This is a genomic window from Sulfuricurvum sp., assembly GCF_049277495.1.
Lineage (GTDB): Bacteria > Campylobacterota > Campylobacteria > Campylobacterales > Sulfurimonadaceae > Sulfuricurvum.
The window spans coordinates 1-56,514 of sequence record NZ_JBASYM010000038.1; the positions used below are offsets into that span (position 1 = coordinate 1).

Here is a 56,514-nt window from a genome sequence, read left to right on the forward strand (position 1 = left end):
GCCTCATCTATTTTGCCGCATGTGCCGTCATGTCCAAACAAAAATGGCAAGACGACAGAGAAGCGCTGCGTCAAGAAGCTCTCCACAAACGCCGCAAAGCACAGGAAAGTTTTTTTGAGGAGCTCGAACAACATAACCGACGCAAGATCAATGCCATGCAATGCAGCCAAATAGAGTATCGTACATTGCTGAACCTCCCGGAGGACGGCACACTGGAACTCTCCCAGATCAAATCTGCCTACCGCAAAGCCGCTAAAAAGGCGCACCCCGATGCCGGCGGCTCTCAGGAAATGTTTATCCGTATCAAAGAAGCATGCGACGCGCTGCTGGATTTGGTATAACTCGTTCTCGGAAGGCGCTTTTCTTTATGACAATACTCCTATTCAAAAAAATAGCATCTCATCATTTTTTTAGTATACTGCATATTATAGATATACCAAACATACAAAGCGCAGAGGAGTCAATATGTCTAAAATCGTAAAAGTAATAGGATTGGGTGGATCGGCACTCGTTTTAGCTGGTTTATTCGGATTGGATGCTTTGGCCGTTGAGCTAAAAAACAAACCCTTAGCCCCGATGCAGAAAATGGATCAAGAGCGGCATATGGTCAATACGATGCGTCAACTCGGATTTGCGGTCGAGTCGGTGACACAGAAAGGCAATGGCGTCTGGGAAGTACGCGTCAACGGTTTTGACAGCCGGAAAGCAAGCGGAACATTCCGCGGTGCCATCATAGCTCCTTCGACAACCATTCGAGGGGGCCAAAACGCGGCAATGGCAGGCAAAAGCGGAATGAGCGGCCGAGGCGGTGCAATGGGGCCTAAGGGCGGCGGCCTCGCAAGCGACCAAGACGGCAGTGCTACCGGTGGCGGGAGCGGCGGTTCCGATGGAAATAGCGCCCATGGCAATGGAGGACTGTTTGGTGATGACAATACCGGCGGAAGCGGAAATGGCGGACTGCTCGGCGATGACAATACCGGCGGCGGATCGGCTACCGGCGGCGGCAAAGCCGCACTGCAGGTTTCAGTATCGCCAGACGGTAGCATGGTCATCAATGCGGACAGTTTGCGCAAAGCCGGATTTGCCAATACTCTCAAATCAACCGCCAATGGTCAGGTGAACTTTCGATAATAAAAGAGGGGATAAAGGGAATTCGAGATAGACTTGATGAGAATTCGTTATCTGTTTTTTCCAGTTGCTGTGATGATGACAGCCATCTTTAGCGGCTGCATAGCTCCTCTTGCCCCGGATCCTTTTTATCCTCGTGAATGGGGTGAGATTACGCGGTTAGGGGATCAATGCAAATTGATCGAAGGGAGCTATGTCAATGATGGCGAATGGAGAGGAGAAGATAATCAAACCAAAAATGTTTCTCTCTCTTCGATATTATTTATCCCTTCAAACAGCAAAAAAATATCCTTATTCACGAATACACGAAGGACCGATTCTCACGGTGATTCATTCATAAATCTTAAAGTCGTACCGGATAATAATCAAACTTCTGATTACAACATAGAGTGCTTCTGTATCGACCAAAATATCATTTGTCCGGGTCTAAACCAATCGTATGGGTTTGCTCCCGTCGGCTTTGCCAGCGGAGGAAACAACGTTTATTTTTCTATTGGAAAAGACAATGCTCTGCTTGGAAGAGTAGACGATGTCAGGTTAGGATTGATTTTCGTTGTCCCGATTCACATTACCAAGAAAGCATGGGTACGATTTAAACACGCAGACCAATAGCTTACGTTTCACTCTCCCTCATCATGATCTCATCTTCCAAATCCACTCTCAATCTGCGCGGCTTCATAAAAAAACGGTAGTAAATCAGATATAAAAACAACCCGAAGTAGGTCAAAGCTCCCACCGAAATAAAAAGAACTCCGATATTGAAATGTTTTTTCTCGATAATGAGACGGGATTCAACACGTTCGATGCGGGTATAGCCGTTTTGGTAAAACATCTCATCGATACGATCCATCTTTTCGGCGTCCGACAGATCCGCATGGCTTATCTGTAAAATATAGTCCCTGAAAACCGCAAGGTTCTGCGCATAATTACGGCGATCCCAATAATAGACCAATATTCCAAGCGGCAATATGAACATCATGATAATAGTGCCCATAGCTGTCTCCTCACATGGCATTTAGGCATTATAACATCGATATATCTTAGAGAAAACCGCTATTGATTCTCTTTCCATCCTTTCAGGCAAAAATTCATATTAGGCTATTTCATAGATTTATAAGTTTATCTGCATCATAATACATACCGTATAATGTTAAATATCGGTATTCATAAGCTCTGCAATAAAGGGATAGTATGGAAAACAAAACATTTGTCGTCATCATCAGCTCGATTGTTATGCTCATCGGTGCCGGGGTACTGCTCTTTGTTCTGCTCTTGAAGTTCGATTTGTTTTTACTCATTCTGGGCGGGCTTCTCGTTTTTATCCCTGTCATCTTTATCAAAAACCAATTAAATAAATCAGAGACGATCGAAGATAAAACGTATGAATGGTATAAAGAAAAATATCCGGATAATGTTCAGGGTGACTTCGTTACCTGTTTTACCTGCGAAAACAATTCGATCGATGTCCGGCCGTTGATACACGAAACTTTTCAGCATGAGATTTTTTGTACCCAATGCGCAAAGACTCTTTATTATTCTTCGAAATCACCCTCATAAGCAGAAGGATACGGGCATACGCGCCAATCGATCTTTCATTGTACTTACTTTTTAAGTTATACTGACAAGAACAATGAAAAGAGAGACATGCGCAAATCAATAATTTTTATCTACGGAATTGTTTCCTATCTCATTGCTCTGGTAGCACAGATATGGTTTATTTTGTATCTCGGAGAGTGGGAGTTTATGCCGGTTACTGTCAATGGGCACCAAACGGTATCACTTATCTCAGCCTTGTCCATCAACTTTGCTTTGGTTCTTTTGTTCGGTCTGCAGCACTCCATAATGGCACGTCCTTCATTTAAAAGATATCTGACCCAAATCATCCCTCAAGCCTCCGAACGGAGTACCTATGTCCTTTTTTCAGGGTTGGCGCTGGGGCTGATCTGTTTGTATTGGCAGCCGTTAAACGGATATTTATGGCAGGTGGAAAATGAAACCGGAAAAGCGCTGTTGACGGCAGGGTATCTGTTCGGGTGGCTGTTTTCGCTCTTTTCGACCTTTATCATCAACCATTTCGAACTCTTCGGACTGCAGCAGATCTATTTGAACTTCATCAATAAGCCTGAACCGGCGGTGACGTTTCAGGAAAAACTCTTTTACAGATTGGTGCGCCATCCGATCCAGCTGGGAGTGCTGATCGGGATATGGCTGACGCCGAGCATGTCTTATTCGCACATGATGCTTTCCGTCACCTTGAGTATTTATATTTTTATCGGTCTTTGGCTTGAAGAAAAAGATTTGCTTGCGGCATGGGGTACGACCTATCAAGAGTATCAGCGTCGTGTCCGAATGATACTCCCTTTTCCGAAATAACCCCGTTACGTTATCGATTCAAATCTTTTTCAAACGGCAGGTAGGTATAGGGGAGCTGATAGTAATTCAGAAAACGCCCGGTCGTCGGATAGCCGCTTTGCCGAGCCAGCCGCGAGAAGTTAAATCCTATGCCGACGTAAAGGATACGCTCACTTGCATCCGAAAACCCCTCATCGTAATGGCGCGTATAATATCCCAGATGAAATTCGCCGTAGCGAAGATAGGGATTGGTAATGGATTCAAACCCTTCGGCCTTGATCGCAATGAGGTACTTCATTTTTTCGTATTCGGTGACAATATCGGCTGTCGTGAAACTGGGAACATACTCCAGCCTCAGATCAACACGCCGGGAAAGGTCGGGATACGTCGCAAAAAGATAAGCACTGACCGCGCCGAGAGTATTCATGATCGTATCTTCATACGAAAACCCGAGCCGATCGCTAAAAGCGTCCCCGGCTTCCATATAGTTCATCAGAAAAAAATAAGAAAGCGACCCGTACAATGCCGCCTTCTCTTTGTCATATCCCCAGTTTTCATACAGATTGATAAGCCCTGTACCGACGAAATAAGAGGCATACAAATGCCCCGCTTTATCGGCTCCGCCTGATTTCGTATCCTTCCCGAACCACTGCTCATTGCTGCTGTGCGGGGCAGATTTTCCATAATCCCAATTGACTAAGCCCCATCCCGTAATCAGTGCGGCACCGGCTAAATTCGTATACAAAATATCATTTTTACGCTCATCGCCCTCCCCGAAAAGAGAAGAATGCAAAAAAGCAAAGACTATAATAAAACGTAATATCATAATGTTATACCTTTTTTCTATTTTGAGGCGATACGGTTTATGAGACAAACTGCTCCGATTCATCAAAAACACAGTTTGCGGCATCTTGATGAATCAATTGGTTGGCTTTGATGAGGCGCTCGCATACGGTTTCTACCGTATCCCCTTTTTTCAATATGATCAGACTTCCTTTCAGATGATATTCCGGATAGTGATGGATCAGTTTTTCCAAAGCGCATCGGGCGCCGACATGATCTACAAACGTAAATAATACGGCGATATAATGATCATTCACTCTTCTGCCGACATCGCTTTGGCGTACGCTGTCTATCAAATGCGCTTTGTCAACATCGTAATCATCACAGGCTACCAGAGCCAGGTTAGCTTCAATATTGTATCGGTCGAGTGTATAAAGAGCCATTTTAATATCCTGCTCCAATGCAAGCATCAAATCAACTGTCCCTAACTCTTTCATCGTGTCCCTTGTCTATTTTCATTTGTCATTCTGTTATAAAACCTGTATTCTACCTAAAAATTCCACAACCCTATTGTCGCCGGCTTTTAACGTTCAAGTATCCAAAGAAGCGTGATTAAGCAAAATTCACTACAATACGGTAACTGATATACGATCACAAGGATACCCCATTAAACCACCTGCAACCAACCGGAAAACGACGCCGAAACGAGATTATTCAAAACCTGCACCAAACTTTCAACGCAAAGCGCCTCCGAAAAAAGAGAATCTGGATGTTACTCTGAAAAACGAGATCAAAGCGATGTTTATGAACTGGTTTAAATCTTCCAGAGCCGTTGCGGGTCATGTTATGGGCAAAGCGGACGTCATTAAAAATGTTCTGAAAAAACTCGATTCCAAACAAGACAAGATTTTCGAAAGAGCAATGGATGAACTCAAGAGTGACGGCCTGATAGAAGTACAAGAAGACGGTGTTACGTTGGTATTGACCCAAAAAGGTGCCGATACTCTTTAATAAGAGATTTTTTCCCTTATCCGTGGAGAATCGTGTACAGATATTCTTCGATCTGTGCGACTTCGGTGATCTCCCGTTTTTCCAGCATCTGCTGGGAGAGGACATCCTCTCTCAGTATCTCTAGAATGTCGTCCGGACTGATGAGTTTGTCGACACTTCGGATATATTCCAGCAGCAGCTGAAAATTATCGAATCCTTTGCGATTGGAGTACTTCAGTTTAAATTTTTTAAATTGTTCCCAATCGATTTGTGTCATCTCTTCGTCTTTTTGTGGTATCGTTTACGTTATTATATAAAAATCCTATTAGTTTCTTCCCCACATTTTCAACTCCGGCAAGAACGGCAGAGAAATAGAGTAAAATTCCAATCCAGAAAAGGGATAATCATGTTCAAAAAAATCATTTTAGCCGCAATGCTCAATCTGCCGCTTCTCACCTCTGCCCATGCCGCAGAAGCAACATCATGGGAACTCTTCGGATGGATGGAAGAGTCCCTGGTCGGAGAATGGGTCCTCTCTGGTGCCGATCAGCAAATCGGGACCGAATCGTATAAGCACCACGCCGTTTTGCCTCTGGTCGGTACCGATGCGACGGGAATAGCATTTAAACTCATCGGCGGTGACGTAACGATCCAGGAAGACCTTTTACCGAATACGACGAAGCAAATGGTGACGATGTACCATTGCAAAGATATAGCCTGCACCAATCTCAAAGCAACCCACTACTGCGTCAAACAAAATCAGCCGGAGTTCCTCGCCAATCTTCGTGAGAGTACTCCGGAGCGGATCATTTTCGATTGCGATATGTCTACCGAACTGTGCCGATCCGATGAGGATCATGTCCATCAGATCATCCATGAACTCAGCAACAACGGCAAACACCTCAAAACTTCGTATCTCAGCTGGGAAAACCAAAAACAAAAATCGGATAGCTCGATCTACCATTTTGATCGAAAATAGCCATTGACTGCACTATGAAAATCATCCCTGTTGCCGACAACAATCTCACCCTTTATCTGAATCTCGCCCAATGCTATGAAGCGGAATTTTCGGGGCTGACCCATAAAAAACCTGATGCCGGCGGTCTGTTTGAACTCGATACGCAGCTCGGGGAGAAAGTGATAGGATTACTCCTTTTTATCCATGAATCGCCTGCAGGTCTTGCCGCAATCACAATCAAAGAGGAGACTAGTTACGAAGTATCCGAATTTTACGTCGTCCCCTCTTTTCGCCGCCATTCAAGCGGGATGACATTTGCCCATAAGCTCTGGAGCATGTTTCCCGGAGAGTGGGAGATCAAACAGATAGAGGGAGCCGCGTACGCCACCGAGTTTTGGCGTAAAACCATTACGGCGTATGATCATACGCCGTATCAAGAAGAACGCTATAACGATCCGTATTGGGGAATGGTCACCCGACAGCGTTTCAGAGTTGAAGCCCTGCCTCCCCTGACCGAAGCCGAGGTTGAAAACACCCTCGCTTCGGATACCAATATCAAGCTCCATGATCAACATGGACTCTATCTGCTGATCAAAACAACCGGAGGAAAACTCTGGCGTTTAAAGTACCGTGACAAAGGGATAGAACGAAGTGTGACCTTGGGAAAATACCCAGAGATGCCGCTCTCTGAAGCACGCATAAGCTGTGCACTGCATCACAGTGATATTGCTCAGAACATTGATCCTTCCCTCCGCCGAAAAGAGAAAAACCGCATCTAGCCAAATCTTGGATGAAATTTACCCATTACCTCACTTCTACGGTGTTTTCTTTAGTCATTTTCACGCTATAATATTTTATTAATGTGATAATAATTTGATGTTTTATTCAAAACATCTCCAAAGGAAAATGATGAATGTCAACATGATTCGAAAAGTATGCCGTCCATTCCGTATTGTTTTAGGCTTAGCGCTTATCAGTTACGGGGTCTATAGTGGCAATGCATGGTTTTATTTAGGTGTCGTTCCCCTCATCGCCGGTCTTGTCAATTTTTGCCCATTATGCAAAATCACCGGACAATGTGAGATTATCTGACTCGATTTTTACAGCTTTTTGACAAATCAGCGGCTGAGCGGTTTTAGCTTGCCGCAATCATCGGAGAGCCATTTTCCGGACTGATCCATTTGCATCACTTCGGTGTGCCCTTGGACAGTTGTTCGGACACTCATTTTTCCGCTATATGATTTATTATTCTTGATGATATATTCCCCCTCTCCGCTGCTATGAGGATTTCCCTGACATTCATATTTGAAACGTACGCTGTTGCCGCTTTGTTTAATAATCTGCTGTTTGCATCTCTGATCGGTTTGAGGAACAATATTGAGCTTTGCATCTTGCGGAGTGATACAGGTTTTAACACTATTGCCTTGAGGAGTCTTCTCAACTCCTTGGGATGCCATCATCTGCTCCATCATTTTACGCTGTTCAGGCGGCATAGAAGCCATCTGTTGATCCATCTGTCTCATCGCCTTTTCCATCTCTTTATTTTGGCTTTTGATCGCTGTCGTATGCTCCCATAGTCCCGGACGAAGAGAAACAGGAGCTGCCTGTACACTGTTTATCAACACAATCAGCGGAACAGACCACTTTAAAAACGTCTTCAAAATCATATCGGACTCCTTTTAGCCTCATGTGGGAGAATTTGGATTTACAATCGCTCCTGAGTGATAAAAAAGTATATCAAATTTATCCTCCACCTGCAAGTTCAGTGCCGATGCATAAAGAAACGGCCACTCTCACCGACCACTATGAAAACCGATTTATATGCAAATAAAGCGGGCATACAATGCATTATGATCCGAGAACTTTTTGACATCGATGGCACAGCTCTCCTGCACTTTCAATCCCCGATAAAAAATATGATCCAGCTTGCAGCTCATAAACGATTTGACCAGATGTCCGTGATCAAGTTCAATGTTTTTGAGTTCCAAAGCACCACAGAGGTTCATCAAAAAACTGATCCGCTGCCGATTCCAGCTGTTAAAATCTCCGGTTACGATCATCGCCCCCTGATGATGGCGTATTTGTTCAAAAATGGTTTCGATCTCCTTCATGTACACCTTGGTCGCGCGGAAGTTGATCGCATGCAGATTGACCAGCAAAAGAGAATCTCCGTTATACAGCGGATAATAAGAAAAAATAGCACTTTTACGGGTACGGATCAAGCTTTCGCGGTGAGCGGAGAGAAGCGAAAACATCTTTTGTTCCTGAACACGCGAGCCGTTTAGAACGCCGTAAACATGCTTGAAAAATTGTATATTCGGGGCAAATGAAAAATCAAAAGCCTCAAACGAGGACGAAGCTAAAGGATTGATTTTGACCTCTTGCAGTGCAACGAGATCGATGGCGTAAGATTCAAGCATCTCACCGAAATAGTGATCAAACGCATATCCGAGATTCTGTTTGTGGACATTCCAGCATAAAAGACCAAATTCCATCGGCAAGGTCTCTTCCTGCCGCGGTTCCGGCTGATTGCGATGTATTCTGAGAGGTTTTAGCATGACATGGACTTCTTTACAATTGCGGCGAAAATATCCGCATAAAATTTTCCAGGATCAGCCTTTGTTTGGATCCTTTTTTCATCCCCGGTGCCGAGTGGGCAATAAGCTCTTTTATCCACTCTTCCATCTGTAAAATGATCGGCTTCGAATAGACAAAACTGACAACTTCATAGTTTAGAAAAAGGCTCCTGTTATCAATATTAACCGATCCCAGCATCACGGCGTAATCATCCAGCAAAACAGCTTTGGTATGGAGCATATTGCCATGATACAACAATATTTCAAGACCGTTTTCCTCGGCTTCGCGCATATAGCTGCTTCGGCCGATGTCGGTGATCCAATGGTCCGAGGTATGCGGGGTAATCAGTTTGACATCGATCCCTTTGTGTTTGGCGATGATCAGTGCACGCAGGATCGTCTCATCAGGTACAAAATAGGGGGTCACGATCCATACCCTCTGACGTGCCGAGTGGATCGCGCTTAACAATGCTTCATAGAGGGGATCGCTGCTCATATCGGGGCCGGAGGGGACAACCTGGAGGGCGTTGTTCCCAACACAAGGTATCTCTCTTTTTTGCACCGTTCTCTTTTCACCGCAGGCATATCCGAAATCGGCCATTAAAATCTCCACATAAGAAAAAACGGCCTCCCCTTCGAGACGAAAGATCATATCGATCCACCGTTTTTTGACCGGGGCAGATCCCAGATATCTCTCCCCCAGATTCATTCCTCCGGCCAGGACGACCTTCTCGTCGAAACAATAGATTTTACGGTGATTGCGCAGGTTGATGTAGTTTTTAAGCGGATGTTTGAGAATCGGCATAAAAAATACCGCCTTTCCCCCTGCATCTCGGAGCGCTTGGAGCGGACGCTGCCAAAAATAGAGTTTATAGGAGCCGACGGAATCGATCAGCAGCTTGACGTCCACCCCTTCCGCCGCTTTTTGGGTCAACGCTTCGAGGATAATCTTTGTCGTTAAATCGTTTTCGAATATATAGGTGCTGATACAGATCGATTCGCGTGCGTTCATGATCTCATGGAGCAGAACGGTATACGCATCAACCCCGTTAAAATAGAGCTGAAGATCATTGCATAGTGTTGTACCCGCTATAGCATGGCTTTCCAGCAGCGTCTCGATCGGGTTGGAAACGGGATGATCGCTCTGATGCTGATCATGAAGGATCAGGGGGCTCTTTTTACTCTTTTGCCGTATTTTTCGGTTCCCGAAAATGAAATAGAGGATAAACGCAGGGAACGGAAACATGAGGATCATAATAAACCAGGCAAGAATGGTACTGTGGTTTCTACGCAGATAAAGCATGTGGAGCATCGTGACGGCCTGTGCAAATGTGACGAATACAATGTATAACGATATATAGCCCATTTTTTATGCCACCCAGCTCTTTCTCTTTTTGATTATAGCGTTCTGATAATTCCAGCAGTATTAATTTGCCCCTATGGTGTGTTAGCGGTTATCTTTCAGGAACTCTTCCAGGACAACGGATTAGAATATTTATGCTCATCCGAAAAGGGGAACCATGCCTGCAAACCGTCTCTTTCTTGCCGTCCCCGTTCGCCTCTATCATTATGAGCAGATCAAAAAAGATTTTTCGCCCTTGTTAAAAGGTCGATGGAGAGAAGAAGAACATCTTCATGCCACGATCGCTTTTTTGGGCAACCGGTTTAATCCTGATCATCTGATCGAAAAACTCTCCGGTTTTGAATACTCTTTTGATATTTCCGAAATATCCGCATTGGATTATTTCGCCGAAAGCCGGGTTTTTGTCGCAACTTTTTATAACCCTACCTTGCAGAACCTCTATGAAAAGCTTGCTCCGCTGCTGGGGCTTGCGTCTATGGAACTTCGTCCCCATGTGACGCTGATGCGAGTCAAAAGTATCCTTGACGCACCCGCATTTTTCAAGCTCTCAGCAGCTGCTTCGGCCGCACCTATCGGTGTACTGGAACCTAAAGTCGCACTCTACCAAAGTCACCTGTCCCCGGAGGGAGCACGTTATGAAATTCTCAAAGAATGGTCTCTGACCTAAATCACTGCCCCTTTAGACATGCAATAAGTCAAGGAAAAAAAGTGTAAGATTTTTATCCAAAAATACAAAAAGGATCATTATGGCATGGGCAACCGCAAGACATATCTTAGTCGGCACCGAAGAGGAGTGCAACGCGTTAAAAACGCAGATTGAAAACGGAGCTTCGTTCGAAAGCGTCGCGCAAAGCCACTCAAAATGCCCATCCGGCAGAGACGGCGGAGATCTGGGCCAATTTGGTCCCGGGCAAATGGTCCCTGAGTTCGACAAAGCGGTCTTTACCGGAGATGTCGGAGTATTATACGGTCCTATCAAAACTCAATTCGGCTACCATCTTTTAGAAGTCACCGCCCGAGGATAAAACTCCCCTCTTTCCCAGCCTCCCGGTTGGGAAAATCACTAAGATTCACTCATTTTTTGTTCCTCATTATTTTTATTTATTTTTCATCAGATAAAATCTGATAGAATGATAAAAAAGGAATAATGATGAAAAAGCTTCTAATCGCTATTCTCACGACAGCTTCTGCTCTTATGGCAGCAGATCCGCTCATCACCGAACTAAACGCTCTAAGCATTATTAAAGACAGTAAAATCAATATCCTGAAGGTACAAGACGAAGGGGATGTATATCTCGTCAACGGAGAGCCTTCGCTGGTGGCGATAGGGCAGCAGAAAAAACCGTTTGATTTTTTCATTACGAAAGATAAGAAAATCATTATTATGGGAAATGCACTCTATACCGACAGCAAAATGAAAGTTGTATTTCCCTTGGACAAAACTATTCTGGAAGGGAAAGAAGCATTCAGTTACGGAACCGGCGGTAACGTTATGTATGTTTTTCTCGATCCGCAATGCCCCTACTGCAAACAATTCGAAAAAGTGATGCCGACACTCAAAAACAAATATACCTTCAAAATTTATCTCTTCCCGTTGTCCTTCCATGCTGACGCGATACCGATGAGCAAATGGATACTCAAAGGAAAAGATAAAAATGATATGGCAGAAAGGCTCTTCGCTTTGGCGAACGGCTCGGATGAGTATAAAACCCTCGTCTTGAGCGCTGATGAGGAGAAGCATCTTACAGAACTTATCAATGCCCAGATCGAAATAGCCAAGGATGCGGAGATCCGTGGAACGCCGACTGTTCTTGACAGCGAACTCAGCAAAGTAAACTGGCCGAGTCTTTAAGGCTTTGTCGTTCACAATGAATATACTCACTCAATTCATACGGCCGCTTCGTACAGTTTCAATACAGCGTAAATTGCTTTTCTTTATCGTAATAACCTTATCGCTGATATTTTCCGCGAGCGGAATATTTATCCATAAACTGGTCAACGATGTTTTTATGGAATCCGAAAAAAGACATATCGCTATTATTTCCGAATCACTCTCCGCTAAAGTCGGGGTATGGTATTTTATTAACAATCAAAATGCCACTTCCCAAATGGATGCTTTTCTCAAAAAGATATTAATAAACTATAAACTCGAATACATCGCTTTTAGAGATACGAACGGAACGCTTGTCTCTGAGATCACTGTTCCGGGGTATTCTGCAGACAGTCCCTATACGATAGAAGATACAAGAGTAATCTACAGTCCGGAAATCGATGATACCCATCATAAAGTCGGAACACTGGAAATCGCCTACGGTTATCATGTACTCAAAAAACTCTCTACGAAATTCTATATCGTCGGAATGCTTTTGGCCTTTTTGTTGATACTCTATTTTTCGCTGGAAATGCGTCTGTTGAAAGAGCTGCTCAACCCTCTGCGGAAGATTGCTGCCGAGATCAAAGGCTACAAGCCCGGAGACAAGCTTATTTTTGAATCCTACAATGGCAATAAAGACGATGCGATTTATGAGATTGTCAACGGATTTCTCCATATGCAGCAAAATATCGATAATGCCTTAAGAGAAAAAGCGATCGAAGAAGAAAACAATCGCCTCAAAGATGCCATGTTGGTCAAACAATCACGATTTATTGAAATGGGAACCATGATCAACAATATCGCCCACCAGTGGAAACAGCCGCTGAATATTATCGAGCTGTGTATTACCGATTTAACGCTCAAAAGTATGATGGGACCCGTTGATTCCGAATATCAGCAAAAACTTTTTAACGATATGCATATGCAAGTGGCCTATATGTCAAAAACAATCGATATCTTTAAAAACTTTCTCCATAATGACCAGACCAAAGATGATCTGGAGACATTTTCCGTTAAAAATGCCATTGAAGATACACTGCGGCTTCTGGGAAGCACATTTGATAAGAACAACATTACCCTGACCCTTAAACTGGATGAGACATCCTGTATTGCCCATGGGTCCATCCATAAATTAGAACAGGTCATTTTAATCATCCTCAACAATGCCGTTGATGCCGGAAGCAGCCAGATAACGGTTGAATGCCTCCGTGAAAAAAAGGATAATGTCATTAAGATATACGATAACGGCGGCGGATTTGATCCGGCTATCAGCGATAAATTATTTGATGCCTACTTTACAACGAAACACCAGTCTCAGGGAACGGGGCTGGGGCTGTTTATTGTCAAAATGATTGTCGAAATGAAATTTAACGGCAGTATAGAAGCCCGAAATTATAATGACGGTGCCCTTTTTATTATTCGGCTCCCCTTGCATACAGATGCTGTATCGGCTCAGAAATAATGCATTGCATCCGCGAGTTTTTATGGATACGAATCCTCTTTCTTGTTACCCTTCAATGAAAAAATACCTTTTGTTGTTCATCACCGCACTTCTGTCTGCTGATGGCTCCCTCGCTGAGCTTCGTCTTCAGGACTACCGTAGCTTCATACAAGAGACGCTGCCCTTTTCCAAAGGGATGCAGCTTGAGAGGGTCAATCTTTATTTTAACCATATCGTGAATAATTATGATATCCATACCTGGGGTGTTGAGGATTACTGGGCAACTCCGAAAGAGTTCATCGTTCATGGCTCCGGAGATTGTGAAGACTTTGTCATCGCCAAATATTTTACCCTCAAAGAGCTGGGGGTGAGCCCCGCCGATATGAAGATCTTTATCGTCAAAGTCAAAGATTCGCAAAATTATCATGCCGTGCTCGGTGTTAAAAATGATCATAATGAAACCCTGATTCTCGATAATATCAGCTGGAAAATCCTCCCGCTTCAAAAAAGAACCGACCTCAAAGCCTTATACGATATTAAAGACCCCGCCCTCAACCATTCTACGGACCCCTTGATTCAGCACGTACTCAAAAATTTTAAAATTCTTCAATCCAAAATCAATGCAGGTAAATAGTAATACTGAATTCAAGAATGGGTATCAATAATTTAATTTTGTTTTTGAATATTATATTTATCGCAAAAGTACTATTATTATCGTCTTTAGTTTATTTTTGACAAGAAGCCTTATAGATCGTCCAAAAGGGGGAGCATATGGAAAAGTTAATAGTGCGTGAACTGCTATTTGGTACTTTTGTCGGTATTACAGAAGGTTTGATCGTTTATTTTATTATGATAGCTTTCGGAATGTTTGATACGATTGCCATTTATGGATAAGTTGTTAAAATATTGATCTGCATCTGCTGTACTTATTAAACCTCTACTTCAACTGCTGACCTTTTCCCCAATCAATTTTAGGTAATAAAGATATGATACTTGACAATGGAATTGTTTCTTATTCGGGTTATCCTTGTCATTAGAAACAATTTTTGCTCCGTTAACCCAAAGGATTTAAGGTATGTGGCTACGTACAAGCTGTAATTTGACATTTGACATTACGGTACCGACCCCTTTTGTTCTGATGCTGCGGCCGCGCAGCGGTGCACAGCAGTGGATTGCGATGGAGGAGTACAAAATCATCCCGAGCGTTCCCGTTTTCGAATTTACCGATAACTACGGCAATCTCTGCCAGAGGCTGATAGCTCCTCCCGGTCCCTTTGCCGTTATCACCTCAGCCGTGGTGCAGACTGCCGATTATGTGGATCAAGCTCCCGGAGCGGCATTTATCGAGATTCAAAATCTGCCCGATACGGTGCTGAGCTATCTTTTGCCCAGCCGTTACTGTGAAGCAGACCGCTTTAGCCAAATGGCAACCGCGATTACCGCAGGCAGACTCTTAGGATATGATCAGGTCTCAGCCATCACCGAGTGGTTACGCACTACCATCCGTTTCGAACCTTATCGCAGCGATGCTCTCGTCTCCGCTATCGAGGTTAATGCCAGAGGATGGGGCGTTTGCCGTGATTTTTCCCACCTAGGAATCGCAATGTGCCGAAGCCTTAGCATACCGTCTCGAATGGTAGTAGGATATCTCCACGGTCTTGAGCCTATGGATCTGCATGCATGGTTCGAGGCCTATATCGGAGGTCGCTGGTATGCGTTTGATGCGACGCAAGAGCAGATGCGGGGCGGATATGTAGCGATCGGTTATGGCCGTGATGCTGCGGATGTTGCGGTGTACAATCAGTTTGGTCCGGCGTTGTATCCCAATACACAGCATGTTCGCGTAGAGCTCATTCATAATGAAGATAGGACGGACCATGCAGCGCTATAAGATTCTTCATCGTACGTACTACAATTATTCTTCCGATGTAATACTCGGGCCCCATACTTTGCTGCTGCGCCCGAGAGAAGATTATGAACTTCGAATCGAGTCTTTTGCCCTTAAGATCATTCCGGAAGCGACACTTCTTTGGCATCGTGACGTTGAGGGCAATTCCGTTGCCATCGCTAATTTTACCCTCCCCGCACATCAGCTCCTTATCGAGAGCGAAGTGATCATTCAGCAATACAACGAATCTCCTCTTAATTTCATGGTTGCCGATTATGCATTGCGTTATCCGTTTGCCTATCAAGGGGATGACAATGTTTTACTCTCTCCCTACAAAGCCTTACCCGATCCGGAGACGCTTGCGGCAGTGAGCAAATGGATCGGCAATTTTTGGCAGCCTACCGAAAAGATCCAAACCTACACACTCCTGCAGCGGATAGCCGAAGTTATTTTCAAAACGCTCTCCTACCGTGTACGAGAAGAACCCGGTGTGCAGAGTGCCTGCCAAACACTGGCCTGCGGCACCGGTTCCTGCCGTGATTTTGCCCTTCTCTTTATGCAGGCGGTACGCTCTTTGGGACTGGCTTCGCGCTTTGTCAGCGGATATCTCTACGCACCGCTAATGGCATCAGAAATCGGATCAACCCATGCATGGGCAGAAGTTTATCTTCCGGGTGCCGGATGGAAGGGGTTTGACCCTACCATCGGAAAAATTGCGGGAAGCGATCACATCGCCGTAGCTGTTGCGCGATTGCCTGAATCCGTACCTCCCATTGCCGGGTCATTTGCGGGTACAGCGGATTCAACTCTTACCGTAGGGGTATGGGTCAGTCAATGTTAATGAACAACTGCAATCATATTTGTCCCCTAAAATCTGAAAAAAAGTTTTTCAAAAAATATCAAAGCCTTTCTTTAAACAATCTTATTTTAAAATATATACAAATTAGTAATAATTTAATACATTAGTGTTCGCTGAATTTTCTTGATCCAAAATAATTTACAGAATTTCAAAAATGCAAGGATATCGCAGTGAATACTCCATTTTCCGGACTCAAAAATATTTTCTGGATACACCCTATCCATATCATCTCGATGCAGCGGGTTCTTCTTGTTCTTATCCTGATGGCAACAAGTTTAATCCTCATTTGGATGTTGCCTTCCTTTCCCCGAATTCAAGGACTCAAAGATTATTTGCCACTGCATATGCTGCTTGAAACTATCTCCATTATCATCGCAATGCAGATATCAGGCCTAGGCTGGAATGCTTTTACGAATAAGCTGCCCGGTAATATTATATTTCTTTCCTCTCTATTTTTCGGTGTTGCCATACTCGATTTTTCCCATCTTCTTTCCTATGCAGGAATGCCAGATTATATAACCCCTAACAACCCGGATAAAGCAATCGACTTTTGGTTGGCTGCCCGTATGCTCTCTGCTGTCGGACTTCTAATTTTCGTAATCATGCCATTACGTCCATTAATCTCCAAAATGACCCGTTACATTTTCCTAATGTCAATCCTGATATTGACCGGTGTCATACACTGGCTTTTCCTATTTCATCATGACCTGTTTCCCCATCTGTTCTTTATCCCGGGAGAGGGGCTTACCGCATTAAAGACCAATACCGAATATGTCATTGTTGCATTAAACTTAACCACCGCATTTATCCTGTGGCAACGCATGCGCAAGCCGCAACCCTATCATACCGCTGCATTATTCGGTGCGGTGTGTATCATGGCGATGAGTGAACTCTTTTTTACTTTTTACGTTGATGTTAGCGATATTTACAATATCTTCGGCCATATTTATAAAACAATCGCCTATCTGTTCATCTATCATTCAATTTTTGTTACCACCGTACAAAAACCCTATCGAGATTTAAGTGCTTCACAAAATCAGATTCATGAAAAAAACCAATTACTCGACAGTATCATCAACAATATTCCCCATATGATTTTTTTAAAACAGGCTTCCGATTTACGTTATGCATTATTCAACAAAGCGGGGGAAGCACTGACCGGCCTTAAACGTGACCAGCTGCTCGGACATAATGATTATGACTTTTTTCCAAACGATCAAGCAGAATTTTTTATCCAAAAAGATCGTGAAACATTGCAGCATGGCACTATCATAGATATACCGGAAGAACCGATCGAAACACCGCATGGTACGCGTATCCTCCACACCAAAAAACTGACGATTAGAGATAAAGATGATCATCCTCAGTACCTGTTAGGGATTTCAGAGGATATTACAGAACGCATTGAAATCGAAAGAGCTCTCATCGAAAGTGAAAACTTTCTGAAAGAATCTCAGATAATCGCAGGACTGGGAAGTTACATTCTTGATTTTCAAACAGGGATGTGGAAAAGTTCGGAGATACTGGATCAGTTATTTGGTATCGATCAAAACTACGAACGCTCTTTTGAAGGGTGGCTGTTCTTACTTAATCCCGATGACCGCGATTGGATAGATCACTATTTCAAAGAAGAAGTGATGGGTAAGCATAAGCCATTTAATAAGGAATACCGCATTATTCGTCATAATGATCAGGTTGAACGCTGGGTGCACGGGCTAGGCAAACTTGAGTTCGACAGTAATGGTGTACTGCTGAAGATGCTAGGAACTATCCAGGACATCACGGAGCGCAAACGCTCTTCCGAAACGCTTTTTAAACTCTCATTGGCCGTTGAACAGAGCCCAAATTCGATTGTTATAACCGACATCGACGGAAACATAGAATATGTCAATAGTATGTTTACCGTTATAACGGGATACAGTTACGATGAAGCACTGGGCCAAAATCCCCGGATCTTAAAATCCGACGATACACCCCAATCAACATACGATGATATGTGGGCACACCTGGTACGCGGTGACATATGGCATGGTGAGCTTATTAACCGCCGCAAAGACAAAAGTCTCTATATCGAATCGGCTACGATCTCTCCCGTCAAACAATCAGACGGAAAAATAACAAACTACTTGGCTATCAAAGAGGATATTACCGATAAAAAAAGAGCTGAAGCCTATATTGAAAAACTTGCACATTTTGATCAGCTGACCGGCTTGCCAAATCGTGTCATGCTGAATGATCGTGTCACCTATCTGCTAAACAGTGCCCAGCGTAATCATGAATCGTTGGCTGTCATGTTTCTTGACCTTGACCATTTCAAAAACATCAATGACACCTTGGGGCACACGATAGGCGATCAGGTATTGATCGAAATAGCCAAACGGATCAAAGCTACTATTCGGGATGAAGACACGGTATCACGCTTGGGCGGAGATGAATTCATCATGCTTTTTCCTAATACCGATTCAAATGCCGCCTTGAATATCGCTACAAAACTGATTGCAGCGGTTTCCAAGGCTTCCCTTATTGATCAGCATGAATTGATCATTACCCCATCAATCGGGATTGCCCTCTATCCAAATGATGGTAAAGATTTCGAAACGCTGCTTAAAAATGCCGATACCGCTATGTACCGGGTCAAGAACGACAGCCGAAATAATTTTCATTTCTTTACGCAAGAGATGCAGCTTAATCTGTCACGTAATCTGCTCTTAGTCAATGCTTTGCGGCATGCGCTGGAACGAAATGAACTGGAAGTCTATTATCAACCGCAAGTCGCAATTGAAGATGGCCATATTATAGGCGCAGAAGCTCTATTGCGATGGAATCACCCTGAATTAGGAATGATTCCACCTGCTGAATTTATCCCGATTGCAGAAAATAGCGGTCAAATTATCGAAATTGGAGAGTGGGTTCTGCGGACAGCGGTTCAACAAACCAAGAAATGGATTGTTGAGGGGATTTCGCCTATGGTGATAGCGGTAAATTTATCCGCAGTACAGTTTAGACAGCCAAATTTGATAACATTGGTCACGACAATTCTAGAAGAGATGCAAGTCCCTCACGAATATCTCGAATTGGAGCTGACGGAAGCCGTTACAATGCATGACCCTAAAGCTGCCATTGAAATTATGAACCAGCTTCACGACCAAGGAATACGGATGTCTATCGATGATTTCGGTACCGGATATTCATCTCTCAGCTATCTAAAGCGATTTAAAGTATACAAGCTCAAAATTGATCAATCTTTTATCCGTGATATTACGACGGATTCCGATGATCGTGCAATCGTCAGTGCGATTATTGATATGGCCAATAACTTAGGATTGCATACCATTGCAGAAGGTGTTGAAACTGCTGAGCAGTTAGCTTTTCTCCGTCTGCATGGGTGTAATGAAGTACAGGGATATTATTTCAGTAAACCGCTCCCGGCGGATCTGTTTACAGAATTTGTTAAAAAAAACAGCGATCTTAATGCGGTAATCTAATCGCCATCGGTTTAATGGATTCAACTCGACAAAAGTAAATGAAAGCCGTCCAGATGTATTGTTTAACACTATTTAGATTCCGATACTGTACAATAACCGCATGAAAAATATTGCGATTATCGGCGGCGGGTTGAGCGGTCTCTACGCAGCCCGTCAGCTGCAAAACAGCCACCGCGTCACTCTCTTTGAAGGACGCGATCGGCTCGGCGGCCGGATACACTCGCGAGAAGGGTTTGATCTGGGCCCCAGCTGGGTATGGCCCCATCAGAATCGAATTTTAAACCTCATCTTCTTCCTCAAACTGGAGATTTTCAAACAGTATGCCCAAGGCGATGCACTGTATGAGACACCCCAAGGTATTCAGCGTTTCATTCCCCCTCCATCTGCTCCATCAGGCCGTATAAAAGGGGGGATTTCCAAACTCATCGAGCGCCTTTCAGCTCAACTCTCCGGTACCCAAATCCATTTGGGAGAAACCGTAGCAGCTCTCCATCAGAATGAGGAAACGATAACCCTCATCTCCTCAAAGGGCGAATATCGTTTCGACGAAGTCATTGTGACACTTCCCCCCAGACTGATACTGAAGTCGCTGGCATTTTTCCCCCCGCTTCCCCATGAATTTCAGACCCGATTTGAACAAATCCCGACATGGATGGGACATTCGGCGAAATGTGTCATTGAGTTTAGAGAACCCTTTTGGCGTGAAATGGGACTGAGCGGATTTTGCTTCAGTCATACCGGCCCTATGGGGGAAATACATGATGCCTGTACGGACGATCGATACGCATTGTTCGGCTTTATCCGTTCAGGAAGCGATATGGAGAGGATCGAGCATCTCGTACGCAGCCAGTTACACCGTCTGTTCGGAGACCGTGCCTTGTCCGTCATCGGATTTCATTGCGTCGACTGGCGTACCGAAGTATTTACCTCGGTCGATGCGGACCGTTCTGCACCGAGTGCGCATCCTGAATATGGGTTGGAAGCACTTCACTTCGGCGGAAAAATTCATTTTATCGGAACCGAGACATCCTACAATGAAGGGGGATATTTGGAAGGGGCCGTTGCTTCATATGAGAGACTAAAAAAACACTTCTGACTTCCGCTGCGCCGTGTTTTGATTTTCAATCCCCGCATCGCTATAATGGCGCATGCAAAACTCCCCGAAATCTTCTTATGATCTGATCGTCGTCGGTGCCGGTGCGGCAGGGATTATGGCCGCTATTACCGCCGCACGTCGTGGGAAAACAGTGCTTTTACTGGAGAAACTCTCCAAGATTGCCGCAAAACTCAAAGCTACCGGAGGCGGTCGGTGCAATCTGACCAATACCCTCTCAAATGAAGATTTTATGGCCCGTTTCGGACGGGAGGGGAAATTCATGACCCCTGCCCTTAACGCATTGGATCATAAGGCATTGATCGCTTTTTTTGCGGATATCGGAGTCGAGAGCCATGCTCCTGACGGATATCGTGTATTTCCGGTCTCTCACAGCTCTGTAAGTATCATCTCTGCACTCGAAGAGGAGATGGAGAGGCTCGGAGTCATCCTCGTCTGTTCCGCGCGTGTCAATGCCCTGGAACATGACGGTACTAAAGTGACGGGAGTCAGTACAGACACTCAGACCTATGCCGCTGACAATGTCATCATCGCTACCGGAGGGCTAGGATACCCGCAGCTCGGAGCTGAGGGGGACGGGTTTGAACTCGCCTCAGCCATAGGGCATAAAGTGACCGAGCTGTATCCTGCCATGATGCCGCTGCGAACGAAAGAAACCTGGGTCGGCGATTGCCGTGCCGATACGATCGCCAAAGTCGAAATCCGTATCGACCTTCCCAAAGCGAAAAATATCCGTGCGCACGGAGATCTGATCTTTACCGCTAACGGTATACGCGGCCCCGTCGTCCTCGATGTTGCCCGTGAGATCACCCCGCTGATCGAAAAATACGGCGAAGTTCCCCTCCTCATCAACCTGACCAAAGGGTTAAACGAAGAACAGATCCGATCGCACATCAAAAACGAAATCTATAAAAATCCCGAACAATCCGTATTAACCCATATGATGACGCTGCTTCCCGAATCGCTCTGCCGCTCTCTCTGCACCCTCGCCGAAGCCGATCCCGATACGGGATTTAACAAACTTCCCGGCGCGCAGCGCGATCATCTCATCAAACTCCTCACGTGGATGCCCCTTACCGTTATCGGACATGACGGATTCAAAATGGCGATGATTACCCGGGGAGGGGTGTCACTCAAAGAGATCCGTCCTGAAACGATGGAAAGCAAAGTGATAAGCGGTCTTTATTTTTGCGGCGAAGTGATGAATCTCGATGGTCCCTGCGGCGGCTATAATCTCCAATGGTCCTTTGCCAGCGGCTATGTAGCCGGACATTTAGGTGAAAGTGTCTGAGACAAGTATCAATAAAAGTCGTATTTTCCTGCTTCGATATCCGCTTTGATCTCTGTTAGCGATTCTTGCATGATGGAGAGAAGAATTTGGGCTGCTTTTTTGTCATCTCCTTCAGGTACATCCCAGTCGGTAATCGTCATGTTTGCTTTAAACATAAGCTCCATCGCTTGTTTTATCTCTGTTTTACGACTCTCTAAATCTTTTTGTACTGCATCCATCGTATTCTCCTCTTGAATATCGTCTAATGGACCTATTATAATACGAAATCGGTACAAAAAATAAAACTGCAGAAGAAATAGCATGGTATAATCAACCTATGCAAAAATATATCCATTTTGACCCATCCTCCGAAGAGATTCATGCTTACCACATGCAAGTGAGTTCAGATGCAAACCATCACTACTATAAAGTTCATCTCTCTGAACTGACCGAAGGTCAGCGTAAACATGTTTCACAACGGTATGGAGTTTCTCTCAATATACTAGAGAGTGAGCCGTATCTAATCTTGGTGAGAATCACAGATATATAAAATTTGAAGCGGCCCGTATCGCTTTTCGCTATAATCGCGCCGATGAAAAAAATACTCTTAACCTTTATAATACTCGTACAAACGGCTCTATGGGCAAATAGCGACCCTCTCTATGAAATCCGCGGGGATTCGGCGTTGCTGGATGCGAACCTCACCCGTTTCTTGCACCAATGGCGCGAAGAGACAACCTGCCCGATCGCTGAGGGAAATTACACCAATATCTATCTCCACGGAGATACGACCCAAGGGAAAAAAATCGCCCTGACGTTCGATGATTCACCGGATGAAAACAATACCGGTAAAGTCTTGGACATTTTAAAACACTATGACGTCAAAGCGAGCTTTTTTATGATCGCTGCACCGATGCTCGACGTGAATGCTACCATCACCAAGCGCGTCGCCGATGAGGGACATCTGGTTCTCAATCACAGTTTTAATCATCCCCACTTCACCCATATCAGTGATGAGGAAATCGCTCAAGAAATACAAAGTTCTTCAGAGAGGATTGCGACGATCACCGGGCACTACCCTCTCCTTTTCCGACCTCCATATGGCTCAGTCAACCAGCGGGTGGTCGATACGCTGAATGCGCAGGGGTGCAAAAGCATTCTATGGTCGCTCGATTCGCTCGACTGGGCAATGAAAGATAAAAATGCCATTATCGAAAACATTATGACCCATGTTCAACCCGGAGACATCATCCTCATGCACAGCAGCCGTGCGAATAACGCAACCGTTGAGGCACTGGGGGAGATCATCGAAAAGCTCCGAAACCAAGGGTATCAGTTTCAGCGCGTTGATGAAATGTTGGGGATAAAAGCTTATCGATAAATTACGCTATAATACGGCTACCATTCGCGCACTCGATCACGCGTTAGAGACTTCTTTATTGATCGCTCCACCTCCCTCTTAGATGAGGTCTATTTATCCAAGGACTTTTTATGTCATCGACACCTATGAAACGCCAGAACCATCGTATCCACCCATGTAACCGCCCACGTAAAAATGAACTCGTCCATTTTTTAATCGCACGCAATACCGGAAAAAACATCCTTATCGTTACTTCCAATGAACCTGAAGAACTTCAAAACATCTTTGCAGGCGATAAAATCACTGTTTTAAGCGATGCCGCTTTGGCCAATGTGCCTGATTTGCGATGCGAAGTTCTTATCAGCTATGATCTTCCGGAAAAAGCAATCGTTTATATGTCACGTTTTGCGCGCGCCTCTGATTATGCTTTGATCATCCTCGATGAAGAAGACCAAAAACGTCTTTACCCTATCGAGACCTTGGTCGGGCGAACGATCACTCAAGAGATCGTCAACGGGTTCGAACCTGATTTCGGGATTGCCGTAGACAATCAGCAAAAAGCCGAAGCCAAAGCCCGACGCGAAGAGCGCGAAGCCCGGGATGCGCGTGACCCGAGAAATCGTGACAAAAAACCGGTCCGTGACACCAATAATCGCCCCGAACGCGGACGTGATGATGCACGCGGCGACCGACGTCCGTCACGCGGTGAGGATGATGGCTTTATGGCTAAAAAACAGCATGCCAGCAAACCCCGTTTTGTCGGAAAAGACGAAAACGGCAAACCGATCTTCGAGGGTAAAACCCGCGAACGCAATCACTACATCGACGGCACCCCGCGTTCGGATACCGAAAAATCGACCAAAACTCCGTATGCTAACAAACCGAAATTTTTCGGAGACAAGCAAAAAAGTTCTGACGATACAAAACGTTCCGATGGAGAGAAAAAGCCGTATGGGGACAAACCTGCTTTCGGTGATAAAAAGCCTTATGGTGATAAGAAACCGTATGGGGACAAACCTGCTTTCGGGGACAAAAAGCCTTATGGCGATAAAAAACCGTATGGGGACAAACCTGCTTTCGGGGACAAAAAGCCTTATGGCGATAAAAAACCGTATGGGGACAAGCCTGCTTTCGGGGACAAAAAGCCTTATGGCGATAAAAAACCGTATGGGGATAAACCTGCTTTCGGTGACAAAAAGCCTTATGGCGATAAAAAACCGTATGGGGATAGAAAGCCTTATGCAGATCGCAAACCTGCCGAAGCGCCGGCAGCAGCGAAACGTCCTCCACGCCGTATCGATGTCAAATCGTTCAAATCGCCGAAAGAGAGTGAATAATCTCTTCTAAATCGACGTACTTAATGGTCTATTAACACGATCTCAATTACAATGTCTTTACTCTACAATGCAGGAGAAGACATTGGCCTCAATATCGACAAAAGGTAGTTACGGCCTTGCCGCCATGTATGAGCTAGCGCTTCATTACGGGCAAGGGCATCTTCAAATCCGTGAAATTGCCGAAAAAGCAAATATCCCTCAAAATTATCTCGAACAAATCCTTGCGACCTTGCGTAAAGAGGGATTGATCCAAAGTATACGCGGAGCCGGCGGAGGGTATCTTCTGGCCAAAGCTCCCAATTATATTCCTGTCTACGAGATTCTCGTTGCTTTGGAAGGGGAGCTTTGTACCCCTGCAGATCAGGGGTTTCAAGCGATATTGCATCTGTATTGGGATCGTATTCGAGAGGATATGCGAGGTCTTTTTCATGAGACGCTTCAAGATCTCGTGGATCAAGGCAATGCCTTGGACCAGCAATCGATGTATTTTATTTAAGTCCGACCTTTTTTATATCGGTTGAACTTCAACCGACTGCGGATGATACTGCGGCAGCTTTCCGTGAAGCGTTACTACATCCCCAAAAATGATCACCGCCGGACCGCTAACCGTTTTAGCCGCTTTTTCCAATCCTGCCAGTGTCGTCACGATACTTTCCTGCTCCGGACGTGAAGCATTCGCGACAATCGCGACGGGAAGCGTACGGGAAATCCCGATGGCATACGCCGCTTTTTTAATCCGCCCGGCAAGACTTAGCCCCATCAATACAACGGTAGTATGATTGGCGAGTTTAAGCAACGGCAGCCAATCCGTATTAAATTTTCCCTCTTTCAAATGGGCTGATACAACCGAAAAACTCGAAGCATATCCTCGCGCGGTCGGCGGTATTCCGGCACATGCTGAACCGCTGACACAGGAGGATATCCCGGCAACCACATCAACGCTATACCCGCGTTCGAGCAAAAACAGCGCTTCTTCCGAACCGCGTCCGAAAATGTAGGGGTCTCCGCTTTTCAGCCGAGCAACGCTGAATCCCTGACCTGCATAATCGGCGATCAGATTATTGATCCGATCTTGGGAAATACTGTGGCAGTCTTTCGGTTTGCCGACATAGATTTTACGTGTTTCAGACGGAATCAGCTCCAAAATTTCTGGAGTGATCAGATTGTCATATAAGATCACTTGGGCTTCACGGATAATCCGATACGCTTTAAGTGTCAACTGTTCTACATCTCCAAGACCACAGCCTACGAGATATACTTCTCCTTTTCTCGCCGAAAACGAATAATTGGATTCGGCCGAAATCGGTTGGATAATTTTTGTCATTCGAGCCTCTTTATAGATTTTTTAATAGCCTCCAGCAACGCATCGATATCATCTATCTCCTGCGAATAATGGATACTGATACGCAGCCATCCCGGCCGCGTTTGGAATGGAGTATCATCTTCCAATCCTAACAGATCATGCCCGTAAGGTCCGGCACATGAACACCCGGCGCGCGTTTGAAATCCGTCTGATTCAGATAAAACTTCACACAGCGCATACGGGTCAATATCTTTGATATTGAAGGAAACGATCCCGATATTCTCTGTCTTCCGACAGCCGTAGCATGACGCTCCCGAAATCTGTTTCAACCCGTCGATAAATTTTTTGTATAAACTTTTTTTACGTGCGGCTATCCATTCAAATCCGAGTTCATTACGAAGCTGATACGCCAATGCTGCACGTATCAGCTGTAATATTCCCGGCGTTCCCGCATCTTCACGCTCTTCGATCTCGTCGACAAAGAAATGACTGGTGCGACTCACATAAAGAACCGTACCTCCTCCGGCAAACGTCGGAGTCGAAGCCGCATCAAACAGGGTTTTTCGTATGGCGAGCAAACCGCATGAACCCGGCCCACCCAAGAGTTTATGAGGCGAATAAAACATCGCGTCATACAGTTCACAGGGAATATTCATATACGGCGATGAAGCCGCAGCATCAAAACAGACGATAGCGCCGTGGCGCCGAAGTATCGCCGATATCTCTGCATAGGGGGTAATCGTTCCGGTCACATTCGAAGCGATACAAAACGTCCCGATAATCTCCCGGCCTGCATTTTCTATCAGAATATTCTCAAGCTGTTCAAGGTCAACCAATCCCTTGGCATTTAGACCGATGCGCACCGTTTCGCACAGCGCTTCTCGGTAGCTGATATCGTTCGAATGATGTTCATACGGTCCGATGACCACCAACGGCAGTTCAATGTCCGGAGCCGTAGGGAGAAAACGCGCCCGTGTCGCCGGAGGGATATAGAGTCCCAATATCTCTTGCAGCCGTTTTACGGCACCTGTCGCTCCGCATCCTGATGGCAATAATGCAAATGACCCGTCCAGCCCTAAAAGTGATTTAAGGTGCTCTCTCGCCTCACGGTAATAGTGATCCGTCCGAGCCGCCATCGAGGCTTCTTTCGAATGGGTGTTCGCATACGTTTCAAGCACTTCGTGCAACCGTGCTTCGATCGGTTCATAGGCCAGACCGGACGCCGTAAAATCGAAATAGGTTTTTTTGTGTATTCCGATCGTATTTCGGCCTATCTGCTCATACTTATCGCCCTCTTCAAGGAGTGGCCGGAACAGTTGGTTCATGAGCGTATTTCTCCAATAAATAATTTCCAAAATCGATACTGTCACTCGTTTCAAAATCATTGATCAATGATTCAATCAGCGGAGCAACTTCATCTGAGGTAACTTTTACCCCTGTCTTTACGGCAAAACGGCTTTCTTCGCCTTCGAGATGTCCTCCGACGATCAGATCAAATCCCGCTAAGCGTTCGGTATCCCGTTTCACGTAAGCTCCGACAAATCCCAAATCCACAATATGCGGATGGGCACACGAATTCGGACAGCCGTTGATACTGATACTGACCGGTTCCTCAAAGTCAGGAAAACGGTTTTTCAGATAGTTGACCACCTCGATCGCCAAATCTTTCGTCTCACTGACGGCAAATTTACAAAAATTCAGACCCGTACACGCTAGCGTCCGTGCTTCGAAGACCGACGGATAGGGATGAAACCCTACCGCCTGAAGCGTATCGATCATCGGTTCTGTCGCATCGCTGTGGACATTGAGAATCACGAAATTCTGCGTTGTTGTCAGGGTAATCCCCTCCGCACCGTAAAACTCCAGAATACTGCCGAGCTTCAATAAACTCTCACCGTTGATCCGACCGCTGGTAAGGGCACAACCGATTGTGTTGTATCCTTTTTTGATTGACGATCCGACGCCAAAATGGCTGCGTCGAGGATAAGGGGTAAAGGATGCATTATCAAAACGTTCCAGCGTTACGCGGGAGACTTTTTCCAACTCACCCACGAAACGTTCTACGCCCCAGTCATCCACCAAATGGCCCAGCCGGGCTTTGTTACGGTTGTCGCGTCGCCCTGAATCACGATAAATACGGGCGACCGCTTCGGCAATTTTGACGATATCCCGACGCTTCACATATCCGATATGATCGGCAATACGGCGGTTGCTCGCCTGCCCTCCTCCGACACTCACGCTGAAACGGATCTCATCATCGTTTTTGACGGCAGTGAATGCCAGATCCTGCACTTCATGCTGGATACAATGTTTATTACATCCGCTTACGCCGATTTTAAATTTACGCGGCAAATTCGAAAAATCCGGATTTCCGCGATACAGATTGTTTAACGCCAAAACGACATCACGGACATCATCGATCTGATGGCTGTCAATACCGTTTACCGGACAGCTGACGATATTACGCGGGCAGTCTCCCGAAGCTCCGACTACACTCAACCCGACGGAGGAAAGCTTTTCTAATATTGTCGGCAAATCTTCGATCTTCAGCCAATGAAACTGAATATCCTGCCGTGTCGTCAAATCGCCGCTCTCACGTCCGTAAGCAACCGAGATTTTCCCCAATGTCTGTACCTGTTTAGCGTTTAAATATCCCCCCTCAAGTTTGACGCGCAGCATAAAGTATTGCGTCTCATCTTCAGGGCCTTGGAGGTTACGGTTTTGGGTATATAAACCGTACCACTTAAAACGATCGATGTCTTCAGGATCGATCGCTTCACCGCTTTGTGCATATCGATAGATGTCGGCAATAACCTCCAAACCATCTTTTTCGCGTTTGATTCGCTCAATACGCTCGGCTTTTGTTTCGCTTGCCATCACATCTTCCTTAAACGATTGTTGCGGCATTCCAATGAGGGAAATGTCGTCGTATGAGAGCATTCAGCTCTACCTCAAATGGGGTTACAGGAGTCTGCATCTCACTGTTTTTCTCCGTACTTTTAGTAATCATTCCGGCGGCAACGGTGTTGTTTGTAATCTTGTCAATGAGGATAAATCCACCCATCTCTCGATTATCGTCATACAGATCATAAGCGATCGGATCGGCTAAATTCAAACGTACCGAACCGATATCATTGAGCCCTAATTCTTTCGCCGCATATTGTTCTTGTGTATTGACGTCGACACGGTAGTCAATGGCATCGGCATAGACGGTCGTAACACTCGATGAACGCTTGAACAGATAGCTTTTCCCCGGAAGAAATTTCTCTTCCTCCATCCATACCAGATTGGCATTGATCGTATTGGCCTGGACTATCTCCTCACCCGATTTAATCAAAACGTTTCCTCGGCTGATATCGATCTCTTCATTCAGCGTCAGCGTTATCGCATCTCCGGTAGAAGCGGATTCCAAATCTCCGTCATAGGTTACGATTTCTTTGACCGTTGCCTGCTTGAGAGACGGATAGGTCGTAATAGTGTCGCCTACACGTACCGTTCCCGAAGCTACCGTTCCGGTAAATCCGCGGAAATCAAGATTTGGACGGTTGACGTATTGAACCACCATGCGAAACGGTGCATCAACCGCTGCCGCAGCCAAAGGAACCTCTTCGAGAATATCCAGAAGGGTCTTCCCCTCATACCACGGAGTTCGCTCACTCTTGGTGACCACATTGTCCCCATTCAGAGCGGACAGCGGAACGGAATGAATCCCCTGTATTCCCAATTCTTTGGCGAATGCCCGATACTCTGTATCAATTTTTTCAAATACGTCCCGGTCAAAATCGAGTAAATCCATTTTATTAATGGCGACGATGACATTGCGAATCCCCAAAAGACGGACGATGTACGAATGGCGGCGGGTCTGTGTCACAATCCCGTAACGCGCATCGATGAGAATAATCGCTAAATCCGCTGTTGATGCTCCGGTAGCCATGTTTCGCGTGTATTGCTCGTGCCCCGGAGTATCGGCGATGATAAACTTACGCTTATCGGTCGAAAAATAGCGGTAGGCCACATCAATCGTGATCCCCTGCTCCCGCTCACTCTGCAACCCGTCCACAAGGAGCGCCAAATCGATTTTCTCGCCGGTCGTCCCCGATTTTTTACTGTCGTTCTTAATGCTCTCGAGCTGATCCTCGAAAATCATTTTTGAATCGTACAGCAGTCGGCCGATCAGGGTACTTTTGCCATCATCCACACTGCCGCAGGTTATAAAGCGAAGCAGCTCTTTGTTTTGTTGTTCTAGTAGATAGCCCTCAATATCGGTGGCTATCAAATCTGATTGATGTGCCATTAGAAATATCCTTCAATTTTTTTCTTTTCCATTGATCCTGAGCTGTCGGCGTCGATCAGACGGCCTTGACGCTCACTTGTTTTTGTCAATAACATCTCTTGGATGATATCCGGAAGCGTAACCGCATCACTTACTACCGCTCCGGTCAGAGGGTAACACCCTAATGTCCGAAAGCGGACATTTTCAATACTCGGGACTTCTCCTTCTTCAAACGGAAAACGATCATCATCCACCATGATTTTCACTCCGTCGCGCTCAACTACCGGACGCGGTGCCGAGTAATACAACGGAACGATCGGGATCCCCTCGAGATAAATGTATTGCCAAATATCCAGTTCCGTCCAGTTCGAAAGCGGGAATACACGGATGCTCTCTCCGCTGTGAACCCGTCCGTTGTAAATATTCCAAAGTTCCGGACGCTGATTTTTAGGATTCCAGCGGTGATTTTTATCCCGAAACGAATAGATACGTTCTTTTGCCCGACTCTTCTCTTCATCCCGTCGCGCTCCGCCGAAAACGGCATCAAATTCATAATAATTTAATGCCTGCTTCAACCCTTCCGTTTTCATCACATCGGTGTGAACCGCGCTTCCGTGGGTAAACGGGTTGATATTCTGTGCGATGCCATCAGGATTGACATGGGTCAACAACGTCAATCCCAACTCTTTGATCCGCTGATCGCGAAACTCGATCATCTCTTTAAACTTCCATGTCGTATCGACATGCAGCAACGGAAACGGCAGCTTGGCGGGATAGAATGCTTTGATCGCCAAATGGAGCATCACCGATGAATCTTTGCCGATCGAATAAAGCATTGCCGGATTATCAAATTCCGCAATCACTTCACGCATAATATGAATAGATTCGGCTTCCAATGCCTTTAGATGTGTTTTTCTCTCTTGAGATATCATGGTCACTCCTTTGTTACCTTTTTTCACTCAAATAAAAATAGCCCAATCGGCCAACTCTTTACGCTGCGAATACTCACTGTCATCATCGAGCAGCCCAAACAAAATTTCCAATAATTTTTTCATTATCAGCTCCTATTGAGGTGGAGTCCACACTCTTTATGCTCAGGATTTTCCCACCACCATCTGCCGGCTCGAAGATCTTCTCCCTCGCAAATTGCCCGTGTACACGGAGCACATCCGATACTCGGATATCCTTGATCGTGCAGTACGTTATAAGGGACCTTATTCTCTTTAATATAATCCCAAACTTTCTTCTCATCCCATTCGATGAGCGGATTGAGCTTTATCAGCCCGTTAGCTTCATCCCATTCGATGAGTCGCATGGTCTCCCGTGTCGGAGATTGAGAACGCCGTAACCCCGTAATCCACACATCCAGACCTTCTAGCGCCCGGCGAAGCGGTTTTATTTTTCGAACGTAACAACACTCTTTTCGATTTTCTACACTATCTCGGAAACCGTTGATGCCCTGCACTTTATAAAGCGCTTCGACCTCGGTAGCATCAGGATGATAGACATCCACTTTAATCCTGTATTTTCGGTTTGTCTGCTCCATTAGGGCATACGTCTCTTCCGGTAAGCGTCCGGTATCCAGTGAAAAAATTTTCGCCATCGGGTCAATCTTAACGAGCATATCCGTCAGCACTTGATCTTCCGCTCCATAGCTCGAAGACAAAGCAATTTTTCCGTGATACGTTTTCAGAAAATGAGAAAGAACGGTCTCGACATCCTCTTTTTCAAACCACGTATTTAATAATTCAAAACGCTTACTCATGTTTCAATCCTATATCTGATAATCATTTTCAGAAGGTTTTATCCGTCCGAAATCGGTTTTATTCCACGCTCTTTCATGCAAATAGTACAAGACCATCTTGGTAACGACTTCGATGGAACCGATCGATACGGCCATGACCAAATTACCTGTAATAAAATAGGATATGATCATCGTATCAATCGTTCCAACCGTTCTCCAGGATATGGTTTTTACAACACTCCTATAATGTCTCTCTTCCATATTGTCCCTTCCTCATGGCACTCTCACCCGTTTTCAGATGGAAATTCATACAGCTCCGTACTCAAATACCGTTCGCCGGTATCGCACAGAATCGTTACGATCGTTTTCCCTTTGTTTTCAGGACGTTCCGCCACTTTTTTCGCTGCGGCCACATTCGCTCCAGCAGATATACCGACCAGCAATCCTTCGGATTTGGCTAAAATCCTTGATGTCTCGATCGCTTCGGTATTGGTTATACGGATAATCTCGTCATATACCCCGCGATTCAACACTTGCGGAATAAATCCTGCCCCGATTCCCTGAATTTTATGAGGGCCCGCCGGTTCACCTGAAAGAACCGCCGAAGCGTCCGGTTCAACCGCAATGATCTGAATGTCTGGATTGTACTTTTTGAGCACTTCTCCGACACCGGTAATCGTTCCGCCCGTTCCGATTGCCGCGACAAAGATATCGATTTTCCCATCGGTATCTCTCCATATCTCTTCCGCCGTTGTCTGACGATGGATTTCAGCGTTATCCGCATTATTAAACTGCTGTAAAACGATGGCGCCCGGGATCGATGTACCCAGCTCAATCGCTTTGACAACCGCTCCGCCCATCCCTTTCTCAGGTTCGGTCAAGACGATTTGCGCACCAAGTGCGGCCAAAAGTCGACGACGTTCCAAGCTCATGGAACTCGGCATGGTCAAGATCAGCTTCAATCCGAGACTCGCGGCAATACTTGCCAACGCGATTCCCGTATTACCGCTTGTCGGTTCGATAATGACGGTTTCATCCGTAATCTCACCGCGTTTAAGTGCCTGGAGGATCATATTGCATCCAATCCGGTCTTTGACGGATCCTGATGGATTCATAAACTCACACTTACCTATGATCGTTGTCGACCCTTCCGAAAAATGATTTAACGTAATGAGCGGTGTATTTCCGATCAATTCCGTAACATTGGCTGCAATTTTCATTGTTCACTCCTTTCTGTATTGAGATTCACACTAAATGAATGCTCGTTCACCTTTTAACTGGAGAAAGTATAGGGCAAAAAAAATACATTGTCAAGTAATTCTATTGATTTTGTAGTGTTTATTGCGTATTTTATTTTTATTCCCCTATTTTAGGGCTTTTGAAGAAGTATTTAAATCATAGTGTTTTACTATACTACTTGACAAATAACATGAATATCGAATGTAATTGCCATATTTTGAATCGATATGGCCTATTTATGCTACTATTTCCAAAAAATCAGAGGATATCAATGGCCATTATCTCTATAGCATCTACCAAAGGGGGCGTAGGTAAAACTTCTCTCGCATTTTCTCTTGCCAAAGACCTGCGATACCGCTATGCTACCAATGATATGTCTGTTGTTCTGAACAAATACAAAAATGCCCGCTACTATCCGAATAAAATCCCTCTCTACCCCGATACCGTATACGATTTCGGAGGATTTGAAAACATGCATGCCAATGAGATACTGCGGGAATCGGATATTATTATCCTCCCGACCACGAACGATTTGAATTCCATTATGAAAAGTCTGATTTTTATTAAAAACTTTCGGGAAAAACCGATCCTCGTATTTGCCAACATGATCGATAGCCCTAATGATGCGGTGATGATTCGTGAAAAAATTCATGAGCATTTCCCCAATCTCGCCTTTACCTACCTGCGACGGACGAAATTGCTGAAAAATGCCTTGGAAAGCGGATTGAGTGCAACGGAGCTGTATGAGAGTAATAACCACACCCAACATTTATACAAGCAGGCGTTCACCGAATATTCAAAGATTCTGAAACTTTTTACGGATGAGAACAGTGAAGATTAAAAAACAAAAGCCCGGCTTTCTTTTTTATTCTCCGGGAGTACGCTTATATTCGACCAGAAGATAGGTCAACCCATTCGCATAGTCTTCCCGCACGATTGAAAAATTGTCGATCTTCCGTTTGGTCAAAACCGTAATCTGCTGATCGGTTTGGGAGGAGAGGGCAGAACTGCTTTTATGTACGGAGGTAATCGAGCGGACATCGCTTTGCAGTTGTGTCGCGATATCGTTCAGGGCTTTGCTTTTTGCCTCTAAAAAGTTTTTTCCGCTTCCGACACCGTACACTTTTGTCTCATCCATTAGCGGGTGCTGCAATACATACGGAGGGAGCGGATCATTCGATTTGAACCAGTCCATAGGCCAAAAAGCATACAGACTCTGATACGCGAACATCAGCAGTAGTAGATATTTTCCCAAATTCATCTCCTATCAGTATCGCGCACGGACGATGTCACCCACGTCGATTACATGGTTGTGATCCTCATCATCCATAATCATCCAGGCATAATGACTCATCACCTGATTCGAGACGGTGGCGGTGCCGACATGTACCTTGTTCGTCATCGTTCGGGCATCGATCTCGTCTTTAAATACCAGTTCTTTAAAAACAAGCAGTTTTTGCCCTTCATAAAGCCCTTCGGATTTTCCCATATTGACGAGGAAAATGAGGTCGTCTTCATCGTCGATTGAAACTTTTTTACTGACGACCAGCCCCTCGGGAGCCACTTCATTGGCAATCTGTTTTAAGAGTTTTGAGAGCGTCCCCTGCAATGATTCTACATATTTGGACCGCGGAATCTCCGATCCGTATTTACCGGTGAGGGAATAAGAGATCGCATCATCGGCCTCAAAAAACTTTTGCTCCCCACCCGCAGAGGTGAGTTCAGCCACGACTGCCGTATCGACATGGTAGGTCCAATAAGGGTCGCTGTAATAGCTTTCATCTTTGATGATTATCCCCTTGTCGGTTTTAATTTTCCGCTTCCTTTCGATATATTGGGAAGGGGTGAACTTTTTGTTCGAACTGACATTATGAAGGGTCAGCTTTAAACGGTACGAACCGTTTTGGTCGAGCTTGAAAACCTCTTTTTGGTCATTATACGCGAGAAAATAATCCCGCATCGTCCCATCGAATTCTCCAAACCCGTTCGTATCGACCGTGATATCGGCATTGAGTTTGGGGCGCACGACTTGATAGTTTGCTTTATCATCATCGACGATGGAAACCGAAGAGATATCTTTGTATTTGTACAAATCCACTTTGGTTGTTGCACAGCCACCCAGAAGCAACCCTGAGAGAACGGTAAGGAGAAGCTTACTTCGATGTCTCACGATCCAGTTCTCCCATCACATTGTCCATCATCTTCGCATTCGGATTCGCAGTGTGTGAACTGCACCCGCTTAGTGCCAATACGGTTAGAACCATGAGGATAACCGTCCGGCTCATTTTTTTCCCTCTTCATCGAGTTCTTTCCATGCCTGTGTCGCCTGAAATTTTTGCCACAATGCTTCTTGATTGTTCATTGAGGATTGTACCGTTGATTTGATCTGCCGATCGACGCTGTTCGCATCCAATACATACAGTGTATACAAGACACCCGTTTCACTGTCTAAAAAAAGCTTCTTTTGCTGAGACTGCTTTAATGTCACGTCGGAGATCTGCTTCGTCGCATACTGGACGGCATGATCGATCGTTTGATCTTCGCCGAGTCCCAGCTCCTGCGTCGCCCGTTTGTACATATCTTTAACCCGCAGCTCCATCTGGCGTCCCAATTCGGCACGTGCTACGGCTGCAGCCTCGATCCGTTGCAGTTCAATGTCCTGCGCTTTATTCGGTTTCGCTGAGCCTGACGCCGCATATTTATCCCCTAGTGACGTCGGTTCTTGATACCACTGCGGCAGATTGTTGAATCCGTTGCGGCTTTCAGGCTGCTTGACACATCCACCCAGTCCTATTATCAACAATCCGATCCCCAAAAATAATGTAGTACGCATAGCAACCTCCTTAACGGTCAAATATTTATTGTGTTTATTATTTAATATTACTGTGTAATGATTGTGAAACGGGTTAAACCCGCCCTATTGCCGCTTTGAGACCGCTCTTAGCTTTTGTCGGCTGTAACTCCAGGTGACGAATGCGGAGAAGGTGACGATCAGTGCGATACTCAGCCATACCCACAAGACACCCAGCCCTAAAAACGACACCAGACTCAGCAAGAGCAGCGGTGCGATGATTTGTCTGAAAATCGAGATCGTAAAAATAAAATTCGGTTTGGCAATCCCCTGAAGCATTGCGAGATGGACGAATATTACGACAAACGAGAAGAGGATAAACGCTTCTACCCGCAGATAGAGTGCCCCTTGGGCGATAACGTTTGCATCATTGCTGAAAACGTGCATAAACCCCTCGGCACCGGCCAACAGCAGCACCATCCCGCCCAACGAGACGATCCCCCCGTAATAGAGCGCGGTTTTCAGTGTCTCTTCGATCCGTTCATACTGCCCTGCTCCGTTGTTTTGGGCAACAATCGCGAGAACGGCTACATTCAGCCCGATAGTCGGCATCAGGATAATCTGCTCTATCCGCATACCGATTCCGAAAGCGGCAACCACTTCCTGTCCGAAAGGGGCCGCAAAATAGGTGATGATGAAGATACCGGCTGCCATCAAGACCATATTCGCACTCGGCGGCAGCCCTTGGGCTATCAGCTCTTTAAAGACGGCAGTATCGACGGTAAATTCTTTGTAGCCGCGCAGCAGAGGTGTTTTTGTAAGTTTGTAAAATAGATAGATGGCCGTTATCAGCTCGGTTACGACCGTAGCCGAAGAAATTCCCCCTACCCCTAAAGGTTTAACCCCTAATCCTCCGAAAACAAACCAATAATCCAAAACGATATTCAAAACGGAAGAGACGATCAAAATATTCCGAAACGAAACGGTATCGCCTACCGCATTCAAAAGGGCATTGATAAACCAGCTGAAAACAAAAAAGACGGAACCGTATAAAATGATGTTGATATAGGCCAGAGACTCTTCCAAATACGCACCGTGCGCACCCAAAAGCTTCATCAGATGCGGTGTCGCCCAAACCCCGGCAAACGTCAATACAAACGAGAGAAAAAAACCGAAAAACAAAGCATTCAGCGCAATATGCCCCGCCGCTTTGGTATCTTTTTTCCCAAAAGCATTTCCGACCAGTGCCGTGACGGCCTCACTCATCCCCCCGGCAATCGCCAGCATCATAAAAAAAACAGAAAAGGAGAGTGTGAGTGCCGAAAGCGCCTGCGTCGATATCAAACCTGCAAAATAGGTATCGGTCACGTTGTACATCGTATGAAAAAAGAACCCGACACTCGCAGGGATCGCCAGTTTTTTTATCTGGGTATTGATGTCACCTTGGGTTAAATCTAAATGCATTGGTCCTCTGAGTGTATCAGAACCCCTTTTTTCACTTCCAGCCGATCATACATTTCCAGCATATTGTGATAATCGCGGTGCAGCGCGGTATTGACCAAATATTGTTCCCCGCTTACGATTCCGACCGCTTTATCGACCCGCTCTTGCGTATAAAGATCATACAATGCCTGTCGGTAGTCACCAAATTCAAGACCTAATTCTTCCATCTGAATCAATTCAACGACCAAGTTGCTCATGGTATTGGTACTAAATTCCAAATAGCTCACCGCTTCGTCAACATTTCCCAGCGATAGGTGCAGCTGCGCTTTGAGTTCTCCGATCGTAAAGTTCTCCTCGAAAATGACTCCGATGAATTTTTCGACGTTCAGATGATCTTCGAGCGCTTCGATTTCATCAAGTACCGAGTCCGGATCATAATCGGCAAAATTTAAGATCGCTTCCCGATAGACTTTACCGCGGTTTCGGTTGTTATAGACCAGATCGTCGATCGGATAGACTTCGGAGACTCCGGGGACAATGATCTGGCACGAATACATATCCAAATAATCGTATTCGCGGATATACAGCTCTTTATCCATTGATGCGAATATTCCCGTGAGATACGCAAACTCTTCTGCCGTACTCGATCCCGTGTAGTTCCACGATGCGAGTTCAAAGCTCTTTTTGCTGCTGAGAAACTGAATCCCCATCTTGCCGTTGGAATCGATAAAATGCGATTCGAGATTAAAGCTCTCGGAGACGATAGACATATCGAACGTCGGCACTTCAAACGCCTCGAGATTTTCCAGCCCCCGTCCCTGCATCAGTTCGGTCATGGTCCGTTCCAAAGAGACTTCCAAAATCGGATGGGCACCGAAAGAGACGAACAGCGTCGCATTGGCCGGATTGATAAACGATATGGCCGTCACCGGATATTTTCCCCCCAGTGAGGCATCCAGAACATTCACGATGAAACCCAATTCCCGCAGCTTCGTCAAATCGCTGTAGAGGCGTTCAAACTGCTGCAAAAACTCATCTTCGTAGTGCGGAAGGGAATAGCCGTTTTTAATGATCTCGATTTTCGCATGGCGTTCCAGAATCTCGCTCATCGACTGGACCTGAGCCTCTTGAGGGGTATTGCCCGTAGCCAGTCCATTACTGACATAGAGATTACTGAGAATATTGAGAGGAAAATAGACGACCTCATCCGAAGAGAGTTTTTTAAACGGCAGGGCAACGATCTTGTCTTCCGTATCACTGTTAAAATCGATCAGTTCTTCCATGCTCAGTTCACGGTTCGGGTCATAGACGTCCATCAGCTGAGGATTGAGATATCCCCCTTCAAAATCAAACGGCTTCTCATCGGGATAATACTTCCGCTTTGGGAGATGGAAATCGATAAAAAAATTATTGGTTTGGAGGCGCTCGATGTACTCGCCCAAAGCACTTGCGGTAGAGGCCTCGGAATAGATCCCTTTTCCGTTGGAATAAATATGCTTGGGAGCCTCAACCGAAGCAAGGTTGACGGAATAGCAGTGATTAAGAGGGTGTTTTTCACTCGAATAGGTGACGGCACATCCCATCTCGCTTAATATCTTTTCCATCCGTTTGATGGAGACTTCGACGGGTGCGTTTTTGGAGAGAAGATTCATATGTTAACCTATGAGGAAATTGTGAAGAGAATCGGAAGAACCGAGACCCTTGCGCTAATGCCGACAGTATAACGAAAATGAAACTAATATCTGAATGAGACTACTGTTTTTTAGCGACCACAAACTCGGCAAATAAGTCAGAGCTCAAAGGCTTGCTGAAATAATAGCCTTGGATCTCATCACAGCCTTGCTCTCGCAGATAGGCCAGCTGTTCTACGGTTTCCACCCCTTCGGCGATTGTTTTTAACCCCAAAGAGTGTGCCATACTGATCACGGCATTGACGATTGCCTTGTCTTCGGGATCAGTATTGATGTCACGGATAAAGGACTGGTCAATCTTCAATTTGTATACTTTGAACTTTTTTAAGTAGCTGAGGGAAGAGTAGCCGGTTCCAAAATCATCAATAGACATTCGGATACCTCTCTCATGCAGATTATCCATGACGGCATAAGCACTTTTCGGATCATGCATGGCAACCGCTTCGGTCAACTCGAGTTCCAAATACTCCGGAGGCAAACCGATCTCTTCCAATATGGCCGTTACGAGTTCCGGAAGATGGGGATGGCGAAATTGTACCGCGGAGAGGTTTACCGCTACGATTATCGGAGGAAATCCGCTGTCAAACCACGCTTTCGCCTGTTTCACCGCATTGCGCAGAACCCATTCTCCGATCGGAAGGATCAGCCCGCTCTCTTCGGCAATGGGAATAAACTCAACCGGTGAAATAGCCCCCCATTTCGGTAAAAAACTTGACGATTGTAACACAAAACTACAATAACATCAAATCACAATATTTAAAAAAGTGATTAAAATATAAGCTTTGGTCCAAATTAGCGGTAAAAATATTTAAATTCCAAAATGAATAATAAATTATTATAGTATGTTAATAATGACTGCTCTATTATTGTAGAATCTATATGTGAAAAAGGAGTCGGTTATGGTACGCCAATTATCTATTTTGATTCTCTCAGGATTACTCAGTTCTGCCGCTCTCTACGGAGTCGATTATGACGGTGAAAAAAGTGTTGTTATTGAGACCGCCTACGATGTCTGTGTGATCCCTCCCCAAATCGACGAAGCAATCGCCAAGGGGGTCAACGTCGTCGATATTGCCAAAGCAAAAGCCTTGTATGATCAAAACGCTCTATTTTTTGACGCGCGCGAAAAACGCCACTATGCAAAAGAGCATGTCAAAGGGGCATTCCCCGTCTATTTCGATGTATCCAAAGCAGAATATATTGTCATACAGCTGCCTCCGGACAAAAAACAGCCTCTTGTCTTTTACTGCTATGGCGAGTCGTGTGCCAATTCTTATGAAGCGGCACTAGCGGTACGCAAACTCGGCTATCAGAACGTCTATTGGTTTCTCAACGGATTCGGCGAGTGGAAAGCATCCGGTTACCCTCTCCAAACGATGTCAAAAACCAAATAAAAGCTCACCGTCCGCTGCGTTAGTCGGCCACTTCGGTAAAATCTTCTTTTCCGATACCGCATTCAGGGCATACCCAATCTTCCGGCAACGCTTCAAAAGGGGTACCGGGGAGAATCCCGTGTTCCGGATCTCCCAGATCCGGGTCATAGATATAACCGCATACATCGCATTCATACTTCGTCATCTTTTTCTCCTTTGTTAAGTGTATTTATTCATTTCAGACCGAAGTGCATTAAAATCAACCTGATGTAAAAAGAGCGGTCGCTCATCCATTCCGCACTCTGATCTCAAAATATCTTCCAGTGTCACTTTGGAATGACTTTTGTAAAGTACGCCGATCGGAAACGGATGGGATTCCAAAGCCTTTTCAAATGCTTTGACCTTGTCCGTAGGATCATAACTCTCCGGCAGCTCATACACATTCTCCTTGAACCACTTAAAAGTATTGGTTTTGTTGAACGTGACACACGGCTGAAAAATATCGATCAGAACATATCCTTTGTGCTCGATCGCGATTTTGAGCATTGCTTTGCAGTGCTCTTTATTCCCCGAAAAAGTTCGGATCACAAGCGATGCATCCAGAGAGATTGCCGTGGCTATCGGATTAAAAGGTTCTACATGCACCCCCTCGATCTGCACGGGTGTTTTAAACTCTCGCTGCGATGTCGGAGAAGCCTGCCCTTTGGTGAGACCGTAGACCATATTGTTATGAACGATATTGATAATATCGGCGTTTCGGCGGATTGCACTCATAAAGTGATTTCCCCCCTCCCCGTACATATCGCCATCACCCCCTTCGGCGATTACCGTCAATGAGGGATTGGCTACTTTTAGCCCCTGCGCGACGGGGAGCGCTCTGCCGTGAAGTCCGTTGAACATATGGACACTCATATATTGCGGTGTCTTCGCCGCCTGCCCTATCCCCGAAACCACTACCGTTTTAAGCGGATCAAGCCCCATTTCCTCCAGTGCCTCTTTTAAATGTGCCAGAATCGAAAAGTTTCCGCATCCCGGACACCATGCATTGTCTTCTACAATTCGGTCAAATCGTGTACTCATCGGATCTCCTTTAATGCGAATGCAAGCTTTTCAGAGAGTTCATCCGCGAAAAAGGACAAACCGTCGGATTTGAGTATTTGGGCATGAATGCTTATCCCGTGTTGTTTGAGCAGTTTTGCAAACTGTCCCGTAGCGTTATTCTCAACTACCACGATCTGCTTACCCTCTCTCAGCAAAGCCAGCTGAGATTCGCTCAGCGGATGAACCCACGAAAAATGGATCGTTGTCACCCTTTCATCGCCGACTCTCTCAACTGCCTCTTGGATAATGTGTTTCGTACTACCCCATCCGAGAACGATAATATCACCCTCTCTCTCAACTTCGGGGACAATCGCTTCCTCAGAGATCAATTCTATCTTTTGTAGCCGTTTGCCGTTTTGTTCGTTGCGAACCGACATACTCTCGGTGATCAGCCCTTCAGCCGTATGTTCGTCTGAATCCGCCAATACCAACCCCTCACCATATCCCGGAATCCCGCGCGGACTGATCCCATTAGCGCTCAAAGAATAGCGTTGATAGTCCGCATCGGTTTTGATAATATGGTGAACTGGCTGTTTCGGCTCTATGGTAAACTGCTCAGTATGAAAGTAGCTGTCTGCGAGATACTGATCACTCAGGATGATCACCGGAACCTGAAAGCGATCGGCGAGTTCGAATGCTCTGCGAGTCAACTCAAAACACTCCTTCGGATCACCCGGGGCCAAGACAATCCGAGGAAATTCACCGTGCCCGCTGTAGATGGAGAGTTCCAAATCTCCCTGCTCCGTCCGTGTGGGAAGCCCGGTCGCGGGTCCGGGACGCTGTGCCAGATAGACGACCATCGGCGTTTCGGTGATTCCGCTGAGACTAAGTCCCTCACCCATCAGGGCAAATCCGCCGCCGCTCGTCGTCGTGATTGCCCGTCCGCCCCCGTACCAGACACCCAGCCCCATCTGAAACGCGGCAATCTCATCTTCTGCCTGTTCGACACAGATGCCGAACCTTCGGCTCTGCTTCGCCAAAAAAGTCAATACCCCCGTCGATGGGCTCATCGGATAGCTGGAGATAAAATTGCATCCTCCCGCGATCGCTCCGAACCCGACCCCCTCCGTCCCGCTTAAAAAGAGGTCGTTTGCTGATGCACCCGAGAGATTCGGCTCGATACAATAGCGGCACTGCCCGTTGTCTTCAGCCAATTGCGTTCCAATATCCAGCGCTTTGAGATTCATCTCAAGCATCTCATCTTGATACAGCTCTGTCACAATCCCTTTTAATATACCGACATCGTATCCGAGCAGTCCGAAAACCAGTGCCGCGGCTATCGTATTGGAGACGATCGGACTGCCTATGCTTTTGGCTAAGGCCGGTAAATCATGATCGTATAGAGTACAGTCGCACTCAAAATCCCCTTTTTTGGCGATCAAAAATGTCTCTTCTCCTATTCTCTCTTGGGCATGGTAGTACGAATCCGTATCCAGAGGAACAAAGATATCCACCTTGAATACGGGGGCATTTACAGGACGCTTCGAGATACGTATCAGCGTCGTATTGCTTCCGCCCCGTATTCTGGACATAAACTCTTTGGTCGAAAAGGTATAAAAACCCGCTCTTTTAAAGCCTTTGGTGAGCAAGGTCTCGATACTCGCGATCCCCTGACCCGCTTTTCCACCGATCAATACCGAAACAGAATCTTTCATACTTTCGCCCCCCAGGTGATTTTTCCCCCGTAATACGCCACTATAGTAATCGAAATGACCGTAGCAAAAATTATAGAGTGATAGATGAACCCGTCTATCCCCTGGCTAAAAGGGACATCCGTATTCATCATTTTCTGAGCTATCGGAATCAACCCGACAACAAGGGTAAAAAGTGCACCGATCAATTTAACTTTAAACGCTCTGGACATTGAGAAATCGTAGTTGATCCACCAGCTAAAAACTCCCGTAATCAACGCGACGAGTCCCATCACCGTAGCGATCAGAAACGATAAAAAAACAGCTGCTTCATATTCGGTTGAAGGATTGGCTAAAAATAAAACATCCGCAGCCGCGCTGAAATAGTGCAGTGCTATCGGAAAATGAATGACCATAGGATGGGGATGATATCTCGCATACCATTGCCGGTACCGTTCTTTTTTAGTTTCGTCGGCAGTCTGAGAGATAGCAACAAATTCACCGACACACGGAAAATTTGCAAATACCTCATCGCTATGGGGTGCATTCACCAGTTCGGCTGTCAGATCACATCCGGCAAAGTGCTTTTTAAAATGGACACCATTTTTCCAAAATTTGGACGAAGTGACATCATACACCTGCCCATTGTAAGCAATATAGGCAGGCTTGCCCTCTTGACCGTTGTACTCTCGAAGTTCTTTCTCACTAAATTGCTGCATAGATTCCTGCTTCCGCTTCATGAATGCTTATCAAACAAGCATTGATCGATACACATCAAACCATCTACAAAAACACGCTAATCGTTACAGATACTTTAGTCCAACTTGGTAAATACAAAAATATAAAATTGAATTAATTAGAAAAATTATTATTTAGTTTCAAACGCCACCTCACATCGGGATAATACTTCCGTTCAGGGAGATGAAAAAGGTGTTACCAGTGTCTGACTCTTCCGACATCGACGTGGACAAAATTTGAATTAGGATAATATCCTACTCCCCCTCGTCCGAGTCCCATAGCGACTTTTCTGAGATCAGCAAGATTACGGCCGGGAAGATTGATGTCGATCGCTTTGCCTTCCATATGGAGACTGTGTTTGGCAACTCCTGAAGATTGGCTACTGAGCATTACATTGGTTTCCGGTGAACGATACCCTGAGATGATTTGAAAAGGCTCCTTACTCCGCATATTCGTACGGATTGTGTAGAGTAAATCAAACAGTCCTGTATTCATCTGTATTGCGGAATCGTTTCTGTAATCTCTGAGCATATGGTTCAGATCGGATAGTGCTTCGGGAATATAGGCTCCATCCGCCCAAAATGTCGTTTCGAGTTTTTCGCCGGTATGAATATTGTATAAAGAGATGGATTTTTGATAAGGTATTTCTCTGCTTGCAAAAGCAGTGTTAGGAAAGAGAGCGACCGTTGAAGCCATAGCGGCAATTTTCAAAAAATCTCTACGGTTTGTCCTTTCTTCTCTCTCCATTTTCCCTCTTTTTTGTTATATGTAATCATAATTTTTGTTTATTTTAACATAAATTTTTAAACGGCTAAATGGGACATACTCCTATCTCCACCCCAAAATCTCCGCCAATGCCCCGTCATAGCCGTATAAATCGCCACGAAACTCGGCATTTCCTTCATCATCAACCCACACCGTCCAATAATTAATATACACCTTTATTTTCTTGGCAAGAGGTATCGTTTTATTTTTATTTGCAGCAATCAGCGCAGAGACATTTCTATCTTCGAAAGCATTGACTTCGCGGTTTAGAAGATATGTTGCAAGTTTTACAGGTTCTTCGATACGGATACAACCCGAACTGAAATTTCTCTCCTTCCGCTCAAATAGATGTTTATGGGGAGTATCATGGATGTAAACGTCATAGGGGTTCGGAAAGATAAATTTGATCCTTCCAAGAGGATTTTTTTCGCCGGAATCTTGTCTAAAAACATACGGAGAAGCATTTGCGTTGATACGTTTCCAGTCTACGCTAGAGGGATCGATCTCATTCTTTTCTGCATTGTTCCCATTTTTAAAGATTCGGATATTATTTTTTTTCAGATAGTCGATACTTTTACGCACGGCCGGAACGAGATCTTCTCTCACAATCGTAGGTGGAACATTCCAGTACGGATTGATAACGATATAGCTCATCATCGCATTAAAAATCGGTGTCGGTCTTTCATCCTTTCCGACAACTGCTTTCATTTGTAACAGCGTTTCATTGTTCTCAACTACTCTCAGTGAAAAATCAGGGATATCGACCGAGATATAGGAGTTCTCCATCTCAGAGGGCATCCATCGCCATCGCTCCATATTCAACCGTATTGACAGAATCTTCTCTTCCACCGAAATATTCATCTTTGAGAGCGTCTCAATCCCGATGACTCCGTCCGATTTGATCCCATGATGTTTTTGAAAATTTTTGAGTGCATCGATATACTCCTCCTCGGAATTCTCATCTGGGCTGAGATACCACTCGATTCTCAGCCGCTCTTTGATCTCTTCGGGCGTATCCGAAGATGCAACCTCTTTCCAGCCTCCCGTTTCTTGCAGCTTATAATATTTCATCAGCAGATTTTGTAGTGCTTTATAACCGGATGCAGATGGAGAAAGTTCCTTGATAGACTCATCAACCGTGTTGTTTTCAAGGGCATTTTCAAGATAAAGTGCCAAATTGAGTGATTTTTTTGGATCTCTTTTCCATTGATCCGTAACCATGTTGCGCGGCGTTAAACCGTAATACAGGTCTTTTCCCAGCATAAAATACGCATCACTCAGTAAAATATCCAGCTGTGCGAAAACTTTCGGATTATTTTTGGCAGCGACATCAGATTGGATGGAATTCAAAAGAACGATCAGACTCTCAAGGTGATATCGCGGATCGTAACTGTTCAAACCCTCATACTGAGAGTCCCGGAGAGCATATACTAAAAGTATTGCATCAGCATCAATGCTCTGCTCGTGACTCCAGACAGGAGAGCATTGCGAACGTTTATAAAATAACCTGAGTACTTCGGAGGTACTCGTCATGTCACTCTGTACACCGGTTTGAGAAGAGGGATTTGCATTTTCCAACGCATGGCATATTTCTACTGCAACCGAAGATGAAAATGAACTCTGAAACTCTACACCGGATACTGAAGAGACATCTGCCCAAACATAGATGGAGAAGGAAAATAAAAAGAGAAAAGTGACCCTTATTTTCTTTCTTATTCCCATTTTCTCCCCTTTACGGACTCTAAGTTTTAGCTGTTTTCGAGTTCACTCACGACTTGCCGCATTTTAAGGAGAGAATCGGGATTGAGCGAAATCGAATCGATCCCCTCATTGACTAAAAATCGGGTGATTTCAGGATAATCTGAAGGAGCCTGTCCGCAGATACCGATATATTTTCCCCGCTCTTTGCACGCACGGATCGCCATCGAGAGCATCCGTGTCACCGCCTCGTTGCGTTCGTCAAATACGGCGGCGACCAGAGAACTGTCGCGGTCAACTCCGAGGGTGAGTTGCGTTAAATCATTCGATCCGATGCTATACCCGTCGAAAATCTCCAAAAACTGATCGGCGAGGATGACGTTAGAGGGTATTTCGCACATGGCGTATATCTCCAGATCATTTTTCCCCTGCACGAGTCCCGCTTCATTCATGACCGCAATCGCTTTGCGCCCCTCTTCCGGTGTGCGGACGAAAGGGAGCATCACTTTGACATTGGTCAGCCCCATATCATCACGAACCCGCTTCAGTGCTTCGCACTCCCACTCAAATGCCGGTTTATACTCCGGAGAATAATAGCGGCTTGCCCCGCGGAATCCGATCATCGGATTCTCTTCATCATTCTCATAGGCACTTCCGCCGGTCATGTGCTTATATTCATTGGATTTAAAGTCCGTCGTACGGACAACCACGGGCTTGGGATAAAATGCCGCCGCGATCATCCCTACACCCTCGGCGACTTTATCGATAAAAAACTTTTTGGGATCGCTGTATCCCCGCATTGCTTTCCGTACTGCCGCAATGTCATTGATCGGTTTTCCCTGAGAGAGTTCCACGAGTGCCATCGGATGGGCGTTGACGTAATGGGTGATGATAAACTCCATCCGTGCAAGCCCTACTCCGTCATTGGGAAGTTTGGCCACTTTAAACGCGATATCGGGATTGCCGACGTTCATATAGAGTTTCGTCTTCGTCGAAGTGAGATTACCCAGATCGATACGACTCACGTCATATTCGAGCAGTCCCTCATACACACGGCCGTTTTCGCCATCGGCACAGCTCACCGTCACGGCATCCCCATCCTGCAATACGTCGGTCGCATTTACCGTCCCGACAATCGCCGGAACGCCGATCTCTCTCGCGACGATCGCGGCATGACAGGTTCGTCCTCCGCGGTTGGTGATGACGGCGGAGGCTTTTTTCATGATCGGTTCCCAATCGGGATCTGTGATATCGGCGACGAGGACATCACCGGCATTAAAACGGTCACTATCATGGGGAGAATGGATGATTTTAACATTGCCGGAGCCGATTTTTTCACCGATCGCTTTACCGCTGAGAAGTATCTTCGGCTCTTCTCCCCCCTTGAGGTGATACTGCTCAAAAAAATTATCGTTTTGTTTTTGGCTTTGTACCGTCTCAGGACGCGCTTGGACGATGAAAAGCTCGCCGCTTTGGCCGTCTTTAGCCCACTCGATATCCATCGGACGGTATTCTCCCGCGATTGCGGTGTAGTGTTCTTCGATAGTCAGTGCATAGCGGGCCAGTGTCGCTACTTCCGCATCGGTGATCGAAAAAGATTCTTGCAGCTCTTTAGGAGTAGAAAGGTTGATCGTATGATGGCGTTCATCGTAATGCATGGTGAGGGCTTTGGAACCGATTTGGCGTTTGAGTATGGTTATTTTCCCCTCTTTGAGCGTCGGTTTAAAGACGTAAAACTCATCCGGATTGACCCGCCCGCCGACGATATTCTCTCCCAATCCCCAAATCGAATTGATGAGGATCAGATTCTCCGAACCGTTTTCGGTATCAATCGTAAACATAACCCCGCTGCTGGCGATGTCGCTGCGAACCATTTTCTGTACCCCGACCGAGAGGGCAACGGCAAAATGGTCATATCCGCGGCTGTGGCGGTAACTGATTGCCCGATCGGTAAAGAGCGAGGCAAAACAGCGTTTGATATGTTCGATGAGCATCTCTTCTCCGCGGACATTGAGATAGCTCTCCTGCTGTCCCGCAAAACTCGCATCGGGAAGATCTTCCGCCGTCGCCGAAGAGCGAACCGCGACATCCACCGACTCCGTTTGGTATTGGCGTTCCATCTCACGGTAGCTCTCCGCGATCTCACTTTTTAAAGCTTCAGGAATTTCACCGGAGAGCATTAATCTACGTATCGCGTCTCCGCATCGGTTCAACGCTTCGATATCGGTCAAATCGACATTCGCAAAATATTGCCGGATTTTGGGTTCAAACCCGTTCTCCTCGATAAAGGCACGGTATCCGTTTGCCGTTACCGCAAATCCTTCGGGAACTTTCACACCCAACACTTTAAGCGAGCCGATCATCTCTCCCAAAGAGGCATTTTTACCTCCGACCAGGGCAATATCATCAATTTTCAGTGAATCCAAACGGCGAATGTAACGCATAAAAACTCCTTTTGGGTCTAGTATCTGTAGAATAACATATAATACGTTTATCTTTTATCGGGATATTTATGCATACGATTCTCCTTACCACTCTTAACGCCCGCTATGCCCACACCGCACTCGGTCTGCGCTATCTTTATGCCAACCTGCACGAGTTGCAGTCCGAAACAAAAATCGTCGAATTTACGATGAATGAGCAGATCCAAAGCATTGCCGAAGGACTTCTCGAACACTCCCCCCGCATCATCGGCATCGGCGTCTACATCTGGAACGCCTCTCAAAGTGCAGAACTGATCGAAGTCCTCAAAAAAGTTTCTCCGGAGACGATTATCGTTTTGGGCGGACCGGAAGCGGGCTATCTGCCTCATCGTGTCGATTTCTCGCAAGCCGACTATATCATCAGCGGTGAAGGGGAAGTAGCATTTTATGAGTTGTGCAAAAGCATCCTTGCATCCACCCCGCCGGAAGAGCATTTTATCCGCTCTCCCCTTCCGGATCTTAAAACCGTTATTCTTCCCTATAACGCCTACAGCGATGAAGATGTCGAACACCGCTATATCTATGTCGAGGCGTCACGAGGGTGTCCGTTCGAATGTGAGTTTTGCCTCTCCTCGATTGATGAAAAGGTACGCAATTTTCCCTTGGATCAACTCCTCGAAGAGTTTGAAACACTGTGGCAGCGGGGTGCACGAAGTTTTAAATTTATCGACCGTACGTTTAATCTCAACATGACCTTTGCCAACCGTATTCTTGATTTTTTCCTCTCTAAAGAGCCGCCCTACTTTGCCCATTTTGAAGTCATACCCGATCATTTTCCCGATGTTCTTAAAGCCAAGATCGCCCTCTTTCCTGCAGGATCGCTGCAGCTGGAAATCGGTATCCAAACGCTCGATCCGATCATTGCAAAGGGGATCAATCGCCCTCTGAAACTCGAAAAGATTTATGAAAACTTGCGATTTTTAGAAAATGAGACGCGCGCACACATGCATCTCGATCTTATCGTCGGACTCCCCGGTGAGAGTATCGAAGGGTTTGGGCGCAATCTCGACAAACTCGTCTCTCTGACCCATAGCGAAATCCAGATCGGTATTCTCAAAAATCTCTCCGGAACCACCCTCTCCCGCCACGACCGGGAACACGGGATGATCTATAGCGATACTCCCCCTTATGACATCCTGCAAAACAATCTGCTCAGTTTTGTTCAGATTCAGAAGATGAAGCGGTTTGCAAGGTTTTGGGATATTTTTTACAATAGCGGGAACTTTAAGACAACCGTCAATCTCCTCTGGGATGAGGGAAAAGTATTCGACGGCTTTTACAGCTTCAGCGAATGGATTTATACCCAGACCCTCTCAACCTGGAAAATTTCACTCGACCGCCAAATTGTGCTGATATACGACTACCTTTTAACACGGCATGATGTTCAAAAAGTAGAAGCGGCACTGATGGAAGATATGGCTGATCGTCCGGCTAAGACAATCCCGTTTTTCCTCAGACAAAAAAGCCCGGCTGCCCAAAAATCCGCCGACAATGCCGTAACCCCGAAACGTCAGGCTAAACGGACGTAGCCTCTCTCTTAAAACATTCATCTAATCATGATGCATTAATCCTTTAGTAATAATATTTAGCTATAAATAGTGATAAATAATCACTCAAAGGATACCTATGATAAAACTCATCTTAGCAGGACTTCTGGTTGCAAGCACTGCATTTGCCGAATGTACCTATTATTCCGAAAATGCAAAAGTAACATGGAAGGCTTTCAAAACTTATGAAAAAATCGGGGTCGGAGGTTCATTCAACCATGTCGTATTCTCGCCGAGATCCGCAAAAACATCCGAAGAATTCTTGGTGGGAAGCCATATCACGATCGATACGGCAACCGTTAATTCCGGAAATGCCGGACGTGATGCCACTCTCGTTGCCTCTTTTTTCAAAACTCAAAATGTCACCTCCATTACCGCAAAAATAATCTCTGCCAAAAATTCAAAAGCTCAGGTTGAAATTACGATGAACGGTGTGACCAAAGCGGTACCGATGAGTTATACGATTCAAGAAGGGAAAATCCAGGGAAAAGGGGTGATTGATCTTAGCGACTTTGCAATGCTCGAGTCTCTTCAATCCATCAATAAAACCTGTTTCGATCTCCATGCCGGCAAAACCTGGCAGGATGTAGAAATCGGATTTGAAATCCCGATCGCCAATAACTGCTACTAAGTGTCTCCAGCCGATGTAAAAAAGGAAGTGTTAAAAGTGCCTGAGGGTGACGAGTCCTCAGGCGAAAAGCTTAACATAAGAAGAATGGAATAGGGCCAAAAGGCCCTAGAAGGAGAAATTCAAATCCAAGAGGGGATTAGAATTTCAAAGAAGCGATAAGACGGAGAGTTTCGTTATCACGTCCATTGTAAATTGAGCCTGCTGCACCAATTACACCGGCAGCATCCGTATCATTGTTCAGTTCAGTATAGATTGCAGTTAATCCCAATGGTCCAACTTTTCCGCTTGCAGAAACATCCCATGCTGAAATATCACGATTTGCAGCTCCTACATCACTCGCATCACAATAACTTGCAGCCAATTTCACACCTGGAATCAGTCCGGTAGAAGCGCCGATTTTAAATGCTTCTGCACCGGGACGAGTTACAATACCATCCATATAGATTGAACCGTCACCGGTATAGATTTTCGTTTTATCGCCCGTAGATACGTTTGCAAAACTAAGCACACCATCTTTATCTGCATCTGAATATGCAGCATAAAGATTAACACCGGCAACATCAACAGAAGCTTTTACAGCCCAAATTGAAGAATCTTTATACTCAGGGTTATCAGCTAATTTCGGATCCATATTGGCGTATTGAACACCAAGATTTACCATACCCATTACTTTAGAGTCCGCTTGCAACCAGTATGCATCAGCTACATCTACAACATTGTAATACCAACCTTGAACAGTTGTATTTGGGATAGATTTATTGATTGCACCGGCTGCATAAGCGCCACTTAAACCGAACGTTGTATAGGTTCTCAAATGTCCGGTATAACCACCACCTGTCGTATCACCGTTGTGCTTTCCTACCCATGCGCCAACCAATGTTGTATCCGGAAGATCATTGTTCAATACAACTGCAGCATCAAATGTATTTTTGATCAAATTCCATTTTTCAGTAAATGCCAATGGAGTATCAAGCTCCATACGCCCTACTTTTACCGTTGTCTTACCCAATGTAGACGCCATCCAAAGTTGAGACATAGATCCTGCATCATTCGCATAGGTTGCATCCGTACCGACACTTCCGCCTTGCATTACATTGCTTACAAGGTTATTTTCCAATCCGAGCGTGGTGAAACCTTGTACTTCGGCACCGGCACTCACACCGCTTGTCAAATCCGCAGTTGCACCCAATGTAAATGACAAACCGCCTGATGCAGCTCCGCCGTATGAAGCACCTGGTAAATAATCACCTACGGTACCTTGTTCAAACAAACCAGTTTTTTTACCAGCTGCAGCTTCAGCCGCAGTCATTTCCCAATCTGCAGTTTGGTAAATCAATTTTGCTTGACCGTCTACTTTTACGTTATCGATAGCAAATGCGCTTGTTCCGAGAGCCATTACAGCAACTAAACTAAGTTTTCCTAATTTCATTCATTCTCCTCCGACGAAAACGTTTGCGAATAAGTTTTACTTATCACAAATCATGCGGCAATCATAACAATTACTTCTTAAATATTTCTTGATTTATATTCTTTTTCCTTATAATTGGACAAATTTGTCAAACTGCGAGATAACATTGTGATAAAGTGGATAATTTCTAATCTTATTGCACTTCTAAAGTATGTCAACAATATAAATTAGAACACGGCTATTTCAATCATTTGTGTTAAAAAAGAGATTATTTGAATTAAATGAAGACTCTCCGGATTGGACCCGGAGATAAGAATAGTAAGACGCTTACCAGTTACGAATACGGATATGGCAAGAGGTACACTGTTTGAGCAGCTGGGTGTAATCATCCAATGCATTGTCCATGCGCCCTGCTTCAATCGAAGTAATCATGTCATCCGAATACATATGAAGCATTTGCGCCGTTTTTTGGGCAAATTTATACGCATAAACCTGATCTTTCGGCAAAATCGATTTGACCTCTTCACTCTCTAGGGATTTTAACGTCCCCTGAAGCTTTTTTACTCCCGCCTTCATCTCATCGGTTGAACTGTACAGACCTCCGCGCTGGATTTGCTCCATCGCATCCATCATGGTACGCATATCCTTCATCAGTTCCAAACGGGGATCTTTATTCTCAGCTGCACACAAAGATCCAGCCAGCATTGTTCCGAGCACTAAAGCAACTAATGTTTTTTTCATCCATGTCCCCTTTTAGTATTGAATAATTTCTTTGGAATATTCGGTGAGCTTAACGGTTTTTGCCGAAATAGAAACCAGTTTTTTTGCCTCAGCCGTTCCGCCGTAAAACTCTTTTAACTCCGGACGGAAACTTTTGAAATAGTCTTGAAATTTATCCGCACCTAAGATACCGACTGCCCATAACGTATCATCTGCCGCATGTTCAAGGACAACTGCATTAAGCGGCTGTGTAGCCGCGCCCCCTAATACTTTTGCACCTGCACCGGCATCAAACGCAGAAAGATGCGAAGAACACACGATGATTCCGCTCGTATCATACGCCATTGTTTTTTTAGCCGTCGGTACATAAGTGATAAAGCTGTCACTTGGAGTCGGATGGGTCATCTGATGGGTACAGATTGCCACATACGCTACAATCGTACGATCTTTGCCGACACCGCTTTTCCACACGTATTTTTCTCCATTCTCTGACATCAACTCTACATCATTGGACGTTGGTTTAGGCAAGTTAATCAACATACAGGGAGTTGAAGCATGAGGGTAGTTGAAAATATAGGTGACCTCTTTTGCCAGCGCCGATGCTTTGATCGGTTTTCCTGCCGCATCAACCAGCTGAACTTTGTCGTACGTTTTGTATAACATACCATCGGCTGCATACAAATTACCCCGAATGATCGAAGGGCTGACAGCTACTACCGTTGCACTTGCGGCAACCACTTTTAAAAAATTTCTTCTATCCATAATATTTTCCGTGTGAATAATTTTGAGGAGTTAGTTTAGCAGAATTATCTTTTACTCTCCGAGCGGAGAGTAATATAACTTGTTTTAGTTAAACAAGTCGCGCATTGCACCTTTATACCAGTCATGAGTTGCTTTCGCAAGACCGGATGAGCGGAATTTATTATTCGCTTCATCCCCTTTTGGAACGCTGCCTTTTGATCCGATAACCGGTCCGGCAACCATAAATTCATGATTAACCATGATCGCTTCTTCCGGATTTCCGTTGACCATAGAGTAACAGACGTTCGCACTTTTGTACGGAAGTGACGATGCAACACTGTATGATTTACCGTGCAATACGTGAGCAATCTCTTTTGCACACTCTTTTCCTGACCAAATCGCTGTTTGTCCGCTTGGAGGAATTGCATGTCCGACTACGTCACCGACCGCATAAACAGCTGCATCGGTTGCTGTTTGGAATGAAACCGGTTTCTCTGCACTGGTAGCCATTTTAACTTTTTTGAATCCATCCGGAGTTGTCGCAACACCTGCCATCTCGACGACCGGATTAGACATATTATGCGGGATAAGGTTCAATACACCGTATTTAGCCGTATGGGTAGTTTTTACCCCTTCGACATCATCTTTATCTTTGAATACCGTTTGAACGTAAGTGATCTCTTTTTTATCAAAATCGACATCGGTAATTTTACAATTGTCACGATGTTCAACAGCACCATTGTTAACATCAGCCCACGCTTCTTTAAACGCAGCCCCTTTTGCAATGGAAGCCGTTTCATTCAGAATAATCACTTTACCGCTCAAACCTTCGTTTTTCATGTGGTTCGCAATCATACTTGCACGCTCGAAAGGTGCCGGAGGACAGCGGAATTTTCCTGCCGGAACAGTGATAACGACATCACCCTCATCCATATTTTTTACCAGACGATCCAATGCAACGTGTTCACCGCCAGGGATCAATGCACCCGGAGCAACGCGGCGTGCTTTTGCAATTTTGGCATCCGACCATGTCGGGAATTGCCCTTTATAGTTATATTCAATTCCTGGAGCAAGAACAAGGATATCATATCCGACACCGCCTTTAGACGTGTGAACCACTTTTGCTTCACGGTCGATGCCGGTAACGACCGCCGTCAACATTCCGTATCCGTTTTTCTCAATTGCTTGTGAATAATCGTGTGTCAACGTACTAAGACTTACCCCTTTCAAGCCTCCAAGATTAGCGTTAGAAAACGGGCATGACATAAAACTATCGTTCTTCTCAATAATAGCAACATCAAAACTTGGGTCGATTTTTTTCAACTCTTTTGCAACCGTCAAGCCGCCCCAACCGCCACCGATAATTACAACTTGATGCTTACCAAGCATTTTTCCCGAAGCATTTTTTGCACTCGGAGTTGCACCTGTGGCCGCTGTACATCCGGTTACGGCTGCTGCCGCTACACTTAGTCCGGCGAATTTAAATAAGTCGCGTCTTGAAATGTTCATAATGAGTTCTCCTTCATCTTTCAAGTATAAGATTTTTGTATCGGTCGGCAGTGTATCAGCGTCAACCTTAAGCATTTTTAAATATAATTTTAATTTATCTTATCAAAAGTATTACCCACCATTTTATCTCACATAATTATCACACAATTTCCTCAAAATCATCGATAAATGGCTCTTTTATCACAAATTTGACAAAAAAAATTTCTCTATTGCAGATTAAAAATTGTCTTTTCGTGTGATACAAATGTGATGATTTAAACGATGTCACCTTAAAGTACAAAATGGTATGATTAACTAAATAATTTGGAGTGGGAGGATAAAAGTATGCATATTAACAATTGCCAGAGCTTAGAAGAGGTACGTCAGTATATTGATCAACTCGACGATCAAATCGTTGAACTTATCGCTGCCCGAAACGGCTATGTCAAACAAGCGGCCAATTTCAAACACTCGATCGAAGAGATAAAAGCAAATGAGCGAATGGAAGCGGTTATGGATCGTGTACGCTCTAAAGCCATGGAATTCGGCGTATCTCCGAATCTTTTAACCAAACTCTATAAAATCATGATTGATGAGATGGTCGAAGCGGAGATTTCAGAATTTCAGAATGCCAAATCCTTATAAGGAGGAATCCTCCTATGAATTTTTTGGATTTTGAAGACCCCTATATACTCTTATATTTTGTACCGTTTATTTTTGGCATCGTTTATATTTTGGTCAGTTTTTTTGGAGAGCGGGGAGAATAGTCGGGTCTCTCCCATTCGACTTAAAATCGGGTCTCTTCTCCTCGGCAATACGCCATAACCACTTTTCCCTGCAGCGTTTCATTTTTATAAAGACTGTGATGATGGGGTACTTCCGTCGTCTGGGCCGGATCAAAAAGAATAAAATCTATACCGGATCCTACC

At 45.2% G+C, this 56,514-nt stretch carries 64 protein-coding genes (1 of these 64 only partly in view); 29 read left to right on the forward strand and 35 right to left on the reverse strand.

The window, feature by feature from the left end:
• The 3 genes from WAO38_RS07310 to WAO38_RS07320 all read left to right on the forward strand — a co-directional run.
• Positions 1–341: DnaJ domain-containing protein (locus WAO38_RS07310; protein WP_422235768.1), on the forward strand; the 341-nt coding region annotated here is incomplete at its 5' end.
• A 124-nt stretch (positions 342–465) separates the two neighbouring features.
• Positions 466–1,131, forward strand: a complete 666-nt coding sequence (locus WAO38_RS07315) for a hypothetical protein (protein ID WP_422235770.1) — start codon at positions 466–468, stop codon at positions 1,129–1,131.
• Positions 1,132–1,203: 72 nt separating this feature from the next.
• On the forward strand, positions 1,204–1,740 hold the full coding sequence (locus WAO38_RS07320; RefSeq protein ID WP_422235772.1) for a hypothetical protein: 537 nt from the start codon (positions 1,204–1,206) through the stop codon (positions 1,738–1,740).
• Position 1,741: 1 nt separating this feature from the next.
• On the opposite strand, the gene WAO38_RS07325 is transcribed toward WAO38_RS07320, so the two are convergent.
• The gene (locus WAO38_RS07325) at positions 1,742–2,122 is read right to left on the reverse strand and encodes a hypothetical protein (RefSeq protein WP_422235773.1); all 381 of its coding nucleotides are present in this window, start codon (positions 2,120–2,122) and stop codon (positions 1,742–1,744) included.
• Positions 2,123–2,319: 197 nt separating this feature from the next.
• Here WAO38_RS07325 and WAO38_RS07330 point away from each other — a divergent pair, with 197 nt between their 5' ends.
• Positions 2,320–2,685, forward strand: coding sequence for a hypothetical protein (locus tag WAO38_RS07330; RefSeq protein WP_422235775.1), 366 nt, complete (start codon positions 2,320–2,322; stop codon positions 2,683–2,685).
• 87 nt (positions 2,686–2,772) lie between these two features.
• A complete protein-coding gene (locus WAO38_RS07335) occupies positions 2,773–3,501 on the forward strand; it encodes a methyltransferase family protein (protein WP_422235777.1) in 729 nt (242 codons plus the stop codon).
• Between the two features lie 10 nt (positions 3,502–3,511).
• Here WAO38_RS07335 and WAO38_RS07340 read toward each other — a convergent pair whose 3' ends face one another.
• Together WAO38_RS07340 and WAO38_RS07345 are read right to left on the reverse strand one after the other, a co-directional pair.
• Entirely contained in the window at positions 3,512–4,306 is a 795-nt protein-coding gene (locus tag WAO38_RS07340; protein WP_422235778.1) for a DUF2279 domain-containing protein, read from the reverse strand.
• 37 nt (positions 4,307–4,343) lie between these two features.
• Positions 4,344–4,760 carry a hypothetical protein gene (locus tag WAO38_RS07345; RefSeq protein WP_422235780.1) on the reverse strand — a complete coding sequence of 139 codons (417 nt, stop codon included), beginning with the start codon at positions 4,758–4,760 and terminating at the stop codon, positions 4,344–4,346.
• Between the two features lie 307 nt (positions 4,761–5,067).
• On the opposite strand from WAO38_RS07345, the gene WAO38_RS07350 reads away from it, so the two are divergent.
• Positions 5,068–5,274: a hypothetical protein gene (locus tag WAO38_RS07350; RefSeq protein ID WP_422235782.1), complete on the forward strand. Its 207-nt coding sequence runs from the start codon at positions 5,068–5,070 to the stop codon at positions 5,272–5,274.
• 16 nt (positions 5,275–5,290) lie between these two features.
• Here the strand turns inward: WAO38_RS07350 and WAO38_RS07355 are convergent, their stop codons facing one another.
• Entirely contained in the window at positions 5,291–5,530 is a 240-nt protein-coding gene (locus tag WAO38_RS07355; RefSeq protein WP_422235783.1) for a hypothetical protein, read from the reverse strand.
• Between the two features lie 129 nt (positions 5,531–5,659).
• Between WAO38_RS07355 and WAO38_RS07360 the strand changes: the two genes are divergently transcribed.
• The 3 genes from WAO38_RS07360 (at position 5,660) to WAO38_RS07370 (ending at position 7,303) form a co-directional block, all read left to right on the forward strand.
• Entirely contained in the window at positions 5,660–6,232 is a 573-nt protein-coding gene (locus tag WAO38_RS07360; RefSeq protein ID WP_422235785.1) for a hypothetical protein, read from the forward strand.
• 14 nt (positions 6,233–6,246) lie between these two features.
• A complete protein-coding gene (locus WAO38_RS07365) occupies positions 6,247–6,990 on the forward strand; it encodes an integrase arm-type DNA-binding domain-containing protein (protein ID WP_422235787.1) in 744 nt (247 codons plus the stop codon).
• 130 nt (positions 6,991–7,120) lie between these two features.
• Positions 7,121–7,303: a YgaP family membrane protein gene (locus WAO38_RS07370; RefSeq protein WP_422235789.1), complete on the forward strand. Its 183-nt coding sequence runs from the start codon at positions 7,121–7,123 to the stop codon at positions 7,301–7,303.
• Positions 7,304–7,329: 26 nt separating this feature from the next.
• Here the strand turns inward: WAO38_RS07370 and WAO38_RS07375 are convergent, their stop codons facing one another.
• The 3 genes from WAO38_RS07375 to WAO38_RS07385 form a co-directional block, all read right to left on the reverse strand.
• On the reverse strand, positions 7,330–7,878 hold the full coding sequence (locus tag WAO38_RS07375; RefSeq protein ID WP_422235791.1) for a DUF3617 domain-containing protein: 549 nt from the start codon (positions 7,876–7,878) through the stop codon (positions 7,330–7,332).
• 150 nt (positions 7,879–8,028) lie between these two features.
• Positions 8,029–8,769 (reverse strand): endonuclease/exonuclease/phosphatase family protein, encoded by a 741-nt coding sequence (locus WAO38_RS07380; RefSeq protein ID WP_422235793.1) that lies wholly within the window; start codon positions 8,767–8,769, stop codon positions 8,029–8,031.
• A gap of 13 nt (positions 8,770–8,782) precedes the next feature.
• Complete coding sequence (locus WAO38_RS07385) at positions 8,783–10,153, reverse strand: phospholipase D-like domain-containing protein (RefSeq protein WP_422235795.1); 1,371 nt, start codon at positions 10,151–10,153, stop codon at positions 8,783–8,785.
• A gap of 154 nt (positions 10,154–10,307) precedes the next feature.
• On the opposite strand from WAO38_RS07385, the gene WAO38_RS07390 reads away from it, so the two are divergent.
• The 11 genes from WAO38_RS07390 to WAO38_RS07440 all read left to right on the forward strand — a co-directional run bounded on the left by WAO38_RS07390 (position 10,308) and on the right by WAO38_RS07440 (position 22,101).
• Entirely contained in the window at positions 10,308–10,817 is a 510-nt protein-coding gene (locus WAO38_RS07390) for a 2'-5' RNA ligase family protein (RefSeq protein WP_422235797.1), read from the forward strand.
• A 79-nt stretch (positions 10,818–10,896) separates the two neighbouring features.
• Complete coding sequence (locus tag WAO38_RS07395) at positions 10,897–11,175, forward strand: peptidylprolyl isomerase (RefSeq protein ID WP_422235799.1); 279 nt, start codon at positions 10,897–10,899, stop codon at positions 11,173–11,175.
• Between the two features lie 125 nt (positions 11,176–11,300).
• A complete protein-coding gene (locus WAO38_RS07400; RefSeq protein ID WP_422235801.1) occupies positions 11,301–12,002 on the forward strand; it encodes a thioredoxin fold domain-containing protein in 702 nt (233 codons plus the stop codon).
• Between the two features lie 157 nt (positions 12,003–12,159).
• Entirely contained in the window at positions 12,160–13,485 is a 1,326-nt protein-coding gene (locus WAO38_RS07405; protein WP_422235803.1) for a sensor histidine kinase, read from the forward strand.
• Between the two features lie 55 nt (positions 13,486–13,540).
• Positions 13,541–14,098: a transglutaminase-like cysteine peptidase gene (locus tag WAO38_RS07410; RefSeq protein ID WP_422235805.1), complete on the forward strand. Its 558-nt coding sequence runs from the start codon at positions 13,541–13,543 to the stop codon at positions 14,096–14,098.
• A gap of 137 nt (positions 14,099–14,235) precedes the next feature.
• On the forward strand, positions 14,236–14,358 hold the full coding sequence (locus WAO38_RS07415; RefSeq protein WP_422235807.1) for a hypothetical protein: 123 nt from the start codon (positions 14,236–14,238) through the stop codon (positions 14,356–14,358).
• A 181-nt stretch (positions 14,359–14,539) separates the two neighbouring features.
• Complete coding sequence (locus WAO38_RS07420; protein ID WP_422235809.1) at positions 14,540–15,355, forward strand: transglutaminase-like domain-containing protein; 816 nt, start codon at positions 14,540–14,542, stop codon at positions 15,353–15,355.
• Positions 15,342–16,193, forward strand: a complete 852-nt coding sequence (locus WAO38_RS07425) for a transglutaminase family protein (protein ID WP_422235811.1) — start codon at positions 15,342–15,344, stop codon at positions 16,191–16,193. Before WAO38_RS07420 ends, WAO38_RS07425 begins: the two co-directional genes overlap by 14 nt.
• Before the next feature lie 188 nt (positions 16,194–16,381).
• Entirely contained in the window at positions 16,382–19,696 is a 3,315-nt protein-coding gene (locus WAO38_RS07430; RefSeq protein ID WP_422235813.1) for a bifunctional diguanylate cyclase/phosphodiesterase, read from the forward strand.
• 100 nt (positions 19,697–19,796) lie between these two features.
• Positions 19,797–20,792 (forward strand): flavin monoamine oxidase family protein, encoded by a 996-nt coding sequence (locus WAO38_RS07435; protein ID WP_422235815.1) that lies wholly within the window; start codon positions 19,797–19,799, stop codon positions 20,790–20,792.
• A gap of 52 nt (positions 20,793–20,844) precedes the next feature.
• Positions 20,845–22,101: an NAD(P)/FAD-dependent oxidoreductase gene (locus WAO38_RS07440; RefSeq protein WP_422235817.1), complete on the forward strand. Its 1,257-nt coding sequence runs from the start codon at positions 20,845–20,847 to the stop codon at positions 22,099–22,101.
• An 8-nt stretch (positions 22,102–22,109) separates the two neighbouring features.
• Here WAO38_RS07440 and WAO38_RS07445 read toward each other — a convergent pair whose 3' ends face one another.
• A complete protein-coding gene (locus tag WAO38_RS07445) occupies positions 22,110–22,319 on the reverse strand; it encodes a hypothetical protein (protein WP_422235819.1) in 210 nt (69 codons plus the stop codon).
• 98 nt (positions 22,320–22,417) lie between these two features.
• Here WAO38_RS07445 and WAO38_RS07450 point away from each other — a divergent pair, with 98 nt between their 5' ends.
• The 4 genes from WAO38_RS07450 to WAO38_RS07465 all read left to right on the forward strand — a co-directional run bounded on the left by WAO38_RS07450 (position 22,418) and on the right by WAO38_RS07465 (position 25,273).
• Positions 22,418–22,630 (forward strand): hypothetical protein, encoded by a 213-nt coding sequence (locus WAO38_RS07450; protein WP_422235820.1) that lies wholly within the window; start codon positions 22,418–22,420, stop codon positions 22,628–22,630.
• A gap of 42 nt (positions 22,631–22,672) precedes the next feature.
• The gene (locus WAO38_RS07455; protein WP_422235822.1) at positions 22,673–23,461 is read left to right on the forward strand and encodes a polysaccharide deacetylase family protein; all 789 of its coding nucleotides are present in this window, start codon (positions 22,673–22,675) and stop codon (positions 23,459–23,461) included.
• Between the two features lie 110 nt (positions 23,462–23,571).
• Complete coding sequence (locus WAO38_RS07460; protein WP_422235824.1) at positions 23,572–24,777, forward strand: hypothetical protein; 1,206 nt, start codon at positions 23,572–23,574, stop codon at positions 24,775–24,777.
• An 82-nt stretch (positions 24,778–24,859) separates the two neighbouring features.
• Positions 24,860–25,273, forward strand: coding sequence for an RrF2 family transcriptional regulator (locus WAO38_RS07465; protein WP_422235826.1), 414 nt, complete (start codon positions 24,860–24,862; stop codon positions 25,271–25,273).
• 12 nt (positions 25,274–25,285) lie between these two features.
• Here the strand turns inward: WAO38_RS07465 and cobA are convergent, their stop codons facing one another.
• The 8 genes from cobA to cysK all read right to left on the reverse strand — a co-directional run bounded on the left by cobA (position 25,286) and on the right by cysK (position 33,317).
• Positions 25,286–26,101: a uroporphyrinogen-III C-methyltransferase gene (gene cobA / locus WAO38_RS07470; protein WP_422235828.1), complete on the reverse strand. Its 816-nt coding sequence runs from the start codon at positions 26,099–26,101 to the stop codon at positions 25,286–25,288.
• Positions 26,098–27,405: an aminotransferase class V-fold PLP-dependent enzyme gene (locus WAO38_RS07475; protein WP_422235830.1), complete on the reverse strand. Its 1,308-nt coding sequence runs from the start codon at positions 27,403–27,405 to the stop codon at positions 26,098–26,100. Before WAO38_RS07475 ends, cobA begins: the two co-directional genes overlap by 4 nt.
• Positions 27,377–28,957, reverse strand: coding sequence for a nitrite/sulfite reductase (locus tag WAO38_RS07480; RefSeq protein WP_422235832.1), 1,581 nt, complete (start codon positions 28,955–28,957; stop codon positions 27,377–27,379). The genes WAO38_RS07475 and WAO38_RS07480 overlap by 29 nt, the downstream gene beginning before the upstream one ends.
• Positions 28,958–28,967: 10 nt before the next feature.
• Positions 28,968–30,374: a sulfate adenylyltransferase subunit CysN gene (cysN, locus tag WAO38_RS07485; protein WP_422235834.1), complete on the reverse strand. Its 1,407-nt coding sequence runs from the start codon at positions 30,372–30,374 to the stop codon at positions 28,968–28,970.
• A complete protein-coding gene (gene cysD, locus WAO38_RS07490) occupies positions 30,374–31,285 on the reverse strand; it encodes a sulfate adenylyltransferase subunit CysD (protein ID WP_422235836.1) in 912 nt (303 codons plus the stop codon). Before cysD ends, cysN begins: the two co-directional genes overlap by 1 nt.
• A gap of 125 nt (positions 31,286–31,410) precedes the next feature.
• Positions 31,411–32,118, reverse strand: coding sequence for a phosphoadenylyl-sulfate reductase (locus tag WAO38_RS07495; RefSeq protein WP_422235838.1), 708 nt, complete (start codon positions 32,116–32,118; stop codon positions 31,411–31,413).
• 9 nt (positions 32,119–32,127) lie between these two features.
• A complete protein-coding gene (locus tag WAO38_RS07500) occupies positions 32,128–32,358 on the reverse strand; it encodes a DUF2061 domain-containing protein (protein ID WP_422235840.1) in 231 nt (76 codons plus the stop codon).
• A 23-nt stretch (positions 32,359–32,381) separates the two neighbouring features.
• Positions 32,382–33,317, reverse strand: coding sequence for a cysteine synthase A (gene cysK, locus WAO38_RS07505; RefSeq protein ID WP_422235842.1), 936 nt, complete (start codon positions 33,315–33,317; stop codon positions 32,382–32,384).
• Positions 33,318–33,607: 290 nt separating this feature from the next.
• Between cysK and WAO38_RS07510 the strand changes: the two genes are divergently transcribed.
• On the forward strand, positions 33,608–34,177 hold the full coding sequence (locus WAO38_RS07510; RefSeq protein ID WP_422235844.1) for a hypothetical protein: 570 nt from the start codon (positions 33,608–33,610) through the stop codon (positions 34,175–34,177).
• Between the two features lie 24 nt (positions 34,178–34,201).
• Here WAO38_RS07510 and WAO38_RS07515 read toward each other — a convergent pair whose 3' ends face one another.
• The 7 genes from WAO38_RS07515 to WAO38_RS07545 form a co-directional block, all read right to left on the reverse strand.
• Positions 34,202–34,591 (reverse strand): LPP20 family lipoprotein, encoded by a 390-nt coding sequence (locus WAO38_RS07515; protein WP_422235846.1) that lies wholly within the window; start codon positions 34,589–34,591, stop codon positions 34,202–34,204.
• Positions 34,592–34,603: 12 nt separating this feature from the next.
• A complete protein-coding gene (locus WAO38_RS07520) occupies positions 34,604–35,506 on the reverse strand; it encodes a hypothetical protein (RefSeq protein WP_422235848.1) in 903 nt (300 codons plus the stop codon).
• Positions 35,490–35,621 (reverse strand): hypothetical protein, encoded by a 132-nt coding sequence (locus WAO38_RS07525; RefSeq protein ID WP_422235849.1) that lies wholly within the window; start codon positions 35,619–35,621, stop codon positions 35,490–35,492. The genes WAO38_RS07520 and WAO38_RS07525 overlap by 17 nt, the downstream gene beginning before the upstream one ends.
• Entirely contained in the window at positions 35,618–36,169 is a 552-nt protein-coding gene (locus WAO38_RS07530; protein WP_422235851.1) for a hypothetical protein, read from the reverse strand. Before WAO38_RS07530 ends, WAO38_RS07525 begins: the two co-directional genes overlap by 4 nt.
• A gap of 84 nt (positions 36,170–36,253) precedes the next feature.
• Positions 36,254–37,591, reverse strand: coding sequence for an MATE family efflux transporter (locus WAO38_RS07535; protein WP_422235853.1), 1,338 nt, complete (start codon positions 37,589–37,591; stop codon positions 36,254–36,256).
• A complete protein-coding gene (locus WAO38_RS07540; protein WP_422235855.1) occupies positions 37,582–39,222 on the reverse strand; it encodes a YcaO-like family protein in 1,641 nt (546 codons plus the stop codon). The genes WAO38_RS07535 and WAO38_RS07540 overlap by 10 nt, the downstream gene beginning before the upstream one ends.
• Before the next feature lie 100 nt (positions 39,223–39,322).
• Positions 39,323–39,988: a putative bifunctional diguanylate cyclase/phosphodiesterase gene (locus WAO38_RS07545; protein ID WP_422235857.1), complete on the reverse strand. Its 666-nt coding sequence runs from the start codon at positions 39,986–39,988 to the stop codon at positions 39,323–39,325.
• 172 nt (positions 39,989–40,160) lie between these two features.
• On the opposite strand from WAO38_RS07545, the gene WAO38_RS07550 reads away from it, so the two are divergent.
• Entirely contained in the window at positions 40,161–40,655 is a 495-nt protein-coding gene (locus WAO38_RS07550) for a rhodanese-like domain-containing protein (protein WP_422235859.1), read from the forward strand.
• Positions 40,656–40,674: 19 nt separating this feature from the next.
• Here WAO38_RS07550 and rd read toward each other — a convergent pair whose 3' ends face one another.
• The 7 genes from rd to ppsA all read right to left on the reverse strand — a co-directional run bounded on the left by rd (position 40,675) and on the right by ppsA (position 49,011).
• Positions 40,675–40,839, reverse strand: a complete 165-nt coding sequence (rd, locus tag WAO38_RS07555) for a rubredoxin (protein ID WP_422235861.1) — start codon at positions 40,837–40,839, stop codon at positions 40,675–40,677.
• Positions 40,840–40,853: 14 nt separating this feature from the next.
• Positions 40,854–41,714, reverse strand: coding sequence for a thiamine pyrophosphate-dependent enzyme (locus tag WAO38_RS07560; protein WP_422235863.1), 861 nt, complete (start codon positions 41,712–41,714; stop codon positions 40,854–40,856).
• Complete coding sequence (locus WAO38_RS07565) at positions 41,711–43,390, reverse strand: 2-oxoacid:acceptor oxidoreductase subunit alpha (RefSeq protein WP_422235865.1); 1,680 nt, start codon at positions 43,388–43,390, stop codon at positions 41,711–41,713. The genes WAO38_RS07560 and WAO38_RS07565 overlap by 4 nt, the downstream gene beginning before the upstream one ends.
• Positions 43,387–44,085, reverse strand: coding sequence for a DUF2231 domain-containing protein (locus WAO38_RS07570; protein ID WP_422235867.1), 699 nt, complete (start codon positions 44,083–44,085; stop codon positions 43,387–43,389). Before WAO38_RS07570 ends, WAO38_RS07565 begins: the two co-directional genes overlap by 4 nt.
• Positions 44,086–44,299: 214 nt before the next feature.
• On the reverse strand, positions 44,300–44,851 hold the full coding sequence (locus WAO38_RS07575; protein WP_422235868.1) for a DUF882 domain-containing protein: 552 nt from the start codon (positions 44,849–44,851) through the stop codon (positions 44,300–44,302).
• Between the two features lie 81 nt (positions 44,852–44,932).
• Complete coding sequence (locus WAO38_RS07580) at positions 44,933–46,591, reverse strand: L,D-transpeptidase family protein (RefSeq protein WP_422235870.1); 1,659 nt, start codon at positions 46,589–46,591, stop codon at positions 44,933–44,935.
• Positions 46,592–46,617: 26 nt separating this feature from the next.
• Positions 46,618–49,011: a phosphoenolpyruvate synthase gene (gene ppsA, locus WAO38_RS07585; RefSeq protein ID WP_422235872.1), complete on the reverse strand. Its 2,394-nt coding sequence runs from the start codon at positions 49,009–49,011 to the stop codon at positions 46,618–46,620.
• 68 nt (positions 49,012–49,079) lie between these two features.
• Between ppsA and WAO38_RS07590 the strand changes: the two genes are divergently transcribed.
• Both WAO38_RS07590 and WAO38_RS07595 read left to right on the forward strand, forming a co-directional pair.
• The gene (locus tag WAO38_RS07590; RefSeq protein ID WP_422235874.1) at positions 49,080–50,579 is read left to right on the forward strand and encodes a DUF4080 domain-containing protein; all 1,500 of its coding nucleotides are present in this window, start codon (positions 49,080–49,082) and stop codon (positions 50,577–50,579) included.
• A 97-nt stretch (positions 50,580–50,676) separates the two neighbouring features.
• On the forward strand, positions 50,677–51,228 hold the full coding sequence (locus WAO38_RS07595) for a YceI family protein (RefSeq protein ID WP_422235876.1): 552 nt from the start codon (positions 50,677–50,679) through the stop codon (positions 51,226–51,228).
• A 136-nt stretch (positions 51,229–51,364) separates the two neighbouring features.
• Here WAO38_RS07595 and WAO38_RS07600 read toward each other — a convergent pair whose 3' ends face one another.
• From WAO38_RS07600 to WAO38_RS07615, 4 genes are all read right to left on the reverse strand, one after another.
• The gene (locus WAO38_RS07600) at positions 51,365–52,657 is read right to left on the reverse strand and encodes a hypothetical protein (RefSeq protein ID WP_422235878.1); all 1,293 of its coding nucleotides are present in this window, start codon (positions 52,655–52,657) and stop codon (positions 51,365–51,367) included.
• 306 nt (positions 52,658–52,963) lie between these two features.
• Positions 52,964–53,377, reverse strand: coding sequence for a hypothetical protein (locus WAO38_RS07605; RefSeq protein ID WP_422235880.1), 414 nt, complete (start codon positions 53,375–53,377; stop codon positions 52,964–52,966).
• Positions 53,378–53,389: 12 nt separating this feature from the next.
• Positions 53,390–54,118, reverse strand: coding sequence for a sulfur oxidation protein (locus WAO38_RS07610; RefSeq protein WP_422235882.1), 729 nt, complete (start codon positions 54,116–54,118; stop codon positions 53,390–53,392).
• Between the two features lie 84 nt (positions 54,119–54,202).
• Entirely contained in the window at positions 54,203–55,606 is a 1,404-nt protein-coding gene (locus tag WAO38_RS07615) for an FAD-dependent oxidoreductase (RefSeq protein WP_422235884.1), read from the reverse strand.
• A 324-nt stretch (positions 55,607–55,930) separates the two neighbouring features.
• Between WAO38_RS07615 and WAO38_RS07620 the strand changes: the two genes are divergently transcribed.
• The gene (locus tag WAO38_RS07620) at positions 55,931–56,230 is read left to right on the forward strand and encodes a chorismate mutase (protein WP_422235885.1); all 300 of its coding nucleotides are present in this window, start codon (positions 55,931–55,933) and stop codon (positions 56,228–56,230) included.
• A gap of 142 nt (positions 56,231–56,372) precedes the next feature.
• On the opposite strand, the gene WAO38_RS07625 is transcribed toward WAO38_RS07620, so the two are convergent.
• Positions 56,373–56,514 carry the end of a dihydroorotase gene (locus tag WAO38_RS07625; protein ID WP_422235887.1) on the reverse strand. The gene runs 1,076 nt beyond the window's last position, so the window shows 142 of its 1,218 coding nt (coding positions 1,077–1,218); its start codon lies beyond the right edge, outside the window; the stop codon is at positions 56,373–56,375.

Coding starts and splice junctions, on each gene's coding strand:
- WAO38_RS07315 (WP_422235770.1), top strand. CDS start 466: ATGTCTAAAATCGTAAAAGTAATAGGATTGGGTGGATCGGCACTCGTT.
- WAO38_RS07320 (WP_422235772.1), top strand. CDS start 1,204: ATGATGACAGCCATCTTTAGCGGCTGCATAGCTCCTCTTGCCCCGGAT.
- WAO38_RS07325 (WP_422235773.1), bottom strand. CDS start 2,122: ATGGGCACTATTATCATGATGTTCATATTGCCGCTTGGAATATTGGTC.
- WAO38_RS07330 (WP_422235775.1), top strand. CDS start 2,320: ATGGAAAACAAAACATTTGTCGTCATCATCAGCTCGATTGTTATGCTC.
- WAO38_RS07335 (WP_422235777.1), top strand. CDS start 2,773: ATGCGCAAATCAATAATTTTTATCTACGGAATTGTTTCCTATCTCATT.
- WAO38_RS07340 (WP_422235778.1), bottom strand. CDS start 4,306: ATGATATTACGTTTTATTATAGTCTTTGCTTTTTTGCATTCTTCTCTT.
- WAO38_RS07345 (WP_422235780.1), bottom strand. CDS start 4,760: ATGAAAGAGTTAGGGACAGTTGATTTGATGCTTGCATTGGAGCAGGAT.
- WAO38_RS07350 (WP_422235782.1), top strand. CDS start 5,068: ATGAACTGGTTTAAATCTTCCAGAGCCGTTGCGGGTCATGTTATGGGC.
- WAO38_RS07355 (WP_422235783.1), bottom strand. CDS start 5,530: ATGACACAAATCGATTGGGAACAATTTAAAAAATTTAAACTGAAGTAC.
- WAO38_RS07360 (WP_422235785.1), top strand. CDS start 5,660: ATGTTCAAAAAAATCATTTTAGCCGCAATGCTCAATCTGCCGCTTCTC.
- WAO38_RS07365 (WP_422235787.1), top strand. CDS start 6,247: ATGAAAATCATCCCTGTTGCCGACAACAATCTCACCCTTTATCTGAAT.
- WAO38_RS07370 (WP_422235789.1), top strand. CDS start 7,121: ATGAATGTCAACATGATTCGAAAAGTATGCCGTCCATTCCGTATTGTT.
- WAO38_RS07375 (WP_422235791.1), bottom strand. CDS start 7,878: ATGATTTTGAAGACGTTTTTAAAGTGGTCTGTTCCGCTGATTGTGTTG.
- WAO38_RS07380 (WP_422235793.1), bottom strand. CDS start 8,769: ATGCTAAAACCTCTCAGAATACATCGCAATCAGCCGGAACCGCGGCAG.
- WAO38_RS07385 (WP_422235795.1), bottom strand. CDS start 10,153: ATGGGCTATATATCGTTATACATTGTATTCGTCACATTTGCACAGGCC.
- WAO38_RS07390 (WP_422235797.1), top strand. CDS start 10,308: ATGCCTGCAAACCGTCTCTTTCTTGCCGTCCCCGTTCGCCTCTATCAT.
- WAO38_RS07395 (WP_422235799.1), top strand. CDS start 10,897: ATGGCATGGGCAACCGCAAGACATATCTTAGTCGGCACCGAAGAGGAG.
- WAO38_RS07400 (WP_422235801.1), top strand. CDS start 11,301: ATGAAAAAGCTTCTAATCGCTATTCTCACGACAGCTTCTGCTCTTATG.
- WAO38_RS07405 (WP_422235803.1), top strand. CDS start 12,160: ATGGAATCCGAAAAAAGACATATCGCTATTATTTCCGAATCACTCTCC.
- WAO38_RS07410 (WP_422235805.1), top strand. CDS start 13,541: ATGAAAAAATACCTTTTGTTGTTCATCACCGCACTTCTGTCTGCTGAT.
- WAO38_RS07415 (WP_422235807.1), top strand. CDS start 14,236: ATGGAAAAGTTAATAGTGCGTGAACTGCTATTTGGTACTTTTGTCGGT.
- WAO38_RS07420 (WP_422235809.1), top strand. CDS start 14,540: ATGTGGCTACGTACAAGCTGTAATTTGACATTTGACATTACGGTACCG.
- WAO38_RS07425 (WP_422235811.1), top strand. CDS start 15,342: ATGCAGCGCTATAAGATTCTTCATCGTACGTACTACAATTATTCTTCC.
- WAO38_RS07435 (WP_422235815.1), top strand. CDS start 19,797: ATGAAAAATATTGCGATTATCGGCGGCGGGTTGAGCGGTCTCTACGCA.
- WAO38_RS07440 (WP_422235817.1), top strand. CDS start 20,845: ATGCAAAACTCCCCGAAATCTTCTTATGATCTGATCGTCGTCGGTGCC.
- WAO38_RS07445 (WP_422235819.1), bottom strand. CDS start 22,319: ATGGATGCAGTACAAAAAGATTTAGAGAGTCGTAAAACAGAGATAAAA.
- WAO38_RS07450 (WP_422235820.1), top strand. CDS start 22,418: ATGCAAAAATATATCCATTTTGACCCATCCTCCGAAGAGATTCATGCT.
- WAO38_RS07455 (WP_422235822.1), top strand. CDS start 22,673: ATGAAAAAAATACTCTTAACCTTTATAATACTCGTACAAACGGCTCTA.
- WAO38_RS07460 (WP_422235824.1), top strand. CDS start 23,572: ATGTCATCGACACCTATGAAACGCCAGAACCATCGTATCCACCCATGT.
- cobA (WP_422235828.1), bottom strand. CDS start 26,101: ATGACAAAAATTATCCAACCGATTTCGGCCGAATCCAATTATTCGTTT.
- WAO38_RS07475 (WP_422235830.1), bottom strand. CDS start 27,405: ATGAACCAACTGTTCCGGCCACTCCTTGAAGAGGGCGATAAGTATGAG.
- WAO38_RS07480 (WP_422235832.1), bottom strand. CDS start 28,957: ATGGCAAGCGAAACAAAAGCCGAGCGTATTGAGCGAATCAAACGCGAA.
- cysN (WP_422235834.1), bottom strand. CDS start 30,374: ATGGCACATCAATCAGATTTGATAGCCACCGATATTGAGGGCTATCTA.
- cysD (WP_422235836.1), bottom strand. CDS start 31,285: ATGATATCTCAAGAGAGAAAAACACATCTAAAGGCATTGGAAGCCGAA.
- WAO38_RS07495 (WP_422235838.1), bottom strand. CDS start 32,118: ATGAGTAAGCGTTTTGAATTATTAAATACGTGGTTTGAAAAAGAGGAT.
- WAO38_RS07500 (WP_422235840.1), bottom strand. CDS start 32,358: ATGGAAGAGAGACATTATAGGAGTGTTGTAAAAACCATATCCTGGAGA.
- cysK (WP_422235842.1), bottom strand. CDS start 33,317: ATGAAAATTGCAGCCAATGTTACGGAATTGATCGGAAATACACCGCTC.
- WAO38_RS07510 (WP_422235844.1), top strand. CDS start 33,608: ATGGCCATTATCTCTATAGCATCTACCAAAGGGGGCGTAGGTAAAACT.
- WAO38_RS07525 (WP_422235849.1), bottom strand. CDS start 35,621: ATGAGCCGGACGGTTATCCTCATGGTTCTAACCGTATTGGCACTAAGC.
- WAO38_RS07530 (WP_422235851.1), bottom strand. CDS start 36,169: ATGCGTACTACATTATTTTTGGGGATCGGATTGTTGATAATAGGACTG.
- WAO38_RS07535 (WP_422235853.1), bottom strand. CDS start 37,591: ATGCATTTAGATTTAACCCAAGGTGACATCAATACCCAGATAAAAAAA.
- WAO38_RS07540 (WP_422235855.1), bottom strand. CDS start 39,222: ATGAATCTTCTCTCCAAAAACGCACCCGTCGAAGTCTCCATCAAACGG.
- WAO38_RS07550 (WP_422235859.1), top strand. CDS start 40,161: ATGGTACGCCAATTATCTATTTTGATTCTCTCAGGATTACTCAGTTCT.
- rd (WP_422235861.1), bottom strand. CDS start 40,839: ATGACGAAGTATGAATGCGATGTATGCGGTTATATCTATGACCCGGAT.
- WAO38_RS07560 (WP_422235863.1), bottom strand. CDS start 41,714: ATGAGTACACGATTTGACCGAATTGTAGAAGACAATGCATGGTGTCCG.
- WAO38_RS07565 (WP_422235865.1), bottom strand. CDS start 43,390: ATGAAAGATTCTGTTTCGGTATTGATCGGTGGAAAAGCGGGTCAGGGG.
- WAO38_RS07570 (WP_422235867.1), bottom strand. CDS start 44,085: ATGCAGCAATTTAGTGAGAAAGAACTTCGAGAGTACAACGGTCAAGAG.
- WAO38_RS07575 (WP_422235868.1), bottom strand. CDS start 44,851: ATGGAGAGAGAAGAAAGGACAAACCGTAGAGATTTTTTGAAAATTGCC.
- WAO38_RS07580 (WP_422235870.1), bottom strand. CDS start 46,591: ATGGGAATAAGAAAGAAAATAAGGGTCACTTTTCTCTTTTTATTTTCC.
- ppsA (WP_422235872.1), bottom strand. CDS start 49,011: ATGCGTTACATTCGCCGTTTGGATTCACTGAAAATTGATGATATTGCC.
- WAO38_RS07590 (WP_422235874.1), top strand. CDS start 49,080: ATGCATACGATTCTCCTTACCACTCTTAACGCCCGCTATGCCCACACC.
- WAO38_RS07595 (WP_422235876.1), top strand. CDS start 50,677: ATGATAAAACTCATCTTAGCAGGACTTCTGGTTGCAAGCACTGCATTT.
- WAO38_RS07600 (WP_422235878.1), bottom strand. CDS start 52,657: ATGAAATTAGGAAAACTTAGTTTAGTTGCTGTAATGGCTCTCGGAACA.
- WAO38_RS07605 (WP_422235880.1), bottom strand. CDS start 53,377: ATGAAAAAAACATTAGTTGCTTTAGTGCTCGGAACAATGCTGGCTGGA.
- WAO38_RS07610 (WP_422235882.1), bottom strand. CDS start 54,118: ATGGATAGAAGAAATTTTTTAAAAGTGGTTGCCGCAAGTGCAACGGTA.
- WAO38_RS07615 (WP_422235884.1), bottom strand. CDS start 55,606: ATGAACATTTCAAGACGCGACTTATTTAAATTCGCCGGACTAAGTGTA.
- WAO38_RS07620 (WP_422235885.1), top strand. CDS start 55,931: ATGCATATTAACAATTGCCAGAGCTTAGAAGAGGTACGTCAGTATATT.